General features: G+C 63.2%; 50 protein-coding genes and 1 riboswitch (2 of these 51 cut by a window edge). Of the genes, 30 read left to right on the forward strand and 20 right to left on the reverse strand.

Annotation, left to right across the window (positions count from 1 at the left end; genetic code table 11):
• The 3 genes in view from kdpB to KP001_RS00265 are tightly spaced (at most 1 nt apart) and all read right to left on the reverse strand, a layout consistent with a single transcriptional unit that may run on beyond the window.
• A protein-coding gene (gene kdpB / locus KP001_RS00255; protein WP_217287609.1) for a potassium-transporting ATPase subunit KdpB crosses the window boundary here: on the reverse strand, positions 1-857 show its start. The gene continues 1,213 nt to the left of window position 1, outside the view; the window shows 857 of its 2,070 coding nt (coding positions 1-857); the start codon lies at positions 855-857; the stop codon falls past the left edge of the window.
• A gap of 1 nt (position 858) precedes the next feature.
• A complete protein-coding gene (gene kdpA / locus KP001_RS00260) occupies positions 859-2,643 on the reverse strand; it encodes a potassium-transporting ATPase subunit KdpA (protein ID WP_217287610.1) in 1,785 nt (594 codons plus the stop codon).
• Positions 2,640-2,915, reverse strand: a complete 276-nt coding sequence (locus KP001_RS00265; protein ID WP_217287611.1) for a hypothetical protein — start codon at positions 2,913-2,915, stop codon at positions 2,640-2,642. Before KP001_RS00265 ends, kdpA begins: the two co-directional genes overlap by 4 nt.
• 150 nt (positions 2,916-3,065) lie before the next feature.
• On the opposite strand from KP001_RS00265, the gene KP001_RS00270 reads away from it, so the two are divergent.
• Positions 3,066-3,341 carry a hybrid sensor histidine kinase/response regulator gene (locus KP001_RS00270; RefSeq protein ID WP_217287612.1) on the forward strand — a complete coding sequence of 92 codons (276 nt, stop codon included), beginning with the start codon at positions 3,066-3,068 and terminating at the stop codon, positions 3,339-3,341.
• A gap of 119 nt (positions 3,342-3,460) precedes the next feature.
• Here KP001_RS00270 and KP001_RS00275 read toward each other — a convergent pair whose 3' ends face one another.
• The 4 genes from KP001_RS00275 to KP001_RS00290 form a co-directional block, all read right to left on the reverse strand.
• The gene (locus KP001_RS00275; protein WP_217287613.1) at positions 3,461-3,856 is read right to left on the reverse strand and encodes a HepT-like ribonuclease domain-containing protein; all 396 of its coding nucleotides are present in this window, start codon (positions 3,854-3,856) and stop codon (positions 3,461-3,463) included.
• On the reverse strand, positions 3,853-4,365 hold the full coding sequence (locus tag KP001_RS00280) for a nucleotidyltransferase domain-containing protein (protein WP_217287614.1): 513 nt from the start codon (positions 4,363-4,365) through the stop codon (positions 3,853-3,855). The genes KP001_RS00275 and KP001_RS00280 overlap by 4 nt, the downstream gene beginning before the upstream one ends.
• 69 nt (positions 4,366-4,434) lie before the next feature.
• The gene (locus KP001_RS00285) at positions 4,435-4,623 is read right to left on the reverse strand and encodes a hypothetical protein (RefSeq protein ID WP_217287615.1); all 189 of its coding nucleotides are present in this window, start codon (positions 4,621-4,623) and stop codon (positions 4,435-4,437) included.
• On the reverse strand, positions 4,623-5,012 hold the full coding sequence (locus tag KP001_RS00290; protein WP_217287616.1) for a TraK family protein: 390 nt from the start codon (positions 5,010-5,012) through the stop codon (positions 4,623-4,625). The genes KP001_RS00285 and KP001_RS00290 overlap by 1 nt, the downstream gene beginning before the upstream one ends.
• A 315-nt stretch (positions 5,013-5,327) precedes the next feature.
• Between KP001_RS00290 and traJ the strand changes: the two genes are divergently transcribed.
• The 3 genes from traJ to KP001_RS00305 all read left to right on the forward strand — a co-directional run bounded on the left by traJ (position 5,328) and on the right by KP001_RS00305 (position 8,846).
• On the forward strand, positions 5,328-5,693 hold the full coding sequence (gene traJ, locus KP001_RS00295; protein ID WP_217289517.1) for a conjugal transfer transcriptional regulator TraJ: 366 nt from the start codon (positions 5,328-5,330) through the stop codon (positions 5,691-5,693).
• Positions 5,694-5,721: 28 nt separating this feature from the next.
• Positions 5,722-7,941 carry a TraI/MobA(P) family conjugative relaxase gene (gene traI, locus KP001_RS00300; protein ID WP_217287617.1) on the forward strand — a complete coding sequence of 740 codons (2,220 nt, stop codon included), beginning with the start codon at positions 5,722-5,724 and terminating at the stop codon, positions 7,939-7,941.
• Between the two features lie 620 nt (positions 7,942-8,561).
• Entirely contained in the window at positions 8,562-8,846 is a 285-nt protein-coding gene (locus KP001_RS00305) for a helix-turn-helix transcriptional regulator (protein ID WP_217287618.1), read from the forward strand.
• Here the strand turns inward: KP001_RS00305 and KP001_RS00310 are convergent, their stop codons facing one another.
• The 4 genes from KP001_RS00310 to KP001_RS00325 form a co-directional block, all read right to left on the reverse strand.
• Positions 8,847-10,016, reverse strand: coding sequence for a tyrosine-type recombinase/integrase (locus KP001_RS00310; protein ID WP_217287619.1), 1,170 nt, complete (start codon positions 10,014-10,016; stop codon positions 8,847-8,849).
• Positions 10,017-10,541: 525 nt separating this feature from the next.
• Complete coding sequence (locus tag KP001_RS00315; RefSeq protein WP_217287620.1) at positions 10,542-10,919, reverse strand: response regulator; 378 nt, start codon at positions 10,917-10,919, stop codon at positions 10,542-10,544.
• Positions 10,920-11,350: 431 nt separating this feature from the next.
• Positions 11,351-12,220, reverse strand: coding sequence for a response regulator (locus tag KP001_RS00320; protein WP_217287621.1), 870 nt, complete (start codon positions 12,218-12,220; stop codon positions 11,351-11,353).
• 70 nt (positions 12,221-12,290) lie between these two features.
• A riboswitch (cyclic di-GMP riboswitch) is annotated at positions 12,291-12,367 on the reverse strand.
• Positions 12,368-12,489: 122 nt separating this feature from the next.
• Positions 12,490-15,111: a PAS domain S-box protein gene (locus KP001_RS00325; protein ID WP_217287622.1), complete on the reverse strand. Its 2,622-nt coding sequence runs from the start codon at positions 15,109-15,111 to the stop codon at positions 12,490-12,492.
• Between the two features lie 150 nt (positions 15,112-15,261).
• Here KP001_RS00325 and KP001_RS00330 point away from each other — a divergent pair, with 150 nt between their 5' ends.
• The 14 genes from KP001_RS00330 (at position 15,262) to KP001_RS00390 (ending at position 34,214) form a co-directional block, all read left to right on the forward strand.
• Complete coding sequence (locus KP001_RS00330) at positions 15,262-16,671, forward strand: sigma-54-dependent transcriptional regulator (RefSeq protein WP_217287623.1); 1,410 nt, start codon at positions 15,262-15,264, stop codon at positions 16,669-16,671.
• A gap of 376 nt (positions 16,672-17,047) precedes the next feature.
• On the forward strand, positions 17,048-17,467 hold the full coding sequence (locus KP001_RS00335; RefSeq protein ID WP_217287624.1) for a response regulator: 420 nt from the start codon (positions 17,048-17,050) through the stop codon (positions 17,465-17,467).
• Between the two features lie 64 nt (positions 17,468-17,531).
• Positions 17,532-17,951 (forward strand): response regulator, encoded by a 420-nt coding sequence (locus KP001_RS00340; RefSeq protein ID WP_224963093.1) that lies wholly within the window; start codon positions 17,532-17,534, stop codon positions 17,949-17,951.
• A complete protein-coding gene (locus KP001_RS00345) occupies positions 17,941-19,653 on the forward strand; it encodes a chemotaxis protein CheA (protein WP_217287625.1) in 1,713 nt (570 codons plus the stop codon). The genes KP001_RS00340 and KP001_RS00345 overlap by 11 nt, the downstream gene beginning before the upstream one ends.
• Positions 19,654-19,691: 38 nt before the next feature.
• Complete coding sequence (locus KP001_RS00350; protein ID WP_224963089.1) at positions 19,692-20,234, forward strand: chemotaxis protein CheW; 543 nt, start codon at positions 19,692-19,694, stop codon at positions 20,232-20,234.
• Positions 20,235-20,262: 28 nt separating this feature from the next.
• Positions 20,263-22,569, forward strand: a complete 2,307-nt coding sequence (locus KP001_RS00355; protein WP_217287626.1) for a methyl-accepting chemotaxis protein — start codon at positions 20,263-20,265, stop codon at positions 22,567-22,569.
• A 1-nt stretch (position 22,570) separates the two neighbouring features.
• A complete protein-coding gene (locus tag KP001_RS00360; protein WP_275423338.1) occupies positions 22,571-23,320 on the forward strand; it encodes a CheR family methyltransferase in 750 nt (249 codons plus the stop codon).
• Positions 23,299-23,493: a CheR family methyltransferase gene (locus tag KP001_RS22150; RefSeq protein WP_275423339.1), complete on the forward strand. Its 195-nt coding sequence runs from the start codon at positions 23,299-23,301 to the stop codon at positions 23,491-23,493. Before KP001_RS00360 ends, KP001_RS22150 begins: the two co-directional genes overlap by 22 nt.
• 1 nt (position 23,494) lies before the next feature.
• Positions 23,495-25,855, forward strand: a complete 2,361-nt coding sequence (locus KP001_RS00365) for a HEAT repeat domain-containing protein (RefSeq protein WP_217287627.1) — start codon at positions 23,495-23,497, stop codon at positions 25,853-25,855.
• Positions 25,855-26,700, forward strand: a complete 846-nt coding sequence (locus KP001_RS00370; RefSeq protein WP_217287628.1) for a CheR family methyltransferase — start codon at positions 25,855-25,857, stop codon at positions 26,698-26,700. The genes KP001_RS00365 and KP001_RS00370 overlap by 1 nt, the downstream gene beginning before the upstream one ends.
• Before the next feature lie 4 nt (positions 26,701-26,704).
• Complete coding sequence (locus KP001_RS00375) at positions 26,705-27,754, forward strand: protein-glutamate methylesterase/protein-glutamine glutaminase (protein WP_217287629.1); 1,050 nt, start codon at positions 26,705-26,707, stop codon at positions 27,752-27,754.
• Positions 27,755-27,970: 216 nt separating this feature from the next.
• Positions 27,971-29,338, forward strand: a complete 1,368-nt coding sequence (locus KP001_RS00380) for a sigma-54-dependent transcriptional regulator (protein WP_217287630.1) — start codon at positions 27,971-27,973, stop codon at positions 29,336-29,338.
• A 460-nt stretch (positions 29,339-29,798) separates the two neighbouring features.
• Positions 29,799-31,430, forward strand: a complete 1,632-nt coding sequence (locus tag KP001_RS00385) for a methyl-accepting chemotaxis protein (RefSeq protein ID WP_217287631.1) — start codon at positions 29,799-29,801, stop codon at positions 31,428-31,430.
• 141 nt (positions 31,431-31,571) lie between these two features.
• A complete protein-coding gene (locus KP001_RS00390; RefSeq protein WP_217287632.1) occupies positions 31,572-34,214 on the forward strand; it encodes a PAS domain-containing hybrid sensor histidine kinase/response regulator in 2,643 nt (880 codons plus the stop codon).
• A gap of 156 nt (positions 34,215-34,370) precedes the next feature.
• Here the strand turns inward: KP001_RS00390 and KP001_RS00395 are convergent, their stop codons facing one another.
• Both KP001_RS00395 and KP001_RS00400 read right to left on the reverse strand, forming a co-directional pair.
• Positions 34,371-34,964: a YceI family protein gene (locus KP001_RS00395; protein ID WP_217287633.1), complete on the reverse strand. Its 594-nt coding sequence runs from the start codon at positions 34,962-34,964 to the stop codon at positions 34,371-34,373.
• Positions 34,965-35,068: 104 nt separating this feature from the next.
• Complete coding sequence (locus KP001_RS00400; protein WP_217287634.1) at positions 35,069-35,506, reverse strand: MarR family winged helix-turn-helix transcriptional regulator; 438 nt, start codon at positions 35,504-35,506, stop codon at positions 35,069-35,071.
• 378 nt (positions 35,507-35,884) lie between these two features.
• Here KP001_RS00400 and KP001_RS00405 point away from each other — a divergent pair, with 378 nt between their 5' ends.
• The gene (locus tag KP001_RS00405; protein ID WP_217287635.1) at positions 35,885-37,183 is read left to right on the forward strand and encodes an NfeD family protein; all 1,299 of its coding nucleotides are present in this window, start codon (positions 35,885-35,887) and stop codon (positions 37,181-37,183) included.
• Positions 37,180-37,482 carry a hypothetical protein gene (locus KP001_RS00410; RefSeq protein ID WP_217287636.1) on the forward strand — a complete coding sequence of 101 codons (303 nt, stop codon included), beginning with the start codon at positions 37,180-37,182 and terminating at the stop codon, positions 37,480-37,482. Before KP001_RS00405 ends, KP001_RS00410 begins: the two co-directional genes overlap by 4 nt.
• Position 37,483: 1 nt before the next feature.
• On the opposite strand, the gene KP001_RS00415 is transcribed toward KP001_RS00410, so the two are convergent.
• Positions 37,484-37,978 (reverse strand): hypothetical protein, encoded by a 495-nt coding sequence (locus KP001_RS00415; RefSeq protein WP_217287637.1) that lies wholly within the window; start codon positions 37,976-37,978, stop codon positions 37,484-37,486.
• 230 nt (positions 37,979-38,208) lie between these two features.
• On the opposite strand from KP001_RS00415, the gene KP001_RS00420 reads away from it, so the two are divergent.
• From KP001_RS00420 to KP001_RS00455, 8 genes are all read left to right on the forward strand, one after another.
• Entirely contained in the window at positions 38,209-40,017 is a 1,809-nt protein-coding gene (locus KP001_RS00420) for a transporter substrate-binding domain-containing protein (protein ID WP_224963074.1), read from the forward strand.
• Positions 40,018-40,306: 289 nt separating this feature from the next.
• Positions 40,307-41,731: a sigma-54-dependent transcriptional regulator gene (locus tag KP001_RS00425; RefSeq protein ID WP_217287638.1), complete on the forward strand. Its 1,425-nt coding sequence runs from the start codon at positions 40,307-40,309 to the stop codon at positions 41,729-41,731.
• Between the two features lie 639 nt (positions 41,732-42,370).
• Complete coding sequence (locus KP001_RS00430) at positions 42,371-43,105, forward strand: amino acid ABC transporter ATP-binding protein (RefSeq protein WP_217287639.1); 735 nt, start codon at positions 42,371-42,373, stop codon at positions 43,103-43,105.
• A gap of 91 nt (positions 43,106-43,196) precedes the next feature.
• Positions 43,197-44,018, forward strand: coding sequence for an ABC transporter substrate-binding protein (locus tag KP001_RS00435; protein ID WP_217287640.1), 822 nt, complete (start codon positions 43,197-43,199; stop codon positions 44,016-44,018).
• Between the two features lie 181 nt (positions 44,019-44,199).
• A complete protein-coding gene (locus tag KP001_RS00440) occupies positions 44,200-44,904 on the forward strand; it encodes an amino acid ABC transporter permease (protein ID WP_217287641.1) in 705 nt (234 codons plus the stop codon).
• Between the two features lie 59 nt (positions 44,905-44,963).
• Positions 44,964-45,665, forward strand: a complete 702-nt coding sequence (locus KP001_RS00445; protein WP_217287642.1) for an amino acid ABC transporter permease — start codon at positions 44,964-44,966, stop codon at positions 45,663-45,665.
• A 422-nt stretch (positions 45,666-46,087) separates the two neighbouring features.
• A complete protein-coding gene (locus KP001_RS00450; protein ID WP_217287643.1) occupies positions 46,088-46,363 on the forward strand; it encodes a hypothetical protein in 276 nt (91 codons plus the stop codon).
• Positions 46,363-46,974 (forward strand): CAP domain-containing protein, encoded by a 612-nt coding sequence (locus KP001_RS00455; RefSeq protein WP_217287644.1) that lies wholly within the window; start codon positions 46,363-46,365, stop codon positions 46,972-46,974. The genes KP001_RS00450 and KP001_RS00455 overlap by 1 nt, the downstream gene beginning before the upstream one ends.
• On the opposite strand, the gene KP001_RS00460 is transcribed toward KP001_RS00455, so the two are convergent.
• The 3 genes from KP001_RS00460 to KP001_RS00470 are packed head-to-tail and all read right to left on the reverse strand — an operon-like array spanning position 46,971 to position 51,196.
• Positions 46,971-47,642: a helix-turn-helix transcriptional regulator gene (locus tag KP001_RS00460; RefSeq protein ID WP_217287645.1), complete on the reverse strand. Its 672-nt coding sequence runs from the start codon at positions 47,640-47,642 to the stop codon at positions 46,971-46,973. The two genes, KP001_RS00455 and KP001_RS00460, sit on opposite strands and share 4 nt — an antisense overlap.
• 4 nt (positions 47,643-47,646) lie before the next feature.
• On the reverse strand, positions 47,647-48,999 hold the full coding sequence (locus KP001_RS00465) for an HlyD family type I secretion periplasmic adaptor subunit (protein ID WP_239027997.1): 1,353 nt from the start codon (positions 48,997-48,999) through the stop codon (positions 47,647-47,649).
• 19 nt (positions 49,000-49,018) lie between these two features.
• On the reverse strand, positions 49,019-51,196 hold the full coding sequence (locus tag KP001_RS00470; protein WP_217287647.1) for a type I secretion system permease/ATPase: 2,178 nt from the start codon (positions 51,194-51,196) through the stop codon (positions 49,019-49,021).
• A 154-nt stretch (positions 51,197-51,350) separates the two neighbouring features.
• On the opposite strand from KP001_RS00470, the gene KP001_RS00475 reads away from it, so the two are divergent.
• Positions 51,351-51,671 (forward strand): hypothetical protein, encoded by a 321-nt coding sequence (locus KP001_RS00475; protein WP_217287648.1) that lies wholly within the window; start codon positions 51,351-51,353, stop codon positions 51,669-51,671.
• Here the strand turns inward: KP001_RS00475 and KP001_RS00480 are convergent.
• The 3 genes from KP001_RS00480 to KP001_RS00490 form a co-directional block, all read right to left on the reverse strand.
• Positions 51,664-53,637 (reverse strand): bifunctional diguanylate cyclase/phosphodiesterase, encoded by a 1,974-nt coding sequence (locus KP001_RS00480; RefSeq protein WP_217287649.1) that lies wholly within the window; start codon positions 53,635-53,637, stop codon positions 51,664-51,666. The two genes, KP001_RS00475 and KP001_RS00480, sit on opposite strands and share 8 nt — an antisense overlap.
• Positions 53,638-53,655: 18 nt before the next feature.
• Positions 53,656-54,336 carry a transglutaminase-like cysteine peptidase gene (locus KP001_RS00485; protein ID WP_239027858.1) on the reverse strand — a complete coding sequence of 227 codons (681 nt, stop codon included), beginning with the start codon at positions 54,334-54,336 and terminating at the stop codon, positions 53,656-53,658.
• Between the two features lie 97 nt (positions 54,337-54,433).
• Positions 54,434-55,735 carry a TolC family outer membrane protein gene (locus KP001_RS00490; protein WP_217287650.1) on the reverse strand — a complete coding sequence of 434 codons (1,302 nt, stop codon included), beginning with the start codon at positions 55,733-55,735 and terminating at the stop codon, positions 54,434-54,436.
• Positions 55,736-56,059: 324 nt separating this feature from the next.
• On the opposite strand from KP001_RS00490, the gene KP001_RS00495 reads away from it, so the two are divergent.
• Positions 56,060-57,671, forward strand: partial view of an OmpA family protein gene (locus tag KP001_RS00495; RefSeq protein ID WP_217287651.1) — the 5' portion only. 746 nt of this gene lie beyond the right edge of the window; only the first 1,612 of its 2,358 coding nucleotides appear in the window; the start codon lies at positions 56,060-56,062; its stop codon lies off the right edge, out of view.

A 57,671-nucleotide genomic window follows, 5' to 3' on the forward strand; every position in this document is an offset into this window, starting at 1 on the left:
GCGATGCCGATGGCCGGCAGCAGCGCGGCAATGGTGGTCGGCGCCAGGCAGACGAAGAGGGCAACCAGCACGGTGAGCGATACCGGCGTTCCCTGTCCCGCCGCCCGCACCGAGTAGAGCGAAAGGGGGCTTATGTTGGCGCAGACCAGCAGGAACACCAGGGTAAGCGCGATGAGCAGCACCTCTAGGGCGATCTCGTTGGGCGTTTTCCTCCGCTTGGCACCCTCGATGAGGGAGATCATGCGGTCCAGAAAGGTTTCGCCGGGGTTGGCCGTGATCCTGACGATGATCGAGTTGGCGATCACCTCGGTGCCGCCGGTGACTGCGCTCCGGTCGCCGCCCGACTCCCTCACCACCGGGGCGGACTCGCCGGTGACCGCAGCCTCGTTGACCAGCGCCGCACCGGCCACGACGTCGCCGTCCCCGGCGATCATCTCGTGGGCCTCGACCAAGATGTAATCGTCCTTTCTGAGCGATTGCGCCGGGACCGTCTCGAAGGGGGCGCCGAATTCAGGCTTTTTCAGTCGCTTCGCCGTTACATCGGTGCGGCTTTTCCTCAGGGAAGCAGCGCGCGCCTTGCCGCGTCCCTCCGCCAGCGCCTCGGCGAAGGTGGCGAAGATCACGGTAAGCCAGAGCCAGATGGAAACGAGCCCGGTGAACCACGCCGGCTCCTTGTTAGCGCCGGTGAGCGACATGACGAAGGTGACCAGGGTGATGACGCTGGCGATCTCGACGCAGAACATCACCGGGTTGCGCCAAAGCCCCCTAGGGTCCAGTTTCTTGATCGATTCCAGCAGGGCGGGCTTCAGTATGCGAAGGTCGAACATGGATATCGGTTCGGGTGCGTGTTTGGACATGTTACTTACCTCCCAGCATGATCAGGTGTTCGACGATCGGTCCCAGCGACAGCGCTGGGAAGAAGGTGAGCGCACCGACGATGAGTATCACCAGCGTGAGCCAGAGGGCGAAGGGGACCTTGTCCGTAGGGAGGGTGCCCAGGCTCGGCGGGACGTATTTCTTACCCGCCAGAGAGCCGGCCATGGCCAGCGACGCCACGATGGGGGCGAAGCGCCCGAGGAACATGGCAACCGCTCCGGAGAGGTTGTAGAAGGCGGTGTTGCCGTTTAGGCCTGCGAAGGCGCTGCCATTGTTGTTGGACATGGAGGCGAAGGCGTACAGCACCTCGGAGAGCCCGTGCGCCCCCGGGTTGGCCATCGAGGAGACCGCCGACGGCAGCAGCAGGGCAAGGCCCGAGAAGATAAGCACCAGCATGCCGGAGGTGAGCACGGTGATGATGGACATCCACATCTCGCGCACCTCGATCTTTTTCCCCAGCAGTTCCGGCGTTCGCCCGATCATCAGCCCCGCGATGAAGACCGCGATCACCACGAAGGCTATCATGGTGTAGAGTCCGGTCCCGACGCCACCGAAGACCACCTCCGAAAGGAGGATCAAGGACAGCGGAACCATCCCGCCCAGGGGCGTCATGGAATCGTGCATGGCGTTGACCGCACCGCAGGAGGTGCCGGTGGTCGCCGTTGCGAACAGTGAGGTGCCAGCGAGACCAAAGCGTGTCTCTTTCCCCTCCATGTTGACGCCGTGCACGCCGAGCTTTGCTACCAAGGGGTTGCCGCTCGTTTCCGCACAGTAGAGGACGGCGGTCGCGGTAACCAGGATTGCAAGCATCACCGCCAGCAGCGCCCATCCCTGGCGGGTGTTCCCCGCCATCACCCCGAAGGTGTAGGTGAGGCTGCCGCCGATGAGAAGGATCAGGAAGACCTCCGCGATGTTGGAGAGCGGGGTTGGATTCTCGTAAGGGTGCGCCGAGTTCGCGTTGAAGAAACCGCCGCCGTTGGTGCCCAGCTCCTTGATCGCCTCCTGGGAAGCGACCGGCCCCATGGGAAGGGTCACCTCTTTCACCGTGACCGTTTCGGTCACCGCGTTCCCCTTGGCATCCTTCAGGGCGTTCCCTTGCGCATCCAGCTTCGGCTTTTCATAGCTGGTCGCCTGGACCAGCGGCACCGTCTTATAGCCGCTGAAGTTCTGGATCACCCCTTGGGACACCAGGAATACCGCGAAGGCCAGCGAGATAGGCAGCAGGACGTAGAGGGTGCACCTGGCGAGGTCGACGTAGAAGTTGCCGATCTCCGAGACCCTGCGCCGGACGAATCCGCGAATGGTGGCGATGGCGACCACGATGCCGGTAGCGGCGGAGAGGAAGTTGTGCACCGCGAAGCCGGCCATCTGGGTGAAGTAGCTCGCGGTAGACTCGCCGCCGTAGTTCTGCCAGTTGGTGTTGGTCATGAAGCTGACCGCCGTGTTGAGCGCGAGGTGCCATGAAAAAGCCGGGAACTTCTGCGGGTTCAGAGGAAGGATCCCCTGGAGCAGCAGGATCGCGAGCAGGGAGACCCCGCAGATGAAGTTGAAAAGGATCAGCGCCCACGCGTAGCGCTGCCACTGCATTTCCTCATCCTTGTCCACGCTGCAGATGCGGTAGAGGAAGCTCTCGCAGGGGACTAGGACCGGCGAGAGGAACGTTCGCTGTCCCTGGAAGACCTTGGCCAGATAGCTCCCCAGCGGCTTTATCGCCAGCAGCAGGAGTACGAAAAAGAGGATGGTCTGAAGCCATTCGTACATGTTCATGGTGTTCTCCGTGTGGTTATCTCCACTGCTGTTTTAGTCGGTGGCAATGATACAGGCTGTTGTGCCTTCCAAAACAAAGCTCCCTGGCTGCTCAACACCCACCGTTCTTCGGCCGCGAGGAAGACTGGCACTTCTCCAGTGCCGTAACTTGGGGGAGCAATGGTTGTGGCCCCTGTTGGAAAATCGGGGGAAGACCCGAAAACCAGAGCGGCATCGGCAAAATCCTCTCCTTGGTAAACACCTGTTTTGGGGCAGTAAAGATAGATCTTCATGGGATTCTCCAGGTGGTTTCGTTCTACACCTCGAGTATCAGCATATCGATGAAGATCTAAAGACGGCGTTAAAATGCCCCCTAAAGGCATTAAAAAGTCGTGAAAGCAACAGCCTCACTCCTGATGCGGCAGGAGAGACCGGCACCATTCATGTCACCGAAGCCGCTGCCACCCATTATCCTGCGGGTCCCCACATGGGGAGCCCCCTGTTCGTATTCTAGCAAAGGTTCGGAGGCTTCACCTGTTGGTCAGACGATCTCCAACGAGATCAGAAAGCTCAGAGGCGACGTCAAGGCCCTCTTTGTGAGCGGCTATACCAACGATATTATCAATAAGGCCGGGCTGGAAAACCAGGGGCTGCACCTGATGCCTAAGCCGATTCAGCCGGCCGCACTTCTGCGCAGGATTCGGGAGTTGTTAGACTGAGAGGCACGGCTGCTTGGGATGGAGATTCTGACGCTCAAGTAACATTGGTGAAATGTACCGTGATGGCATTGGAGTTTAACCAGACACCAGCTGAGGAGGGGGCGACGGTTGGAGGGGGGCTAGATTTTAACTCCCCTTCCTTTCTGGATTGAATTCTTGCTGGTCACAATGAGACTGCCAAGTTCGACATTGAGGGATGGAATATCCGTTTCCAGGACCTTCCATACGGCATCTAGACTCACCCCGAAGTAATGATGAATCAGCCTATTCCTCATGTCGCTGATCTGCCTGAACGGTATGCTTTTGTTTTCAGCTACAAACGCCGGGTAATGTTTCAACAGCTTGCCGGAAACTTCACCCAGTATCTGAATATGCCTGATGGCGGCATCCTGCTTGTCCTCGTTGGCCATAAACGCAGCCTCGCCTGCACCTGAAATCTCGATCAGACGATTGACCGACCTTTGCATGTCGTCCAGGTATTCGCTGAGCGTCCTCGGTTTTCGGTCATCGGTCATAAGGCCACTGCCTCCTTGTTGATCCTGTCTCTGTGCTCCGCCGGTATTTCCGTGTCCAGGACAACATCGACCGGGACTTTGATCAATTTCTTGACCTTCGCTGCGATTTCCACCAGCTCCATCAACCCAGTTTTCCCCTTGATCGGTGACACCAGCAGATCGAGGTCACTTCTGTTGGTATCTTCACCGCGTGCGGTCGAGCCGAAGACCCTGACGTTGGTGACATGATGCGCCAGGGCGATGGCCTTGATTTGCTCCCGGTAAATGGCTACCTGCTCACTCGGCCGGGGGCGGGGGGGGCGCTTGGGCCTAGTGGGGCGGAGCGGCGTCCCGTGCTGTTTCAATCCGCCTCCATCGTTTGCATCAACTGCGGCTTGCCTGATCAGGTGTCGGACAAAAGAAGACAGCGTTGTTTCCACCCCGGTCCGGCGGCTGTATTCGGCAGCAAGCTGCTCGGCCAGTTCCTTTTCTTCGGGGTCTATGACGATGTTCAGACGTGCGGTTTTCACCTTGCTCCACCTCCTTATTTTATGTACATAATATACACATAATGCGAGAGGAAGGCAAGGATGTTGGCCCTATGCCGGGGCCGGATCATCGGGTGTTTCCTGATTTTGTTTTTCGAAACGACAGCTGAGGCAGCAACATGCGGCGCCGCCAGGCTTCTCCTGCATTTTCCCGTTCTTCCCTACATCTTTGACGTTCAGCCTACCTCGGCCTTTGCCGTCGCCCCCCTTCCCCTGCAGGGCGATGTGGAGTTTGGCCATTAGTATAGGTCCTCCTTGTTTGCTGAAGGATTAAAGGTGAAGCCCTTTATCTCAGGTGTCTCCTTCTCCGGAGCGGCCGTCGCGGGCTTCGCGGTTTTGCTTGCGTCGCCTGTGCTGCCGCGTTCATTAGCAGGTTGTTCCATGGGGCGGCCAGGCGGAGTCTGGATCAGGCTCTTCGTGTAGTTCCAGAAAGCAGCATAGCCGAAGGCCACTTTCCCCTCTTCGTACAGGATTCCCCAGATACTCTTGATAGACCAACCATCGCCGAGTGCCTGTATGATTTCCTGGCGCAGGGCCAGGAAGATGGCCCGGTTTTGATTTCTATTGGAGGCGAGGGGCTTTTTGCCGACAGCCTTGGCCGCTAATCGATCGGAGATGGTTTTGTTCATGGTGTCGGACCGAGATTTTCCGCGATTGGAAGGTTACTTATTCCATATTCTGTGTATTGAGCGATATTTTTCGAAATCTTACCATATTGTTGGAAGATTTTTATTGATCAGCTCAAATTCTTGGAAAATCAGGGTAAAATTGCGACGTGGTCGAAAGTCGTATTGAGGAAATCGTTGCTCGGAGCAGGGCAGGATAGGTGAAGGTGGCCACCCGGCAAGCCGGTCGCCCCCCTTCACCACCCCTTATTCGCGCTGTGCGCTCAACGGGTATCCTGCTCTGCGAGGCGGACGGCTACCGCCATCCAAGAGGTCAAAATTACGAAAGAAAAGAGACCAACACGTAGAAAGCGGCTGCGCGTTCCTGTGCTGCCGGACGAAGAGGCTGCCATCAAGAAGATGGCGGCTTCCACCGGCCTTCCCGTCGCCGTGTTCCTGCGGAACGTGGGTTTGGGCTACCAGGTCCGCAGCATTCTGGACCACAAGGCGGTTGAAGAACTGGTACGCATCAACGGTGATCTAGGCCGTTTAGGGGGGCTTCTGAAACTTTGGCTTGCCGATGACCCGCGTGCTGCGCAATACGGGGAGAGGCTTGTCCGAGCCCTCCTCACAAAGATAGAAGACACCCGCGATCAGATGCACAGGATCATGCAGACTGTGGTCATGCAAAGGCCCGGTCGGTGAATTTTAGCGGCTGAAATACGAGACCGTCGTGATAGCCAAAAAAGTACCCATGAGGTCCATCCGCAAGAGCGATTTTGGTGCCTTGGTGGAGTATCTCACCGACGGCCAGGGCAAACATGAACGTATTGGAAATGTGTGGGCCACCAATTGCCAGTCGGAAGGCTGGCAAGTCGCGATCACAGAAGTTCTAAACACACAGGCGCAAAACACCCGAGCGAAAGCGGACAAAACCTATCACGTCATCGTCAGCTTCCGGGCCGATGAACAGCCGGATGGGGCAACCCTCAAGGCCATTGAGACTCGTATCTGCGAGGGTTTGGGCTACGACAACCATCAGCGTATCTGTGTCGTGCACCCCGACACGGACAACCTGCATTTTCACATCGCCATCAACAAGATTCACCCGACCCTCTACACGATTCGTGATCCCTATAACGACCACTGGACGTTGGGAATCCTCTGCAAGAGATTGGAACAGGAGTACCACCTCCAAGCCGACAATCATCAGGTCGGAAAAACGGGGAGTCAAGACCGGGCTGCCGACATGGAGCGGCAGGCCGGGGTGCAAAGCCTGTTGGGCTGGATCCAGCGCGAATGTGCCGACCAACTGAAGAATGCACGAAGCTGGGGGGAACTGCATACGATACTGGGCCGCAACGGCCTCGAACTTCGGGAAAAGGGTAACGGACTCGTCATCACTAACGGCTCAGGTATCGGCGTTAAAGCCAGTTCTGTGGCGATGGAACTATCGAAAATGAGGCTCGTACGTCGCTTGGGGGATTTCCAGCCGGCAGACGTCACGAAAAGACAGCACGGTCGGCAGTATGAGGCACGGCCGGTGCGCTTTTGGGGCGACACAACAAAGTTATTCCGCAGATACACTTCCGATATGGAAGCAGCAGCTACGGCCTGTAAAACCGAAGGGGCCGCCGCAACGGAGCGCAAAAATCGGCACATCGAATCGGTCAGGAAAATAGCGCAGTACAAACGGGACGCAGTAAAAGTCATCAACTGTTCCAAGATAAGCAAGAAAGTGCTGTACGGCGTAATCAACAGAACGCTTAAGGTCGAGATCCTGAAGATCAAAAGGCGATGCCTCGCAGAACGGGTGGCCATCAAGGGCAAATATAAACAGCTCACATGGGCCGACTGGCTAAGAGCGAAGGCCGTCAAAGGAGACCTAGAGGCGCTGGCCGCTTTGCGCGCTTGCGAGGCGGCAACCGGCCTGAAGGGGGACACCATAACCGGCAAGGGCGGCAGTAAGCATGCGCCGCTAACGGCAGAGCTGGACTGCATCACCAAGAAGGGGACGATCATCTATCACGTCGGCTCAACTGCGGTGCGCGACGACGGGGAAAGGCTCCAGGTTTCACGGGGGGCAAACATGGAGGGGCTGCAAGGCGCTCTACTCTTGGCGTCAGAACACTATGGCAGTTGCATCGCCGTCAACGGTACCGAGGCCTTCAAGGAACAGGTGGTCCGGGCGGCCGCAGTCGGCAAGCTGTCCGTTACCTTTAACGATGCCGCATTGGAGCGCCGCCGCCAGGAACTGCTGGGATCGGGGGGCCTCAGGGAGGAAGCCAGTGGACACGACAAACAACCGGGCGCTCGAGCCGCCGGCGAAAGATCAGGAGTCGACGGAGGATATGATAGCCGCGGCAGTGGCGGCCATGGATGCACCGCTGCAGCAATCCATCCAAGGGGAACCATCCGAGGAACAACAGCCGAGGGAGGCGTTGCCCGTTACGATAAGCCCTATGTTGGAGGCGTTGGACGAAAGCCACCGCCCCAAAGCCAGAACCGTCTGCGAGAGCTGTCCGAACTTGGTGTGGTTCAACTCGCCAGCGGAGATCAAATGCTACTGCCGCGCGATGTTGCTAATCGTTTAGGGCGAGAAGGAACCAAACCAGATCACGGCGTGCGACGGGATATTCCTCGGCCAGGAGAGATGACGGTAGGCCAAGCCGCCGCGGAGAAGTATGTCGCCGAACGTGAGGCCATGCGACTGAAAGCCTCAGGTGTGCCTAAACACCGGCTTTACGACCAAGAGGGGCGAACCACCGCCGCCTACGCGGGAATCCGCCAGGTGGAAGGGGAAACCCTGATTCTTCTGAAACGAGACGAGGAGATCCTGGTTCTGCGAGTCGCCGCCAGCGCCGCCGAGCGGCTCAAGCGTGTGGCGATCGGCGAAACCGTCACCGTTACGGCCAAAGGGCGCGTCGCTAGAACCAAAGCGCGGAAGATATAAAAGACAGGTTCAACAACCCGCGGGACCGCAGTTGCAGGGAAGGGCCAAAAGGCCCAAGACCCGCAGGATAATCACGGTGCCGCGGTCTTCTCGTCGCGGGCCTGCAGACTGCCAGCAGGTTCTCCGCACAGCATTCCGATGCCAGCCCGCGCTGCGCGGGAGCATCCGCGAGGCTCCGTGACGGTTGGCCTCGGGCTGCTCGTCGTGGTCTATCCGCCGGCGCTGCTCATCCGGCCCGAATAGCGGATGCCGCCCCCTCGCTACAACCGTCAGGGCTTAAAGCCCCGCCGTATTCCGCTTCCCCTTCTGCGGGAGAACGCCTCCGCAACCGCTCATCATCAAGCCATGCACCCTTCAATAGGACCGGAAACCAGAGCAGCCCAACAAAGGGGGGCGAGCCGTTGGAGCGGAGCCCTTCGCGGCAAACAGTGGTCATACTGAGAGGGGTCGAACGTCCGATCTTCTGCCAAAGCAGATGTATTACTTAATGGGTGGTGTTAATTATTTCTAAAGTTTGATGCAGCCGTGTCCGATATCAAATATATTGCCTATCAACGCCACCAGCCGCCCGATGAAGCCGGCCTCACGTTAGGGGTTGATTCCAGCATTAGGAGGCTTCTATGGACATGGATAAAGTGATCCGGCGCAAGCAACTCCTTGAGATGATAGGGGTAAGCGCCGCAACCCAATATCGTATGGAAAGGGCAGGGCTGTTCCCCCGGAGGTTTAGGCTCGGCAAGGGCTTGGTAGGGTGGCACCTGACCGAAATCGAGGAGTGGCTAAGGAGTCGCGAGCCGGTGTCGATTCACTGTCCGGATGCCACGAATAAAGGCAGCATTGTGGGAGTGGTGCCGCAGGTTGAAGTGCTGGGGCACCGCCCGGGGAGAGGGCGGAAGGACCCTTGATTAGTCTGCTAAGATACGTTTTAGTTCCTCTTCCCACAGCAGCATCGCCGCCTTCTTCTCCTTGGCGTACTGATGCAGGTTGTAAACCTTCACCACTCCCTGCTTCTTGTGGTTGAGAATCGCCTCTGCGTGCTCCTCCGGGATTCCTATCCGGGCCATTACGGTACGGGCGGTGCGCCTCAGGTCATGAGGGGTCCATTGTGGGAGGTTGAAGTACTTCCTACTCGCCACGTGCTGGGACAGGGTTTGCCTCACAATCGGGCACGGTTCCCCGGCATCTCCGGTTCTGTACGAGGGGAAGATGTACCCCTCGCTGTCCCCGATCAACTCCAATGCCAGGGGAGCAAGATAGACCCGGTGTGCTTCCTCGTTCTTGGTGTCCGCGCTCCCCAGCGTCCACCAATTCCCCTCGATCTGGCTGCGGTGCAGGCTGGCCACCTCCCCAGGACGCTGAGCGGTCACCAGCACCAGCTTGATCGCAGCCTTGGTCCTCTCGTCCCCTGTGCCTTCGTCTAATGACTTCCACAACTGCTTTAGTTCACTGTCGGACAGGATGCGTTTCTTGACGACGGGCTTCAGGGACGGAATCACCTTGCTGAGTTTCAGCATCGGGTTCGCCTCCAGATGCTCTCGGTGGATGGCGTACTCGAAAACTCCTCTGGCCACCTTATGTACGTTTTTGGCCTGCCCCGGTGCACGTGTCGCTACGTGCTCCAGGAGGGCAATGGCATCGCGTCTTCTTATTTCGGTTATGGGGCGGTCCTTCCAGGTGGGGAGGACATCGTTCTCCAGCGACATCTTGACCGTCTTAAACCAGGCCTTGGCATGGTTTGCCTCAGACCACTTGATGTACTGTTCGGCGAAATCTCCGAAAGTGGCGATGACAGGCTCTTCTGCCTCTTGGGGGAGAGGGACGTAGGCGGGGTCTTCACCAATCTGCACCTTATTGTAGGCCTCGTTGTACTTGACCCTCGCCTCCGCCAGGGACACGTACGGGTATTGGCCCAGGTAGAGGTTCTTCTTCTTCCCCTGGAAAAGGTATATGTACAGGAAGCTCTTGGTTCCCGACGGCAGCACCTGCAGGCAGAAGCCCCTTTTTTCACGAATGATCTGTTTCTTCTCCCCCGGCTTGATGCTTTGGAGATACTTGTCAGTAAATTGTTTCTTCATCATAACTCTCCGGGGAGGTGCAGCTCCCTGTTTCATGCCTGCATCCTTTGCATCCTTTTTGCATCCTTTTTGGGGCTGGCAAGGGGTGATGTGGGATGAAGCGTGTTGATGAATTTTTAACAGTAAAACTGCGCAATGTCAACCGCTTACATTACGGTAATGAAGCGGGGTGAGCCGCGTTGATGCAGCGTGAAATGGTGAAAAACCAGACTTAGGATCTGGCACCGCAAGGTATAGGGGTTCAAGTCCCCTCTCTCGCACCAGCTATTGTAATGAGGCTGCTATCTAATCAAGATCGCAGCCTTTTTTACGTTCACGCCTATGCCAATCCCTATATACTCCCAAAACTTTGCCACACTGGGGACACTATGGCGGTAGCATCGAAGAAATAGTGAGTAGATGTGCGGCAGATTTTCCCCAGAAAAACAGCGCTGCGGTTTTTGGTGAGCGGGAGCCCTTCGAGCGGATCAAGCAGGCTCCATAGACGTGTAGAAGACTAGGAAGGGGAGGGCGGGAGACCTGAAATTATTGATCCACAGGCTCGTTGCCCAAAACCGATCTGACCAGTTGGACCAGTTGTGATGGATGGAAAGGCTTCCGGAGTGCGTCAACAGACGGTGGGATTCTTTCATGGAACCCCGTCATGTAAATGACCTTGATGCCGGGGTTGATCTTCTTCATTTCGTTGTAACTTGATATGCCGTCCCTTCCGGGCATTACGATGTCTGTCACCAGCAACTCTATCGCATCGGTATTTTCGATGAACTTTTCCAGCGCATCCTGTCCATTGCTTGCCGTAATCACTGTGTAGCCGTTGCAGATAAGGAGGTCCCGAAGCACCTCCCTTATTTCCGGTTCATCATCCGCAAGCAAAATCGTCTCACGCTTTTCATTACACCTCATGCTGGCCTCATGGTTCGTTAAAAAATAATCACTACAACGGCCTTTATACTAGCTGATCGCCAGAGAGTCTATGGACGATTGACCTCCATCTTCGAAAAAGCTCAATTGAGGTCAGTGTCTCAGCGCTTAAGTGATCTCCTAAACTCCCAAGGCGGATTTCCCATCCGCCAAAGTCCCCTCTTTGAGAAAAGCCTATGCACCTGGTGACATTAGTAGGCTGGCAGAAGTATGTCAAGCAATGAAAGATGAGGAAAAGAGGAGGTTGAAGAACAGGCGCCACAAGCTCGCTCAGGTTGATGTCGTTAAGCGTCAGATCCGCTCTATTCACTCGTGACATTTCCAGGAGGGAATCGACCATCGACCCTATTGGGGACGCTCCGGACGGTATTCTCCGTTGCACCTTTTCAGTGCTGCCTGCCGGTTCGGCACCGTCAATACTCTTCCGCCATGGTCAGGGCGCGCTCGACTTTGACGGAGAGGGTGGCCTCGCGCAGGGGCTTGGGGATGAAGTCGAAAAAACCGCGCCGCAGCGCGGTGGCTTCTTCGTCCACGGTGGCCGTGGAGGTGATCAGGATCACCGGTACGTTGGCCGTTTCCGGAAAGCTCCGCAGGCTCTCCAGCACGGCATAACCGTTCAGCTTGGGCATCTCCTTGTCGGTGATCACCAGGTTGAAACGGTTCGACATGATCTCCTTGAAGGCTTCCATGCCGTCGTCGGCACAGACCACGTGGTATCCCTTGCGCTTCAGGGAAGTGCTGATGAACTGACTGACCGCCTTGTCATCATCGACGATGAGGATGCTTTTCTTGTCGGTCGCCGCAGCCGGAACCGATTTCAGGTAGTGCACCTTGATGGCCAGCATTATTTCACGCCCCGTGGCCACGTAGGGCACTACGGACACTCCATGCTCTTCCTCCATGGCGCGCAGAACCCCGGCAAGGGTCGGGTCGCTGATGGCGACGGCGAACTTGCCCTCTTTCAGCTTCAACGGGAAGATCATGTTCGCCATGGCCTTCTTGGCCGGGATCATCCTGAGGAGTTCGTCGGGATACTTGTAGCGGTGGAAGTCCCCGAGAAATTTCATGTTGTGCTGTTGCGCCAGGGCCTGGGCCAACTCGTCAGGCGTGACAAGCTCCAGATCTTCCAGCACGGTGCCGAACCGCTTTCCCTTCTTGCGTGCATAGACTACGAGCCTCTCCACGGTCAAGGCGGAGAGGATCCCCCTCTCCACGAAAATCTCCCCAAGTTTCTTCCTGGTGCAGGGCTCGCCTGATCGCGCCGCCCGCTGTGAAAGCTCCATGCCCCCCCCTTGGCCCCCTTGGCTCCGTCGTCAGGACGTAAAAAAAGCCGGGACCGATATCATGTGATATTTCGGCATCCCGGCTGTCTCGTGGAGACCCTTTAGGCTTTCCGCCCCATTCTCGCGAATGGTTTAGTATTGTCGGCTATCATTATTTTTTCCCAACTGCTTACTCTCATAGGCCGCCCCTTGTCAAGGCAATTGATCGTTGACAGTTGACAACTACCACCACCGGCTGATTTTTACCCAAAAAAGGGGGACGCGGGTGTTCACCCCTGCCGCGCGGGGAGACGGACCGTGGCCTTGGTGCCGCGACCGGGCTCCGATTCGAATTCCAGGGTGCCGCCATGCTCCTTGACGATGGACGAGGAGATGTACAGTCCCAGCCCGGTCCCCCCCTTGTCGATCCTCATGGTGAAAAACGGCTCGGTAAGGCGCGAAAGCACCTCCCCGGACATCCCGTCCCCCTGGTCCTCGACGCTCAGGTTCACCGTCTCCGCTCCGGCATCGTACCAGGTCGCCACCACGACGCCGCTGTTCTTGTCGGGCAGCGACTGCAGCGCGTTCATCACCAGGTTGACCACCACCTGGTCGATCTGCTGCTGGCTCCCCTGGACCTCGGGGAGGTCCTGCGCCAGTTCCATCCGGTAGCTGTCGGTGTGACGCTGGATGTGATGCCACAGGATGGTCGCAGCGCTTTCCACCGACCGGTTCACGTTGATGCTCCCCTGCATGTCCAACGCGGCGGGCTTGGTGAAGTTCTTCATGTCCCGCACGATCTTGTCGATCTGCAGCGCGCCTTCCCTGATCCCGTCGTGCAGTTGCGGAACCATCTCCAGGACTTCCTCGTAGGAGAATCCGCCCAGGTTGAAGCTCCCGTACTCCTCCCTGAGCACCCGCAGCCGGGAGAGCGAGTCCCTGGTGATCTGCGACAGCACGGTGTTGTTTATGGAGATGCAGTGGTTGGGGTTGTTGATCTCGTGGGCGACGCTGGAGACCAGCATCCCCAGGGAGGTCATCTTGTTGGTCTGGATCAGCTTCGCCTGGGTGGCCCGGATCTCCTGCTCCAGGCGCAGCTTTTCGGAGATGTCGCGGATGGAGCAGAGGAGGATCTCCTCGTCCTTGAGACGGATCCTCGTGCCGCGGAAGGAGATCATGATCTTCTCCCCCCCGGACTTGTAGCTTGCCGCCCGCTTCAGGAACCCCTGCGAGGTGTGGTGGTGGGCGAACTCCTCCCTGATCTTTTCCAGGTCGTCCGCGTCGATCAGGGCGTCGAACCTCAGACCGGGGAGGTCCTCATGACGCAGCCCATAGAGCGAAAGCGCCGCGGGGTTGGCGTCGAGCACCTGCAGGGTCTCCAGCTTCATGAGGATGACCGGGTCGTCGTTTTGCACGAAGACCTGGTAGAAGCGCTCCTCGCTCTCCTTGAGCTCGCTCTTGGCCCGGGCGAAATCGGTTATGTCCCGCCCCTCGGTAACCAGGTAGGCGACCGCCCCCGCCTCGTCCCTAACCGGCGAGATGGAGAAGTCGACGTGGCGCACCTCCCCGTCCTGGTCCAGGTGGGTGGTTTCGAACCGGTCGGGAGTCCCCCGGCTGGCGGTGGCTACCGAGGCCCGCACCCGCTCGCGCAGCTCCGCGTCGTGGCGCCACCAGGGGGTGTCCCAGTAGGGAAGGCCAAGGACCTCCTCCTTGCGGGCTCCGACCAGGGCGAGGGCCGTGCGGTTGGCGTCGACCACGGTTCCGTCGCAGGTGAGAAGCCCCTGGTAGTGCAAGGCGTGGTCAGTGACCGAGCGCAGCAGCCGCTCCCCCTCCACGAGCTGCTGCTCCCGGTAGCGGATCTCGTCCGCCATGCTCTGCAGGTCACCCGCCAGCTGCTCCACCTCGGCGATCTCCCCCTTGGGCCAGGGAGGGGATTTCTGTCCGCCGGCCACCCGACGGGCGAAGGTTGCCAGCTCTTCCAGGCGGCCCGACAGGCGGCGGGCCAAAAAGAGCGAGGCGGGGAGGGCCAGCAGCAGGGCGGCAAGCGCTCCGGCTCCCACGTTGTGGGTGGTTATGACCACCGAGCGGTAGGCGCTGCGCACCGGCTGGGCGACCAGGACGTACCAGCCGATATGGGTGGATTTCATCATGGTGCCGACCAGCGCGCGCCCCTCGAGGTTGAACTCGCCGCTCACGGGCTGCCCCGAGCGGAGCCCCTTGCGCACCAGGGGGATGTCACCGATGAAAGGGGGAGGTGTGGTGGAGGCGCTACCCTGGCCTGCTATCACCTGCCCGGTGTGGTCGATCAGCATGATCGAATGGCCGGTGCTCCCGACGATGTCGTGCATGGAGCCGACCAGCTTGGCCAGGTCCACCTCGCCTATGACGACGAGGTCGCCGCTTGGGACCGCCACCGCCACGGAGGTTCCCTTGCCGAAGGCGGAAACGAAGGTGTTGGACCACAGAGCGCTCCCGAAGCGGCGGGTGTCACGGAAGAGCTCCTCCTGGGCGAGGCTGGTCCGTTCCATGGTGCGGTGGTCCCGATCGGTGTGGCGGTGGTCCTTGCGGATACCGGCTGACTTGATCTGGCCGTCGGGGAGCACGACGTAGAGCAGGTTGAGCGACGAGGAGGATTCCACCTCGGCGTCGAGGATCTCCTGGAGGTCCCCGAGGTAGACGGGCTTGTGCAGGGGGAGGGCGGCTACCGCCTTCACGTCGGTGAGTGCGGCGGAAAGGTAGTTGTCCAGTGCGACGCCAAAGGCGCGCGCCACTTCGCGCTGCCCCGACTCCACGTCCCTCTTTATGTGCGGCAGCAGCAGAAAGAGGTTCAAAAAGACGACCAGCAGGAAGGGGATGACGGCCAGAAAGGTCGACTGCAGCGACAGTATCCTGCGAAACCGGTGCGTGGCCACGGGGATCCTCACGAACGGGGCCGGTCCGCTGTGGAGCGGCCATGGAAATTGGACTAAAAAAACTCTTTTGCTTTTAACATTTTGACGATAAGGTGGCAAACACTGATTTGACTATAAGCATTACTGGATAACGAACGCGGTGGAGCGCACATGTCAGCTCTGGGAAGCAAGAAGGGCGCGGCGGACCTGATCCTGTTAGTGGACGACGAGCCCCAGATACTGTTTGGATCATCGGTCATGCTGCGGCAGGCGGGGCTTGGGCGGGTGAGGACGCTGGATGACATCCGCCAGCTATTGCCGCTTTTGGCGGAGGAGGAGCCGGGGGTGATCGTCCTCGACCTGCAGATGCCGCACATCTCAGGCAAGGAGATGCTCGGAGAGCTGAGCTGCGGCTATCCGGGGATCCCGGTGATCATCGTCACCGCGGCCAACGAGCTCGACACGGCGATCGACTGCATGAAGCTTGGGGCCTTCGATTACATCGTGAAGCCGGTCGACCCGACCCGTTTCGTGACCAGCGTCAGGAAGGCGCTGGACCGCAACACCATGCAGCGCGAGATCGAGTCGCTGCGCGAGTCGCTTCTCACCGGCAGGCCCGCCAACGAGGAGGCCTTCTCGTCCATCAAGACCAGAAGCCCGCGCATGAAGGCGATCTTCAGCTACCTGGAGGCGGTCGCCCCCACCGAGCAGCCGGTCCTCGTCACCGGGGAGACCGGGGTGGGGAAGGAGCTCATCGCCCGCGCCGTGCACGAGTTGAGCGGGCGCCGGGGGCCGTTCGTCCCCGTGAACAGCGCCGGGGTCGATGACCACGTCTTCTCGGACACCCTCTTCGGACACAAAAAGGGCGCCTTCACCGGCGCCGACCACGCGCGCGACGGGATGATCGCCCGCGCCGCCGGGGGGACCCTGTTCCTCGACGAGATCGGCGAGATGTCCCCGGCCACCCAGGTGAAGCTTTTGCGCCTTCTGCAGGAGGGGGAGTATTACCCGCTGGGGTCGGACCTCCCTGCCGCGAACCAGGCCCGGGTGGTGGTGGCGACCAACCGCGACCTTTCCGCCGCCATCGCCGGGGGGAGCTTTCGCCGCGACCTTTACTACCGGCTCTGCGCGCACCAGGTGCACATCCCCCCGCTGCGCGAGCGCACCGAGGACATCCCGATCCTCCTGGAGACCTTCGTCGAGGAGGCGGCGCGCACGCTGCACAAGGAGGTCCCGGAGTATCCCTACGAGCTCCCGAGCCTCCTCGCGGGGTACGCCTTCCCCGGTAACATCAGGGAGCTGCGCGCCCTGGTCTTCGACGTGGTGACCCGGCACCAGAGGGGGAAGCTATCCCTTATTCCCTTCCGCGACGCCACCGGAGTGGGACTTCCGACAGCGGCCCCGGATCCCGACGAGGGGGGGGAGTGGCTGAACCTCTCCGCGGGATTCCCCACCCTGTCGCAGCTTACCCAGAGTCTCATAGAGGCCGCCCTCAAGCGCTCGGGCGGCAACCAGAGGGCCGCCGCGGAACTCCTGGGTATCAGCCGCCAGGCCCTCAATCAGCGCATAAGTAAAAAATAATGTAGCGGTTTCTCCCGTTTCCTCTCAAAACAACGCCCTCCGCGTTCCTACGCCACCTCCGGCGGGCAAGAAATCTTGTCCTGTCAAGTTTTCTTGCTCGCGTCTGTAACTCCATGCGCCATCGCGGGAAATCCGCATCCTTCCGCAGTTTTGTCAAGAAATCTTGCTGCACCGAAAAGCCCCCCCCGCACCCTGACGGTAATGCAAGCCCCGTGTACAGGGCGTTTGGCCTTTTTCTTACGCTGGCACGCCGCTTGCCTTGCCTGAGCAGCCCGGGGTGCGCTCATTAAAAGAGGCGCCGCTTACGTCGCGCCCTTCGGCGCGACCGGTACGGCCCGGCAAGGTCATGGAGAAAGGACGGAAAACGAGGTGCGTGATGCTTAAGAAAGTGCTGGTGGTCGATGATTCGGAAATGATCCACAAGATGTACCGCCTGGTTCTGAACCGTTACGGATGCGAGATTATCGACGCCATGGACGGCCAGCAGGCGCTCGACCTGCTGGAGAGGCACCAGGGGATACAGCTCATCCTGCTCGACATCAACATGCCGGTGATGAACGGGGTGCAGTTCCTGGAGAAGGCGGGCGCGCTGGGGATCACCAAGAGGATCCCCGTCGTCATCATCAGCACGGAAGGGAAGGAGGGGGACACGATCCGCGGGCTGCAGCTGGGGGCCAAGGGGTATGTGAAGAAACCCTTCAACCCCACCCTGCTGCACGAAATGATCGACAAGCTCGAGCTCCCCCCGGCGGAGGTTTCCACGTTCGTGGAATGCCGCGCAGCCAACACCCTGTAACCAGCGGCCGCGGCCGCCGGCCCGGGCCGGCGCGTGATGCGGCCCGAGCATGGAAGGGAATGAGATGATCCTCAACAAAGTCCTGGTGGTGGACGATTCGGCGCTGATTCACCAGATGTACCGCCTGGTCCTGGCGCGCTACCGCTGCGAGGTCGTGGGCGCCAACAACGGCCAGGAGGCGCTCGACATCCTGGCGCGCTTCGACGACGTGCAGCTCGTGCTTTTGGATATCAACATGCCGGTGATGAACGGGGTGCAGTTCCTGGAGAAGGCGTCCCAGCTCGGCTTCACCCCGCGGGTGCCGGTGGTGATCGTCAGCACGGAAGGGAAGGAGGAGGACACCATTCAGGGGCTCAAGCTGGGCGCCTGCGGCTATCTCACCAAGCCCTTCACTCCGAGCCAGCTGCACGAGGTGATCGTGAAGGTGCTGCAGCAAAGCGCGACCGGCATGGAGCCGGAGGGGGAGATGGCCCTTGAGCGGTGAGTGCGATTTCTCAGCCCTGATCGGGGAGTTCGTCGAGGACGCGGGGGGGCACCTGGACGCGGTGGAGGGGTTCCTCCTCGAGCTGGAGCGGCGCGCCCCGGCCGGTTGCGACGGCGAGCTGGTCACCCTGATCCAGGGGCACCTGCACACCCTCAAGGGGAACTCCGGGATGATGGGGCTCACCGCGCTGCAGCAGTACGTGCACCGGCTGGAAGAGGTGATGAAGCAGACCGGTGCGGGCGCGCTCCCGCTGGGGGCGGCGCTCTTTGGCGCCCTCTACGGCGGGATCAACGCGCTCCGCGGCGCGCTGATGAGTTTCGCCCGCACCCCGGACGCCCCCCTGGATTTCACCCATGAAGAGTCCCTGCTCGAGGCGCTGGGCTCCGCCCCGCAGACTCCCGCCGGAGGCGGAGATGAGCATGGGCACGAACATGAGCAAGGCCATGGGCACGAACACGGGCACGAGCCTGTCGCCGCGGCCGCGCCTTCCCGCCCCGCCTCCCCGTCTGAATTCGGATACATCACCCAGAAAAGCAGCACCCTCAAGGTGAACTTCGAGAAGCTCGACGAGCTGTTAAACCTCATGGGCGAGCTCGTCATCCAGCGCACCGCCCTCACCACCCTGGAAAAGCGCCTGCGTGAGACGGTGTCCGACCGGGAGCTCCTGAACGCATTCAACGAAACGAGCCAGCTGATCGGCAAGAGCACCGACGACCTGCGCCAGTCCATCATGAAGGTGCGCATGCTCCCGGTGAAGACCGTGTTCCAGCGCTTCCAGCGCCTGGTGCGCGACCTCTCCCTCACCCACGGCAAGGAGGTGCGCCTTCTGCTCGAGGGGGAGGATACCGAGCTCGACAAGACGGTCCTCGACGAGATCGGCGAGCCCCTTTTGCACCTGATCAGAAACGCCGTGGATCACGGCCTGGAGACCCCGGGCGAGCGGCGCTCCCGCGGCAAGGAGCCGCGCGGCACCCTGACCCTCAGGGCGCGCCACGAGAGTAACCACATCGTCATCTCCGTCTCCGACGACGGGGGGGGGATGGACCCTGAGGAGATCCGCAGCAAGGCGGTGCAGCGCGGCGTGCTCGAGCCGGAAGCGGCCCGCGGCATGACCTCCGCGGAACTGCTGCAGCTGGTCTTCGTCCCGGGATTTTCGACCAGGAGCGAGGTGACCGAGACCTCGGGGCGGGGGATCGGGCTCGACGTGGTCAAGAAGATCGTCTCTTCCCTAAACGGCATCATCGAGATCGAATCGAAGCTCGGGCGCGGCACCACCTTCACCATCATGCTCCCGCTGACGCTCGCCATCATCACCGCCCTCATGGTGGAGGTGGCGGGCGAGACCTACGCGGTGCCGCTCTCCGGCGTCCTGGAGAGCGTCCAGGTGCGGGGTGAGGAGTGCCACGACACGGGGAGCGGCGAGGTGATCATGCTGCGCGACCGGGTGCTTCCTCTGTACCGGCTGGACCGCTTCTTCGGGCGGGCAAGCGCGGAGCAAAGGGAACAGGAATACGTCGTGGTGGTGGCCAGCGGCGACAAGAAGGGCGGACTCGTGGTGGACCGCCTGATCGGCCAGCAGGAGATCGTCATCAAGGGACTGGACGACTACTTAGGGGAGCTCCCCGGGATCTCCGGCGGCACCGTGCTCGGCGACGGCAGGGTCTCGCTCATCGTCGACATCCCCTCGATACTGGGGCGCTGACCCCGCAGGGCACAAGAGTTATCGCAAAGGAGACAGGCATGGCAGAGCAATTCAACCTCCCAAGCTCAGGGCTGGCGGAGGACGTGCTGGCCCGGTTCATCGAACAGGCCCAGCAGGAGGTGGACCGGGACGTTTCGGTCTCTTCCGGCACGGAAGGGGGGGGGAAGCTGCAACTGGTCACCTTCCGCCTGGGCAGGGAGGAGTACGGCGTCGACATCAACAGCGTCCAGGAGATCATCCGGGGGGGGGGCATCACGGAGGTCCCCGGTGCACCCCCCCACGTGAGCGGGGTGATCAACCTGCGCGGGAAGATCATACCGGTCGTCAACCTGCGCCGGCGCTTTGGCCGTCCCGACGTCGAGGAGAACGAGGAGCAGCGGATCGTGGTGGTGGAACTGGGGGAGAAGCGCCTGGGGATGCTGGTCGACTCGGTGCGCCAGGTGATCCAGTTCTCGGCCTCCCTCGTCGAGGAGATGCCCGAGGACGCCACCACCCCCGAGGCCAGCTACATCGGCGGCATGGGGAAACTCGACGGCCGCCTGATCATCATTTTGAATCTCAACCGCGCGCTCTTGCTGTAGCACGGGGCACCAGTAAAGGAGAAAGTAGATGTTAAAGAACGTTCGCATAGGGGGCCGGCTCGGCCTTGGTTTCGGCATCATGCTGCTCATCGTGGTCGCGGTTGGCGGCACCGGTTACTGGGGGGTGAGAGAGAGCACCCAGACCACCATCGCCATGCTGCAGGGGGACGCCACCATCTCGGAACATGCCTCCCGGGCGCGGGCCAACGTGGTCGGGCTTCGGCGCTACGAGAAGGACCTTTTCCTCAACATCGGTGACCGCGAGAAAGAGAAGGAATACCTCGGGAAGTGGGGCGAGCAGCGCGAGCACCTGGAGAACCGCCTGAAGGACCTGGAGAAGCTCGTGGTCCTGCAGAAGGAGAAGGACGGGATCAAGGCGATGAAGGAGGAACTCTCCGCCTACGAGGCCGGCTTCAAGAAGATCTACAAGGAGATCGAGGCCGGGCGCATCAAGAGCCCGGCTGCGGCCAACGTCGCCGTGGAGCCGTACAAGGCGGGGATCCACAAATTCGAAGAGGTTTCCAAGGAGCTCGCCGAACAGAGCAACGAGCGGATGGACAGTAAGGAAAAGGTCATGCTTGCCCTCTCCCGGCACGTGACGCTTCTGGTCCTTTCGAGCATCCTGGTGAGCCTCGTCGTCGGCATCCTGGTGAGCTTTTTGATCACGCGCAGCATCACGGTTCCCATCAACGCGGCGGTCGAGGTGGCGAAGACCGTGGCCCAGGGGGATCTCACCGTGGCGGTCGTGGTGAACTCGAAGGACGAGGTGGGTGAACTCCTTTCAGCCATGCAAACCATGGTGCAAAACCTCATGGCCATGATCGGCAAGATCCGGGGCACCTCCGGGGAGGTGGCCTCCGCCGCCGGGCAGATTTCGGCCAACACGCAGCAGCTCACCAAGTCCGCCCACGGTCAGGCCTCGGCCACCGAGGAGACCTCGGCCACCATGGTGCAGATGGCGGCCTCGATCCAGACCGTCGCCGGCAACGCCGATGCGCTGGCGGCCAACGCGGACGAGGTTTCCTCCTCCATCGAGGAACTTGGGGCCTCCAGCGAACAGGTGGCGAAGAGCGCCGACGTGATGGCGAGCGCGGTCGCCGAGACCTCGGCCACCATCGAGCAGATGACCGTCTCCATCGAGAACGTGGCCCAAAACGCGGAGGAGCTGATGTCGTCGGTCGCGGAGACCTCGGCGACCATCGAGCAGATCACCGTCTCCATCGACCAGGTGGCGGCGAACTCCCAGGACCTGCAGAAGGTGGTGGGGGATTCCTCCTCGACCATCGAGGAGATGGCGGCCTCGATCCGTCAGGTGGCGAAAAACGTCGAGGAGGCCGACCAGGTGGCGAAGGGGGCGGCCAAGGAGGGGAACGCCGGGCTCGAGGCGGGGCAGCAGGCCGTCACCGCCATGGGGCGCGTGGCTGAGGTCATCGAGAAAACCTCCGAATCGATCCTGAACCTCGGGCGGCGTTCCGAGGAGATCGGCAACATCGTCAAGGTGATCGGCGAGATCGCCGACCAGACCAACCTGCTCGCCTTGAACGCCGCCATCGAGGCGGCGCGCGCCGGCGACGCCGGCCGCGGCTTCGCCGTGGTGGCCGACGAGGTGAGGAAGCTGGCCGAGCGGAGCATGGGGGCCACCAAGGAAATCGCCCTCGTCATCCGCCAGGTGCAGGCCGACACGGGCGAGTCGGTGAAGTACGGCGAGATCGCCTCGCAGGAGGCGAAGAACTCCATGGAACTCATCACGCTGGCCGGCAATTCGCTGGAGAACATCGTCTCCAGCATCGAGCGCACCAGCACCCTCATGTCCGACATCGCCCGCATGACCGCCGAGCAGTCCAACGCCTCCAGCCAGGTGATCCGCGCGGTGGAGCAGATGAGCGGTGCTTCCGACGTGGTTGCCAACGCAGCCCGCGAGCAGGCGGCCGGCGGGAGGCAGATCAGGATCGCCGTGGAGCGGATGAACCAGCTCACCCAGGAGGTGACCGGTTCCGCCAAGGAGCAGGCCCTTGGGAGCCGCCAGATCCGCATCGCGGTGGACAACATGAACCAGGTGACCAGCCAGGTGACCATCGCCACCCGCGAGCAGTCCCTCTCCGCGCGCCAGATCGTCTCCGCGGTGAACTCCATGACCTCCATGACCCAGTCGGTGGCCAACGCCACCGCCGAACAGAAGAAGGGGGGCGATATGGTGGTGACCGCCATGGACAACATAAGCGACATCACCCGGGAAAACCTCTCCGCCGTCGAGCAGCTCTCGCGCGCGGCCCAGAACCTCACCCTGCAGGCCGAGGAGATGACGGCGCTGGTAGGGACCTTCAAGGTGAACTGAAATGGAACCCGGGGGCAACCTGGCATACCGGGACGTGGCGCCGGACCCCTACCTGGACAGGATACGGGAGCGGGTTTTCGAGAGGAGCAGGCTCTACTTCGCGCCGCGCAAGCTCTCCCTTTTCAGGCAGCGGCTGGAAACCCGGCTGGCGCAACTGGGGCTGGCCGACTACCGCTCCTACCTGAGCCACCTGGAGGAGACCCCGGCGGAGTACGCCTCCCTGCTCGACTTGATGACCATCAACGAGACCTTCTTCTTCCGTAACCCCGACCAGTTCCGGCACCTGCGGCAGGTCGTGCTGCCGGAGCTGGAAATGGCGCGGGGGCGGGAGATGATGCGCTCGTGGGGGAAAAGAGACAGCGGCGCCGGCGCGGGCACCATGAAGCTGCGCATCCTCTGCGCCGGCTGCTCGACCGGCGAGGAGCCCTACACCGTCGCCATGACCCTCCTCGAGACGCTGCGCTACCCCAAGGCATGGGATATCGAGATCGTGGCCGGGGACATCAGCAAGAGCTGCCTCAAGGTGGCCCGGGAGGGATTTTACGAAACCGAGCGGCTGCAGAACATCCCCCCCCACCTGATCGGAAAATACTTCACGGCGACGGCCGGCGGCGCGGTGGCGGGGGAGGAGCTGAGGGGACTGGTGCGGTTCATTCCCCTCAACCTGAACCAGGTCATGGGGGGGGAGCTCCCCCGGAGCTGGAAACGGGCTGGGGCGGGTTCGACGTCGTGTTTTGCCGCAACGTCATGATCTACTTCTCCCCCAGCTGCCAGCAGCTCCTCGTGGAGACCCTCTCGCGGCTCCTGGCGCCGGGGGGGCACCTTTTCACCGGCGACGCCGAACCGCTGCACCTTTTCAGTCACGACCTCGCGGCGGTCCCCGATGCCAGCTGTCTCGTCTACAGGAAATTGGAGAACCTATAAAATGCTTCTGCCCAACGATGCCCCTGGCGCCCAATCCCTTCCCTTGCAGGATTGTTCACTACCGGAGCTCCTCCTCCTGGTCGGCGACGCCGAACGCGGACGCAAGAGCGAGGCGCTGGACACCATCATCGGCCGCGGGGTGCAGCAGATCTACCCGTCCCTGGAGGCCGCCGTCCGGGACAACGACAACGCCGACCTGAGAAACGGCGCCATGGAGGTGCTGGTGAAGCTTGGGGGGGAGGCGGTCCCCCGTCTGAACGGGCTCCTCTTCGACGGCGACGAGGAGATCCGCAACTTCAGCGCGGTGATGCTCGGGGACATCGGCAGCCGCGAGGCGGTGGAGCCCCTGATACGGGCGCTGGCCGACCCGGACAGCAACGTGAGCCATTCCGCGGCCGAGGCGCTCGGCAAGATCGGCGACCGCAGCGCGCTGGTGCCGCTTTTGGAGCTTCTGAAGGGGGATTTCTGGCTGCAGTACCCCGCCATCTGCGCCATAGGCGAACTCAGGGATTACCGCGCCGTCCCCCACCTGCTGCCGCTTCTGGACAACGAGCTTTTGCGGGGCGCGGTGGTGGAGGCGCTGGGGAAGGCCGGTGACCATCGCGCCCTCTACGCGCTGGCCGGCATCCTCCCCTTCGTGGAGCAGGATCTGGCGCGCAGCGTCGCGGTCTCGATGGCGGCCATCAGCCAAAGCCTCAACGACGAGATGAGCTACAAGAACCGGATCGAGGCGGTGGGGCAGCAGGAACGGCTGCGCCAGCTGATCTCGGGGCGTGGCGTGGAGCGGCTCAAATCGATGCTGCAGGAGCCGGGTGAACCGGAGTCGTCGCAGGCGGCGGCGATGCTCCTTGGGTGGATGGGGGAGCTTTCCGCCATGGACGGGTTTTTTCAGCTCCTGGGGGACGAGCGCAACTACCAGGTGGTGGAGAGCGCCGTACTCGCCCTCGGGATATGCGCGGAAGGGAAGCTTCTGGGCGCGCTCGATCATGACAGTGCGGCCGTCCGCCTGGTGGCGCTGCGCGCGCTGCGCTGGCTCGGCGTTCCCTGCCAGGCCGCGGAACTGGCGCGCCTGCTCGCGCAGGACGACGAGGCGGTGCAGCTCGAGGTGCTGGAGACCCTGCAATCCTTTCCCGACGAGTCGCTCCTGCCGCAAATGAAGGCGATGCTCGTCAGGGGGAGCGACGCGCTGGCGCAGCAGGCGGCCCAGGCCCTGGGACGGCACCGCCTGGGGCCGGTGCTGGAGCTTTTCGGCGAGCTCGCGCAAGCCCCCGACGCCGGCGCGCGCCGCCGCGCCGCGATGCTCCTTGGCTGCCTGAAGCATGGAGGGGGGATCGAGAACCTCCGCCTGCTCTGCATGGACGACGATCCGGAGGTGCGGGCCGAGCTGGTCCGGTCCATCGGGAAGCAGCAGGTCTCCCAGGCCGTGCCGCTTTTGTGCCGCGCGCTGTGCGACACGGAGGAGCCGGTGCGCGAGGCGGCGGTCATCGCCGCCGCGGAACTGGGAGAGCCGATGCTCCTGGACGAGCTCCTGGCACTTCTGGGGAGCGGCCGCGAGGATCTCGATTACTGCGTGATCCGGGCGGTTGGCGACATGGGGGCGCGTGACGCGGGAAGTTTCCTGGTCAACTACCTCTCCCAGGGCGTTTCGCGTCAGCTGGAGTACGCCATCGTGGAAACCCTGGGGAAACTCGCTTACAAGGAGGCCTCGGAGCTGATCCGCAGGCGCTACCTGCAGCACGGCGATCCCGACTTCAGGAGACTGGCGGTCTACACCCTGGGTGAGCTGGCCGACCAGGAGTCGCTCAAGGGGGTCGAGGAAGCGGTGGCGGACGCGCACTGGAGCGTGCGCATCGCGGCCCTGCGCGTTTTGGGGAAAATCGGCGGAGGGCGCGAGCTCCCGTTGCTGCTCAAGGGGATAAACGATGCCGACGCCATGGTGCGCAAGCACGCCATCACCGTCCTCGGGGAGCTGCGCAATCCGGTCACGGTGCCGGAACTGGTGGCGCTGCTCGACGACCCGGAGGTAGGGAGGCAGGCGTTCGAGGCGCTGGTGGCGTTCGGGCGCGCCGGGCTCCCCTGGCTGCACCGCATCATGAAGAAGAACTACAAGGCGGATTTGCGCGAGCGGGTGATCGACGTCATAGGGAAGATCGCCGACCACAAGAGCGTGGAACCCCTTTCGGAGCTCCTCGACGACGAGAGCGAGATAGTCCGGCTCGCCTGCATCGACGCGCTGTGCCACTGCTACGACGCCTCCCCCTTGAAAAGGCTGATCCAGGTCAGAAAAAACGATGCGAGCGCCGAGGTAAGGACGAGGGCGGAGCTCGCCCTGAAGAGTTTCGCGCAGCAGGAATACCTCTGATGCCTCTGGAGAAGGTCGTCATGCAGGCCGAGGAGTTCAGGCTCATCAAGGAACACGTGGCCGCCTTCGCCGGGCTGGTGCTTGAGGAAGGGACGCAGAGGGGGCTGGCAACGAAGCTCTTGCCCCGGCTGGAGGAGTTGCGGCTGCGCAACTTCACCGACTATTACTGCTACCTCAAGTTCTCCCCCGGCAGGGACGCGGAATGGCGGCGCCTCGTTCCCCTTCTCACCAACAACGAGACCTATTTCTTCAGGGAATCGTCCCAGCTCTCCGTCCTCGCGCAGGAGGTGCTGCCGGCGCTCAAGGAGGCGAAACTGGCCGCCGGCGAGCGCTCCATCCGCATCCTCTCCGCCGGCTGCTCGAGCGGCGAGGAGGTCTACACCCTGGCCATGCTCCTTCTGGAGTCGGGGTGCTTCTCCTGGGACTGGGACGTGCGCATCACCGGTCTCGACATCGACGAGCGGGTACTGGACGCGGCCCGGCAGGGGGTCTACACTGAGCGCTCGTTCTGGGCCACGGAGCCGCACCTGGTGCAGAGGTACCTGAAGCGCCACGGCGACAAGTTCGTGGTCAGGCCGATGCTTAGGAAATGGACCGGCTTCACGCAGGGGAACCTCCTCGACCTGGCGAGCGTGGCGGGGGAGCGTTTCGACATCATCATTTGCCGCAACGTCCTCATCTACTTCGGGGACGACAACGTGAAGCGGGTGCTGGACAACTTCGGCGCCCTCCAGCCGCCGGGGGGGTACCTCTTCCTCGGGCATTCGGAATCCCTTGCCAGGACGCAGGCGTCTTACCTGCCGCTTCGTTTTCCGGGCGCCATCATCTATCGGAAGAGGGGGTGACGTGATGGGTGACGTGAAGAAAAAGATCCGGGTCCTGGTCGTGGACGACTCGGCCTTCGTGCGCCGGGCCATCATACGGATGTTCGAGGAGAGCCCCGACATCGAGGTGGTCGACGTCGCCGGCAACGGCAAAAGCGCCGTCGAACTCGCCAGGAGCCTGCGGCCGGACGTGATCACCCTCGACGTGCAGATGCCGGTCCTGGACGGTATCTCGGCGCTGGAGATGATCATGGAGCAGTGCCCCGCCCCCGTGATCATGTTCAGTTGCCTCACCGGCAAGGGGGGGGAGAAGACGCTGAAGGCCCTCGACATCGGGGCGGTCGACTTCATAGACAAGAGCTCCGCGGGAGGGGCGATGGACATCGGCGCCCTCGCCAAGGAGCTGACCGCGAAGATCAAGGTGGCGGCCGGCGTGGACCTGGAAAAGCTGCGCGGCGCGGCACGAAAGCCGGAGCCGGGCCCCGCCGCCCGGGGGGGCGGGAAGAGCCGCGGCACCGAGGTCGTGGTCATGGGGACGTCGACCGGCGGCCCCCCGGCGCTGCAGCAGGTGCTAAGCGCGCTCCAGCCTCCTCCCTGCCCGATCCTCATCGTGCAGCACATGCCGGCGGGATTCATCACTTCGCTGGCCGCGCGTCTGGACCGCAACAGCTCATTGACGGTGAGGGAGGCCAGCGACGGCGAGGCGGTCGTGGCGGGGAACGTCTACCTGGCCCCCGCCGGGTGGCACATGCGGCTGCGGCGCAAGGACGGGGGGCTCCAGGTATGGCTCGACCCGGAGCCCGCCGGGCACCTGCATTGCCCGTCGGTCGACGCGCTCTTCGAATCCGCCGCCGAGGTCTGCGGCAGCCGCTCCCTGGGGGTCGTCCTGACCGGGATGGGTAAGGACGGCGCGGCCGGCGCACGGGCCATCAAGATGGCCGGGGGACGGGTCGTCGTCGAGACGGAGGAGACGGCCATCGTCTACGGCATGCCCAAGGCGGTCGCGGAAACCGTCAGCGTGGACGCCGCGGTCCCCCTGTACCGGGTCTCGGACACCATAACCGGCATGGTCTAGCGGCCACGCCGTCACCGCACGCGGAACCGGGCAGCCCCTTCCGCGCCAACCTTTCCTCCCAACTGTTCCTCCCCCCACACCATCCACGGACGTCCCCTCTTCAGCTTCCTGACAGATATCCCTTCGCGCCGGCGCGCAGCCTCAGCGGGTCCGGCTCAAGCTCCCGGGTGAACTGCCGATAAGACAGGAAACCTTCAGCCCGCGGAGCCCGATTACATGCCTCACACCACCAAGATCCTTGCCGTCGACGACGAACCCGTGTTCCGTTTCCTGCTGGAACGTCAACTGTGCGAGATCGGCTACGAGGTCGTCAGCGCCGTCGACGGGATGCAGGCGCTGGAGATCCTCGAACGGCAGCCGGTCGACCTGGTGCTCTCCGACCTGGTCATGCCGAGGATGGACGGCCTGCAACTCATCGGGGAGGCGCAGAAACGGCACCCGGAAACGCCCATCATCGTCGTCACGGCGCACGGCAGCGTTGAGAGCGCGGTGGAGGCGATGCGGCGCGGCGCCTACGATTACCTGGAGAAGCCCTACGACCCCGAGGACCTGCGCATCACCATCCAGCGCGCCCTCGACTACCACCGCGTCGTGCGGGAAAACGAGCAGATCAAGGGGCTTTTAACCGAGCGCTACACCTTCCAGAGCATCGTGACGGTGAACCCCGCCATGAAGCAGGTGCTGGAGCTCGCCTCGCGGGTGGCAGCCGCGCGGCAGACCACGGTGGCGATCTACGGGGAGAGCGGTTCCGGCAAGGAGGTGCTGGCGCGCGCCATCCATTTCGCCGGCAAGGGACTTCCCGCCGAATTCGTGGCGGTGAACTGCGCCGCCATCCCCGAGCACCTGATGGAGAGCGAGCTCTTCGGGCACGTGCGCGGCGCCTTCACCGGCGCCGACCGCGACCGGGAGGGGAAGTTCAGCCTGGCCCGGAAGGGGACCATCCTCCTGGACGAGATCGGTGACATGCCTCTTTCACTGCAGGCGAAGCTTTTGCGCGTGCTCCAGGAGCGGGCCTTCGAGAAGATCGGCAGCAACACCCCCATTCCCGTTGACTGCCGCGTGATCGTCGCCACCAACCGCAGCCTCGCCGGGCTGGTCGCGGCGGGACGCTTCCGCGAGGACCTCTACCACCGCGTCAACGTCTTCCCCCTGACCATCCCGCCGCTTTGCCAGAGAAAGGACGACATACCGATCCTGTGCGGCCACATCCTGGAGCAGCTGCGCCAGCACCTGGGGAAACCGCTGCCGGGGATCTCGCAGCAGGCCATGGACCTGATGCTCGACTACCGCTGGCCGGGCAACGTGCGCGAGCTGCGCAACTGCCTCGAGCGGGCGGCCATTCTCACCGACAACGAGATGATCCGTCCCGTGCACCTGGGGCTGGCGGGGACGGAGCCGGAGCCGGTGCGAAGCGCGAGTGACGGGACCAGGGTGAGTTACCATCTCTCCCTCCCGGAAGGGGAGTTGTCGTTGGAAGCCCTCACCGGGCAGATCCTGAACCTGACCCTCGAGCGTTGCGGCGGCAACAAGTCGAAGGCGGCGCAGCTTCTCAAGGTGAACCGGAAAGCCTTCTACCGTTCGTGATGCACCATCCTGTGATGGAACCCCCTCACAGGCCCTGCCGACAGCACCGTAAGTCTCCCCCGTGGATTTTTGGCGTTGCCAGACAGCGCCCGCGACGCGCCTGACCCCCTTTCCGGTGTCCCCCCCGGGTACCGGCCCCATCGAAACTTTCGGGCAACGGCGGTGAGCCGCCGCCCGCGGTGAACGGACGGCGCGCGTCCCCGGTCACGGGACAGCTCCCGAGTTATCCTCTGCAGCGGCACTGTCCCTTTGCCGCCCACACTGTCCCGGTCGGGGACAACCGGACCTCGCCGGTCCGGTACAAGTAGCTGAAACCGCGTAAGTGGGCGGGTTGGCACCACTCCTGCTCTTACCTGTAGCAAACGACTCGACCTGTCCCGTACGGGACAGGCATTGATGCAACGGCCACCACAGCTTCCTTCGGGACCTGCCGGCACAACGAACGCACGGGAGACATGTCATGAGAGCGATCAGAGATCTTAAAGTAGGCATAAAGCTGGCGGCGGGGTTCGCCTGCGTGGCCATCATAGCGGTGGTCATCGGCTTCATCGGCATAAGAGTCACCAACAACCTCAACGCGGAAGGGAAAAGGACCTACGAGACGGTGACCGTTCCCCTGGGGGATCTGGCGGGGATGTCGGTCTCGTTCCAGCGGGTCCGGATCAACGTGCGCGACGCGGTGGAGGCGACCGATCCGGCGCTGCGCCAGCGTTACGTGGATACCACGGCGGCGCTGCGCCAGAACATCTCCGAGCGCGCCGCACGCTACGAGAAAACGATCACCACCAACGAGGAGCGGGGGCTGTTCCGAGACTTCGTCCAGGCGAGATCGGTGTACCTTGGGTACGTGGAAAAGATACTCACGCTCGATGGCGCCGGGCGCGACGCCGAGGCCAGGGAACTCCTGCACGGCGCCGGCAAGGAGGCCGCACTGAAGCAGCAGGAGCTGCTGGACAAGCTGATGGTGGCCAAGGAACTGCAGGGTAAGACCACCGCGCGCAACAACGAGCTGGCAGCCGCCTCGGCCGCGCGCTCCATCGCCGTGCTCCTGGCGCTGGGGCTCGTACTCGCCCTGGTGCTCGGCGTGGTGATAACGAGGATGATCACCCGGCCGCTGGACAAGGCGGTGCAGGTGGCGAACCGGCTGGCAGAGGGGGACCTGACCGTCGAGGTGGTGGTCGATTCCAGGGATGAAACCGGACAGCTGCAGCAGGCCATGGGGCACATGGTGCAGAGCCTCAAGGCGCTCGTCTCACAGACCGTCCAGATCTCCAGCAGCATCGCTTCGGCTTCCACCCAGCTGCAGGGGACCTCGGCTCAGATCGCCACCGGCGCGGAGGAAGTCGCCTCCCAGACCGGGACCGTGGCCACCGGCAGCGAGGAGATGGCCGCCACCAGCGCGGACATCGCCCGCAATTGCGTCCTGGCCGCCGAGGCGTCCCGCCAGTCCAGCGACTCCGCGAACCAGGGGGCCAGGGTGGTGCAGGAAACCATCGCCGGCATGGAGGAGATCGCCGGCCGGGTGCGCCGGACATCGAAGACGGTCGAGGCGCTGGGGCACCGGTCAGAGGAGATCGGCGACATCGTCGGGACCATCGAGGACATCGCGGACCAGACCAACCTCCTCGCGTTGAACGCGGCCATCGAGGCGGCGCGGGCCGGAGAGCAGGGGCGCGGCTTCGCCGTGGTGGCCGACGAGGTCCGGGCCCTGGCCGAGAGGACCAGCAAGGCGACCAAGGAGATCGGCACCATGATCAAGGCGATCCAGGGGGAGACCCGCGACGCGGTGCGCGCCATGGACGAAGGGGTGCAGGAGGCCGAGAAGGGGGCCGCCTCGTCCCAGCGCTCCGGGCAGGCACTGGAAGACATCCTCAGGTGCATCAGCGAGGTGTCCCTGCAGGTGAGCCAGATAGCGACCGCCGCCGAGGAACAGACGGCCACCACGACCGAGGTCACCTCCAACATCCAGCAGATCACCGACGTGGTGCAGCACACCGCGCGCGGCGCCGAGGAAACCGCCATGGCCGCGGCGCAGCTGGCCCAGCAGGCGGACGAGCTGCAGACGCTGGTGGCCCGGTTCAGGATCGCCTAGCCCGCGCGCCCCGGTAAAAGCAAAAACGGGGGGCGACATTCCGCTCAAGGCGTGCGCCTTACCCCCCGAAGAAAGGAGCAAGCGGCTTGGAATCATAGCGCCCTGATCGGGGCCCGGCGACGAAGCGATAGAGGTGGCGTCATGCACGCGGAGCGCAGCCTGAAAATAACCATAGTAAGCACGCTGGCACTGGTGATCCTGCAGGGGGGATTCACCTGCCTCATACTGGAAAACCTGCAGGGGGGGAGAGGGGACGGCCCCGGCCTGCGACAGATGGCCCTGCTTCTCATCGCGGCCGCCTGCACCGTCTCCGGGTGGTTCCTGGCCTGGCACCACATGGCCCGGCGCGGCGACCCGGCCGCAGAGGCGGAGCCGCACGCCGCCCTGCTGCTGCAGTCGGTCGAGGAGGGGGTGGTCTCCGTGGACGGCGCGGGATATGTCACCTACGCCAACCAGGCGGCGCATGAACTGCTGGGGTACCAGGAGGGGGAACTGGCGGGGCGGGACCTGCGCGAGGTGATGCACCACGGCAAGGATCCCGACTGCACCCGCTGCGGCAAGGAGAGTTGCCTGCTGCACCCGGCCTTCACCGCAGGCAGGCGGCAGCGTGCCAGGAACGAGGTGCTCTGGCGCCGAAACGGCAGCTCCTTCAGCGCCGACTTCAGCTGCAGCGCGCTGGCCGGCGGCAGCCGCCCCGGCGCCGTGCTCACCTTCAGGGACGTCAGCGCCCGGCGGGAGGTGGAGGAGCGGCTGCGCCTGCAGGGGGCGGCCCTCGATGCGGCGGTGAACGGCATCATCATCGCCAACAGGCAGGAGAAGGTGATCTGGGTGAACCAGGCGCTTCGCCGGATCCTCGGATGCAGCCCCGGGGAGCTGCTCGGGAAGGACCCGAAACAGCTGTTCACGGCGGGGACGGAGCCCGAGCTTTTGGCGAGCCTCACGGAGAGCCTGGAGGCGGGGCGCCCCTGGCAGGGAGAAGTGGTGGGGCGCCGCGGCGACGGGACCGTGCTGGAGCAGGAGGTGACGGTCACCCCGGTCCTGGACGATACGGGCGAGCTCTCCGACTTCATCTGGATCATGCTCGACATCTCGCAACGCAAACGGGGGGAGGCGGCCCTCCTCGAGAGCACCCGGCTGCAGGAGGAGGCCAACCGGCAGCTGGTCAGGACGGTGCAGCGCGCCAACGAACTGGCGGTGAAATCGGCCCGCGCCTCGGCCGCGAAGAGCGAGTTCCTGGCCAACATGAGCCACGAGATCCGCACCCCCATGAACGCCATCGTCGGGGCGGGGCACCTGCTGCGGGACACCGAACTCTCCCCCAGTCAAAGCGAGTACCTGCAGACGCTGATGGTTTCCGCGGATCTCCTCCTGGGGGTCATCAACGACGTGCTGGATTTCTCCAAGATAGAGGCGGGCAAGCTCACGATCGAGCGGGTCACCTTCTCGCTGCAGGACGTGGTGCGCGAACTGCTGGCGGTTTATTCGCCCAGGGCGCGCCAGCAGGGGGTGGAGCTGCGCGTCGAGCTGGACCCGCAGATACCGGAACTGCTCGCCGGGGACCCGATGCGCCTGGCCCAGGTGCTCAACAACCTCCTGAGCAACGCCCTCAAGTTCACCCGCCATGGCGGCATCCACCTCGCGGTGAAACTCGCGCGCCAGGAGCCCGGGACCGCGGAGCTGATCTTCGCGGTGCGCGACTCCGGCATCGGCATCCTCGCCGAGGACCAGGCCCGGCTCTTTCAGGCCTTCACCCAACTGGACGGCTCGATCACCCGCAGCCACGGGGGGACCGGCCTGGGGCTCGCGATCTGCAAGCGTCTCACCTCCATGATGAAAGGGGAGATCTGGTGCGAGAGCATCCCCGGGGTGGGGAGCACCTTCTCGTTCTGGCTTCCCTTCGGCATCGCCGGCGCCGGCAGCGGGGGGGAGCGGAAGAAGGAGACGGGCTTCACCCCGTTCCGGCAGCAGCGGGTCCTGCTGGTAGAGGACAACCCCTTCAACCAGAAGATCGCCCTCGCGCTGCTGGAGCGGGGGGGGCTGCAGGTGACCGTAGCCTCCAACGGCGAGGAAGCGGTGGACCTGGTACGCCGCCGGGACTTCGACCTGGTGCTCATGGACATCCGGATGCCGGGCAAGGACGGGCTCACGGCGGCGCGGGAGATCCGGGCGCTGGGCAAGCCCGGGATGGAGACGCTCCCGATCCTCGCGTTATCGGCCAACGCCATGGAGCAGGACGTGGCCGCGAGCCTCGCGGCCGGCATGGACGGGCACATCGCGAAGCCCTTCACGCCGGAGTCGATGTACCGCGCCATCGCGGTCCACCTCAAAGACCCGGGTGCCGGTCCGGCGGGTGGCCAGGAGCAGGGGGGGCAGCGGCAACAGACGGTGAAGATCGACTTCGAGACCGGCGTGCGGCAGACCGGCGGCGACCGCAGGCTCTATCGCGACCTCTTGAAGCAGTTCGAGCGCGAGTACCAGGGGCAGGCGGCGGAGATCGAGCGCGAGATAAAGGCCGGCCACAAGGAGGAGGCGTCGCGGCTTGCCCATTCGGTCAAGGGGATCGCCGGGGTGCTGGCCGCGCAGCCGCTGCACGGGGCCGCCCAGCGGCTGGAGACGGCTTTGAAGGGGGACGGGAGCGCGGCCGGGGAGCTGCGCGATTTCGAGGAGGAATTGAAAGCGACCATGGCATGCCTGCAGGCCGACGGGTGGCAGAGCCTGAGTACCAGCGTGCCGCGCCGTGCCGGGGAGGCACGCGCGGACTCTCTCACGCGGTCCAAAGGGTAAAGGGGCGCCGGTGAGGAAGCACAAGAGCACTAGCCTCTTGATCCCCCACCCCTTCTGCTACCACCTCTCTCCTCCCCGGTGTTCTCAGAAGAACGAAAAGCGCCTGTTCCAACCGGGGAACAGGCGCTTTCTTTGCTTGGTGACTGGAGGTGCCGGTTACTTGGCCTTGATCATCTCGATCTCCAGGTTGATGTCGACGTCCTCGCCCACCGCGACGCCCCCGGTTTCCAGGGCGGCGTTATAGACCAGGCCGAAGTCCTTGCGGTTGATCTTGGTGCTGGCCACCACGCCGCTTCTCAGGTTGCCCCACGGGTCCTTGCTTTCCTTGGCGGGGCCTTCCACGCTCAGCACGACTTCCTTGGTCACGCCGTGCAGGGTCAGGTCGCCCGTGACCTTCAGTTTGCCCTTGCCCGCCTTGGCGACCTTCTTCGAGGTGAAGGTCATGGTCGGGTACTTGGCGGCGTCGAAGAAGTCGGCGCTTCTCAGGTGCTCGTCACGCTTGGCGACGTTGGTGTTGACCGAAGCGGTGTCGATGGTGACGCTGACCTTGGACTTGGTGATGTCCTTGTCGTTGATCTCAACGGTCCCCTTGTGCTTCTCGAAGCTCCCTTTGACGTTGGAGACCATCAGGTGACGTACCTTGAAGCCGACGTTGGAATGGTCGGGGTCGATGTTCCAGGTGGTGGCGGAGGCGAGGGCGGGAAGTGCCAGTGCCGCTACTGCTGCTATGGTTGCGATGATTCTTTTCATGGTGTTTCTCCTTTTCCGATCCGTGTGACGGATTTGTTTTAGTTGATGTCTTTTGATGTTAAACTATTGTGCCAAAAAAAAGGTGCCGATGGTTTCTCTCGCCGTTATCCCTCCCGTAAACCGAGTTTCTTGCAAAGTCTGCCCAGTGTTTCCTGTTCTTCATCGGTCAGCACCCCCATCTCCGCGATGATGGCCGCTTCGACTTCGGCGAAGGTCGTTTCGATCAAGCCGCGCCCCTTCTCCGTGAGGAGGACGGTGCAGAAGCGGCGGTCCTCCAGGGAGCGCTCGCGCTGGACCAGCCCCTGCTTCTCCAGGTTGTCGATGACCAGGGTGATGTTGCCGGTACTTTTCAGTATCTTGGAAGCCACGTCGCGCTGGCACATGGGCCCTTTGTGCAGCAGGGCCTCCAGCACTCCGAACTGGCTGATGGTGAGCCCCGCGTCCGACATCGTGCGCCCCACCCGGACGGTCACCGATTCGGAACCGCGCATGAGCTTCGTGTAGGTGTTGAGCGCGCGTTTTGATTTGGCATCCTGCTTCATGATCTGCCTCTTTGTTGAGGTGCAACATCGTTTCGAATGATTTAAAGCTACAACTGAAGTAATTAAATGTCAAACTATTTTTTCGGGACGTGTAGTAAAAAATGTAACTCCCCGGAAGGAAAGGTAAAAAACAAACGGTCCACGCAAAGACGCGGAGCCGTTAAGGCGCAAAGGAAAACCAGGAGGGGGACCGGAACGCCTGCTGGTGGCCGCACCTTTTTGGTGAGACTTGCCAAGGTCTCCTTTTAATGGAAGAATACGCGGGTGACGCTTGCGCCGGAGGTTGGAAAATCAGGGCGTTACGCGGACGCCAGGGCGCAGGGAGAAACAACCGGGAAGGAAAAAAATGAGGTCTCAGCCTTTGCGGGAGGTGCGGAAATGAAACGGCTGTTCCTGGTACTGCTGGTAATGGTGTTGCCGCTGTGCCTGAGGGCGCAGGAGCCGCAGGTGGGGGTCATCTCCCTTCGCGGCCCGATCAACCCCGTGAGCGCCGCCTTCCTGAGGGAGAATCTGGAGGCGGCCGGGAAGCGGGGCGACCGGCTCCTGCTGGTGGAGTTGGACACCCCGGGTGGACTCGACACGGCCATGCGCGAGGCGGTGCAGGCGATCCTCAGCGCGCGGGTTCCGGTGGCGGTGTACGTCGCCCCTTCCGGGGCACGCGCCGCCTCGGCCGGGGCGGTCATCGGCCTCAGCGCGGATATCCTCGCCATGGCCCCCGGCACCAACATCGGTGCTGCCCACCCGGTGGGGCTGGGGGAAAAGCCGGACCCGGTCATGGAGGCGAAGCTCGTGAACGACGCCGAGGCCTACGTCGAGGGGATCGCGGTCAAGCGGGGACGCAACGCAGACGTGGCCCGCAGGATGGTGCGTCAGAGCATCTCCCTTTCCGCCGAGGCGGCGCTCGCGCAGCGGGTGGTCGACCTGGTGGCGCAGAGCCGGCAGGATCTCCTGTCGAAGCTCGAAGGGCGCAAGGTGCAACGGGAGGGAAAAGAGGTCGTGCTGCACCTTGCCGGGGCGCGGGTGGTGAGCCACGAGATGGGGACCCGCGACCGGATCCTCGACGCCGTCAGCAACCCCGACGTCGCCTACATGCTGATGCTCCTGGGGATAGCGGGGCTCTTCTTCGAGCTTTCCAACCCCGGCGTGATCCTGCCGGGGGTGATCGGGGGCATCTCGCTGCTCCTCTCCTTTTTCGCCCTGCAGACCCTGCCGGTGAACTACGCGGGGATCGCGCTCATCCTGCTGGGGATCGTCCTGTTCATCGCGGAAATCAAGGTGGTTTCCTACGGGATGCTCGCGGTCGGGGGCGTCGTGGCCATGGTGTTTGGGTCGCTGATCCTCTTCCCGTCGCCCGAACCGTACCTGCGCCTCTCCTGGGAGGTGCTGGCGGCAACGGTCGGGGTGACGGCGCTCTTCTTCACGGTGGTGGTCGTCAAGGTGGTCCAGGCGCACCGGGAGAGACCGATCACCGGGGTGGAGGGGATGATCGACGCAATAGGGGTGGCCGAGACGGACCTCGCGCCCGAGGGTAAGGTGCTGCTGCGCGGCGAGTACTGGAACGCCGACAGCGAGGAGCCGGTGCTGAAAGGTGAGAAGGTGCGGGTGGTAGCGGTGACCGGGCTGCGGCTTACGGTGCAAAAGGCGGGAGAACGGCAGGAGGGGCGGGGCGGATCATGACCGGGTCGGGCAAAAAAAGGAAGGAGTCCGGGGACCTGCGGCTGGGGGATGCCCTTTTGGGACTTCCGTGTCTGCAGCGCCAGCGTGCCAACCTGACGGCGGGTGTGCGGCGGGAAACGGGAAGCCACGACGTGGTGGAGTGCCCGGTCTGCGGCATGGAGGTCCCCGGGTTGTCGTACCGCCGGCAGGGTGCGGACGATCCGGCGCTGATGGAGCGGGTGCGGGAGAGGTTCCCCGGGTGGCAGCCCGAGGACGGCCTGTGCCGGCCGTGCCTCGAGCGTTTCGGAGCGCTTGGGTAAGCTAGTAGTGTTTCGGGATCGGGAGGCACCCTTCATCGTTGAGCGCGTTCAGGTAGGCGCTACGCAAGCCGACGAAGGCCTGGGTGAGCCGGTCGATGAGGGTGGTGTGGTTGCACCCGATCAGTTCCAGGAGCCCGTTCTGCTTGTTGGCGATGAGCCTCTCGATGTGCGCCGCCCTGCGGTTGATGTCCACGTGGGTGTGCCCCTGGGCGTGGCTTATCAGGCTCAGCATGGCGTCGGTCACGAAGACGTCGATGGAGTAGACCGCCGCCACCTGCGGGTGCTCCTTCAACTGGAACACCACGCGGATCTCCGGGTGCGGGAATTCGATCCCGGGAAGGTGCTCCGGTCCCATGTAGTAGGACGCCGCCACGGGCAGCACTTCTATGAAGCAGTTGAGCAGGGTGGACTCGATATCGATAGGGGTCTGCACCGGAAGTTTCAGCGCGGCCCGGGAGAACTGTTCGCCATGTTCGAGATAGAGAGAAAGCCGCATATGGTCACCTTTAGTACGAGCTGTGGTAGAGGAAAAACTTCCTTGTCACGCATAAAAATAATACCGGGCCCCGTCAAAAAGCAAGTGGGGGACAACCAAATATCTTCGCTGGAGTTCACACCCGGTCCGTCCATGGCGGCGGGCGATCGCGGTTGACATAGCGCGCCGGTCTATGCCATTAATTCCCCATCGTCCTTTCTCCCGCCATCCCCTGCTAAGGTGTCTTGCCCTTGCACGTATTCCGTAAAGTTGAACACATCCAGAAATCCCGCACCGGCGGTGCCGGCCGTGAGCTGTCGCGCCTGCCGCTGGTCGCCGCGCTCCTTTTCCTGTGCCTGACGCTGTTCGCTGCCGCGGCCGGAGCCGACACCCTGGGGCGGGGCGGTGCCGGCAAAGGGGTGGTCGTGGTGGGGGGCGATTTCAACTACCCCCCCTACGAGTTCGTCGACCACGACGGCAAACCCGCCGGCTTCAACGTCGAACTGACCCGCGCCATAGCGGAAGTGATGGGCTTCAAGGTGGAGATTACCCTGGGGCCCTGGGACGGGATGCGCCGGGCGCTGGAGCAGGGGGACGTGGACATCCTGCAGGGGATGGCCTTCTCCCAGGAGCGCACCAGCGAGGTCGACTTCTCCACGCCGCACGCGCTGTTGTTCCAGTCCATCTGGATCCGCCGGGACGACCGGCGCATCAGGTCCATCGACGACGTGCGCGGAAAAGAGGTCATCGTGATGAAGAACAGCATCATGCATGACTTCATGAAGGGGTTCGACCCCAAGGCGAGGCTCATCCTCACCGACACCCTGGCCGAGGCGCTGAGGCTCTTGAACCAGGGGAGGGGGGACTGCGCCCTCGTTTCCCGGCTGACCGGAATGTACCTGGAAAAGGAGATGGGGCTCAAGCGGATCGTCCCGGTGGCCGAACCGATCATGACCCAGGCCTACGGTTACGCCGTAAAGAGGGGGAATGCGGAGGTGCTGGCGCGCTTCAACGAGGGGCTCGCCATCCTGAAGCGCTCCGGGCAGTTCCAGGAGATCCACAACAAGTGGCTGGGGGTGATGGAGTCCCAGCCGGTGTCCTGGGCGCGGGTGGTGCGGTACGTGACCCTGGTCTCCCTGCCGCTTCTGCTGATCCTCGGGGGGACCGTGGTCTGGTCCCGGACCCTGCAGAAGCGGGTGGCGCAGCGGACCGAGGAGCTGGCCCGCGAGGTGGCGGAAAAGCAGCAGGCGCTGGAGAAGCTCAGGATGCACCAGGACCAGCTGGTGCAGGCGGACAAGCTGGCTTCGCTGGGTACCCTGGTGGCAGGCGTCGCCCACGAGATCAACAACCCCAACGGGCTGATCCTTTTGAACCTTCCCCGGTTCGAGGAGGTCTTGCGCGGCTCCCAGCCGATTCTGGACGAGTACCGCGAGCAGCACGGCGACTTCAAGCTGGGACGGCACAGCTACGACCGCCTGCGGGAGGAGCTGCCGCACATGCTCTCCGAGACCCAGGACGCGGCGAAGAGGATCAAGCGCATCGTCTCCGAACTGAAGGACTTCGCCCGCCGCGACAGCGCCGACCTGACCGAGCTTTTGGACCTGAACCTCTGCGCCCAGGCCGCGCTGCGACTGGTCGAGAACACCGTGGTGAAGAATTCGCACCAGGTTGTCGCCAATTTCGCCGACACCCTCCCCCGCGTCAAGGGGAACAGCCAGCGCATCGAGCAGGTTATCGTGAACCTCCTTTTGAACGCGGCCCAGTCGCTGGAGGGGAGCGGCAAGAGCATCCAGATCTCGACCCGGCACGACCGCTTCCGGGACCTGGTGCTCCTCACCGTGCGCGACGAGGGGAGGGGGGTGGAGCCCGAGCACCTGGCGCGGCTCACCGATCCCTTCTTCACCACCAAGCGCGAAGAGGGTGGGTGCGGTCTCGGGCTTTCCATCTCGGCGGGGATCGTGAAGCAGCACGGCGGCACGCTGAACTTCGATTCGCACCCCGGCTTTGGCACCACGGTCACCATGGAGCTGCCGGCGCTGCGGGAAAACGCGTCCGTGTAGGGGCGAATGATCATTCGCCCGCCTTTGATTAAGAGGGGACAGGCACCTGCGGAGCCAGCCCCAGAGGTCCACGGTTGCACCCCGAAGCGCTGCCGGTAGAGCGTCCCCGCCCCCGGAGGGGGAGGGACAGGGAAGGGGGATTTTCTTCCTGCCAGCTCCCCCCCTCCCAGCCTCCCCCTCCGGGGGGAGGAGCATGGACTGTAGGGGCGAATAAACATTCGCCCGCTTTTGACTAAGGGGACTGGCACCTGCGGAGCCAGTCCCCAAAGACGATGAAGAGGAGTTGCAGATGAGCGAAGCATTGTATCCCGCCTTCGGTGTGCTGCTGGTGGACGACGAGGCGCCCTGGCTGCGCAGCCTGCGCATGACGCTGGAGGGACCGGGCGCCATCAGCAACATCACCGCGCTCACCGACAGCCGCCAGGTGATGGGGGTGCTGGACCAGGGGAACATCGGCCTGGTGCTGCTCGACCTGACCATGCCCTACCTCTCGGGGCAGGAGCTTCTGGCGCGCATCGCCGAGGAGCACCCCGAGGTGACCGTGCTGATCCTCTCCGGCCTGAACCAGATCGAGACGGCGGTCTCCTGCATGCGCCTGGGCGCCTTCGATTATCTCGTGAAGACCGACGAGGAGGACCGCATCCTCGATTCGGTGCGGCGCGCCATCCGGATGCAGGAACTGCAGCTGGAAAACAAGGAGATGCGGCGCCGCTTCCTGAACGACCGCCTGGAGTGCCCCGAGGCCTTCGCACCCCTGGTCACCAACAACAAGGCGATGCGCTCCATCTTCCAGTACATCGAGGCGGTCGCGAAGAGCACCCAGCCGATCCTGGTCACCGGGGAGAGCGGGGTGGGCAAGGAACTGATCGCCCGTGCCATCCACACCCTGAGCCGCGGCGACGGTCCGCTGGTCCCGGTGAACGTGGCGGGGCTGGAGGACAACGTCTTCACCGACACCCTCTTCGGACACAAAAAGGGTGCCTTCACCGGCGCCGACGAGAGCCGCAGCGGCATGGTGGAGCAGGCCGCCGAGGGGACGCTCTTTCTGGACGAGATCGGGGACCTCTCGCTTCCCTGCCAGGTGAAGCTGTTGCGCCTGTTGCAGGAGGGGGAGTATTACCCCCTGGGGAGCGACCAGCCCAAGCAGCTCAGGGCGCGCATCGTGGTGGCGACGCACCACGACCTCTCCAGGAAAAAGGACGCCGGCGGCTTCAGGAAGGACCTCTACTTCCGCCTGCGCGCCCACCACGTCCACATCCCCCCCTTGCGCGAGAGAAAGGATGACATCCCGCTGCTTTTGGACCACTTCCTCAGGGAGAGCGCGGAGGTCTTCGGCAAGAAGGTGCCCAGCTACCCCAAGGAACTCCTCACGCTTCTGGCCAACTACAGCTTTCCCGGCAACCTGCGTGAACTAAGGTCCATGGTCTACGACGCCATGAGCGTGCACTCCTCGCGGATGCTTTCCATGAACAGCTTCAGGCAGGCGATGGAGGTGCAGGGCGAGGTGCCCGCGGAACAGGCCTCCGCGGGAGAGCAGAACGTGTTTTACTCCTGTCCGGATATCCCGACGTTGAGCGCCGCGGTGGAGCAGTTGGTGGCCGAGGCGATGCGGCGCTCCGACAACAACCAGAGCATGGCGTCACGGATGCTCGGGATCTCGCAGCCCGCCCTCAGCAAAAGGCTCAAGCTGCAGAGGGACGGCAAGGGGGAATAGCGGGAGCAGGCGGGGCGGGTGGACGGACGGGTGGACGGGCGAATGATTATTCGCCCCTACAGGTATTCGTGTCACCATGAGCGCCCGAACGGCGTATTCCCCCACCCCTACCCCCTCCGCAAGAGGAAGGAACCTGTCAGCGTTTAGCTTCCATCTGCTCAGTTTCGAGGCAGCGCGCTCACTCCCGACGCCCTTTCCAGCTAGACCCGATCCGCTGTTTTTGACGCTTTTTTGAACAGAATCCGCGTCGGCGCACGCCGGCCTTTCCCGTCACGCGCTGGGCCCCTCGCACGATGGGGTATAACTTTCGTTAAGCCTATAATGAATGTTATACCCGCCCTAAAATCCCCTTTCTCCGTCACTTCCTTCTCCGTCTCAAACAGCTTTCCATTTGTGGTTATACCCCTTTGTTTCTAATCATGTCCTCCCGAACGGCGTATTCGGAAAACAATCCGAGTTGTTAGCTGTTTACGCCTTCTTTGGCACCAGCTTTGCTGTATAGAAAGCCAAACTCCGCCCTCACTCCCCCTGCCGGGCAGCAACCGGCGGTTGGCGAGAAGGGGGGGCGGGGAACCTGCCCATATCCTGTGCAGCAGCTTCGAGTGACTCGATTGGCAACAAATAGAAAAGGAGCAGCAGATGATCAAGTTTGAAGGGGTCCACAAGTGGTTCAAAAAGCTTCACGTGCTTAACGGGATCGATCTCCACGTCAAACAGGGGGAAGTGGTCGTGGTCTGCGGTCCGTCCGGGTCGGGCAAGTCCACCCTGATCCGCACCATCAACCAGTTGGAGCCGATCGAGGAGGGGACCCTGACCGTCGACGGCATGGACCTCAGGAGCAAGAAGACCGACCTCAACAAGCTGCGCGCCGAGGTGGGGTTCGTGTTCCAGCAGTTCAACCTGTACCCGCACCTCTCGGTGATCGACAACATCACCCTGGCCCCGATCAAGATCCGCAAGACTCCGAAGAAGGAAGCGCAGGAGCAGGCCATGGAGCTGTTGGAGCGCGTAGGGCTCGCGGTGAAGCGCGACGCCTACCCGACCCAGCTCTCCGGCGGGCAGCAGCAGCGCGTCGCCATCGCACGTGCCCTGGCCATGAAGCCGCGCATCATGCTCTTCGACGAGCCGACCTCGGCGCTCGACCCCGAGATGATCGGCGAGGTGCTCGCGGTCATGCAGGACCTGGCCAGCACCGGTATGACCATGGTCTGCGTCACCCACGAGATGGGTTTCGCGCGCGAGGTCTCCGACCGCGTGGTGTTCATGGATCACGGCGTGATCCTCGAGGAGGCCCAGCCGGAAGAGTTCTTCCGCAACCCGCAGCACGACCGGGCCAAGCAGTTCCTGAAGCAGCTTTTGTCGCCGATGCACTAGAGAACTTGTCCACCCTGGCCGCACCGCGGGACGCGTTCCTGCCGTCGTGGCGCGGGTGCCTGGTAATACCGAACATCAAAAGGAGAATACTGTGAAAAGATTGGCTGCTGTTGTTATGGGGTTGGCCCTGTTTGGTTCTTTCGGTAAGGCGATGGCCGCGGCTCCCGCCGACACCCTTGCCGAAGTTAAGAAAAAAGGCGTCCTGGTTGCCGGTGTGAAGGATTCCCTCCCTCCTTTTGGTTACGTGGATGAGAAGAGCCGCGAGATCGTGGGCTACGACGTCGACTTCGTGAAGGCGATCGCCAAGAAGCTGGGCGTGAAGGTCGAGCTGAAGCCGGTCACCTCCGCTTCCCGCATGCCGCAGCTCACCGAGGGTAACATCGACATCATCGCCGCGACCATGACCAAGAACCCGGAGCGCGCCAAGCAGATCGGCTTCAGCCACACCTACTTCGCCACCGGCCAGAAGTTCATCACCGTGAAGGGTAAGGTGAAGAGCCTGAAGGACCTGGCAGGGAAGAAGATCGGCACCGCCAAGGGCTCCACTTCCGAGCAGAACGTGAAGGCAGCCCTCCCGACCGCCACCGTGCTCTCCTTCGATGACTACCCGCAGGCGTTCCTGGCCCTGCAGCAGGGCAAGGTGCAGGCGGTGACCACCGACGAGGCGATCCTGGCCGGCATCCTGGCCAAGGCCCCCAACAAGGCCAAGTTCGAGATCCCGAACGTCCAGATCTCCAACGAGCCGTACGGCCTCGGGATGAGGAAGGACGACGCCAAGTTCATCGCCTTCGTGAACAAGACCATCCTCGAGATGGAGAAGAGCGGCGAAGCCAAGAAGATCTTCGAGAAGTGGTTCGGCAAAGGCACCGACTTCGCGCTGAAGCGCACCTTCAAGATCGTAGCTGACAAGTAAGAAATCAGGCAGGTCGAGGTCGGGGTTGAAAGATCATGGTCTCTCTCCCTGACCTTCGCCTCGCCTGTCGTTTAACAGTAAACCAGGTTGTTGCTGAGCTTTAGTAGAGAAAAGGGGCGTTAGCTGGTAGCCTTGGTCTCGATCTTCACCTCGGTCTCAATCTGCCTCTAAGGGGTTTCACGTGCTAAAGTACACATTTGACTGGTCCATCGTCACCTCCGGCAAGTATTTCGAGTGGCTGGTATCAGGGCTCAAGGTCACCCTGGAGCTCTCCGCCGTCGGTATCGTCTGCGCCTTCATCCTGGGGCTTGTGATCGCCGTCCTGAAGATGAGCCACTACCGTCCCGTGCGCTGGATCGCCACCGCCTACCTGGAGTTTTTCCGGAACACCCCGCTGTTGGTCCAGATCTTCTTCTGGTACTTCGGCTCCTACAAGGTGCTCCCGGCGGCGGTGAACGAATGGCTTAACAGCACGAACTTCGAGTTCGCCGCGGCCGCCATCGCCCTCACCATCTACACCTCGGCCTTCATCGCCGAGGACATCAGGTCGGGCATCCTCTCCATCCCGAAGGAGCAGATGGAGGCGGCCAGGAGCGCAGGCTTCTCCTATCTCCGTTCCATGCAGTACATCATCCTGCCGCAGGCGGTACGGATCACGATCCCGCCGCTGGTGAACCAGTTCCTGAACCTGGCCAAGAACTCCTCGCTCGCGATGAGCATCGGGGTCATGGAGCTCACCTACCAGGCGCGCCAGGTCGAGAGCTACACCTTCAAGGGGTTCGAGGCGTTCACCGCCGCCACCGTGGTCTACCTCGGGCTTTCCGTGGTCATCACGGCGCTCATGGACCTGTACAACAAGAAGGTGCTCAACCCGCAGCGCGCCTAGCGAGGCGCGCGGGTTCAGTAACGAGAACGGCGGATCTTACGCGGTAAACGGAGAGGAAAATGGAAGAAGCACTCAACTTTCAGGTAATCATAGACAACTTCACCTACTTCATGATCGGGCGCTACCCCAACGGGCCGCTGGGGGGGCTCGGGCTCACCATGTACCTCGCGGTGGTTTCCTGCGTCCTCTCCTTCTTCGGGGGGCTGATCCTGGGGCTTTTGAGCCTGTCGCGCTACGCGGTGATCCGGCACCCGGTGAACCTGTTCATCAACGCGGTGCGAGGCATTCCGCTGCTCATGGTGATCTTCTGGATGTACTTCCTGCTCCCGGCCCTGATGGGGAAGACGGTCCCCGAAGCCACCACGGTCATCATGGGTCTCACCATCTTCACCTCGGCCTACATGTCGCAGATCGTTCGCGCCGGCATCCAGGGGATCCCCAAAGGGCAGACCGAGGCGGCCATCTCGACCGGCCTGAAGCCGTGGCAGGCGATGCTTTACATCGTGCTCCCGCAGGGGCTCAGAAACATGATCCCGTCGTTTGTGAACCAGTTCGTGTCGCTCATCAAGGACACCTCGCTCGCCTTCATCGTCGGGGTTTCGGAGCTGACCCACGTCGGCACCCAGATCAACAACCGGACCATGGCCTTCCCGACCGAGATCTTCATCTTCATCGCGGCGGTCTACTTCGTTCTTTGCTTCGCCTTCACCAGTTTCTCGCGCTGGCTGGAGGGGAGGCTCGCCTGGAGAAAGTCCATGTAGGCTTTCGGGACGGGCAACAGCTTTCAAACGCCTTCCTCGGTGCTCCGAGGGGGGCGTTTTTTTTGTTCGGGGGCAGGGGATTAAAGAGGGGGATGGCAATGTGAAGGTTGTGGACGTTGCAGTTCCCCCCTCGCCCTCCGGGAGAGGGGCGGGGGTGAGGGCTCCGCGGGAAAGCGGCATCGTGCCATGTGCAACACCCCTCACCCGGCCTCCGGCCACCCTCTCCCAGAAGGAGAGGGGTTGAAAGGACAGGGGGAGAGGGGATGAAAGGCAGAGGGAGAGGGGATGGACGGGGCTTGTAATCAGCGGGTGGCTCGCTTATCCTAGTGGTCTGTCGTGGGGGGCGAATGATTATTCGCCCCTACAGGTTTGAGGGCTGGCGTGACACGCCAGCTGAAATTGACTCGGGGGGAGGGACATTCATGCAGGCTCAGGTCGTTTCGGTCCGGTACCGCATCCCGCTCACGGAAAAACAGGCGCAGAAACTGCGGCGCACCTGGCCCAACGGCGATCCGTTTTATCCCTACGAGAAGATGGAGCGCTACCTCGAACCGCTCCTGGTCGAGGACCTCAACTGGCACCACTACTCGGGAAACTACCTCTACTTCACGGTGTACGGCGACGAGATCGAGGCGACGCTCGCGGACGCTCTCAAGGTGTTCGAGACCAGGCTGGCGCTTTTGGAGGGTAAAAAGTAATGAAAAATGCCGTCTGCTGTTTCCTGCTCTTCTTCTGCTGCGGCGTGGCCCACGCGGACTCCGGCACCCTCGCGCAGCAGGTTCTCGCCGAGACCAACGTGGCGCGGCAGAACCCGCAGCGCTACGCGCAATACATCCGGGAGTTCAAACGGAGCTTCATCGGCAAGGGGTACCGGCTGCCGGGATCGCTGGACGTGGTGATGACTTCGGAAGGGAAGGGGGCGCTGGACGAGGCGGTGCGGTTCCTGGCGCGACAGCGCCCGCTGCCGGCGCTGTCGTGGTCGCCGGAACTGGCGAAAGCCGCCGACGAGCTGGTGCGGGAACAGACCGCTTCCGGGGAGACCGGTCACGGCGAGCGCGGGGACATGAAGAAGAGGATCGAGAAGTACGGCTCCTGGCGCTCGAGCATCGGTGAGAACATAAGCTACGGACCGGACACCGCGAGGCAGGTGGTGATGGGGCTCATCATCGACGACGGGGTGCCGGACCGGGGACACAGAAAGAACGTCTTCGACCGCTCCTTCACCACGGCGGGGATCGCCTGCGGCCCGCATCCGCTCTACCGCACCATCTGCGTCACGGACTTCGCCGGCGGTTTCAAGGGGCGCTAAGCCGGCACCAGTTCTGCCCCGGCCGCCGGCGACCCGGCCGGGGGATCACCCCGGTTGACCAAAAGCGCGAGGCTCAGCCGGTTACCCGCGGGGAGCTTGCCGTAGATGGAGGTGAGGTGGGCCTTCACGGTGCGCTCCACGATCCCCATGTCCGCGGCGATCTCGAGGTTGGTCCGCCCCGCCGCCACAAGCTCGGCGACCCTGCGCTCGGTCGGGGTCAGGGGCCCCATGAGCCCGACGGTCTGCCGCTCCCCTCCCGCCGCCGTGCCTTTTTGCGCGGCTTCCATGATCAGCTGCTGGATCACCTGCTGTCCCAGCCACACCCCGCCGCCCGCTATGGCGCGCAGCGCCTCCAGAAGGTTGTCCCGGGCGATGTAGCTGTTGGCGTACCCCACGATCCCCACCTTGAGGAAGGCGAGCCCCTCCTCGGGTGCGGGGCGGTCCGAGAGGAGGAAGAGCCGGATCCCGGGGGCCGCGGCGCGCAGCTCGGCGCAGGCGGCCACGTCCACGAGATCGCGATGCAAAAGCACCAGATCGAACTCCCCGGAGGAGACCAGCCGCTTCAGTTCGCTCAGGGTGCGGGTCTCCTGGACCTGGTTCCCTTCCGCCACCAGGCCCTTCCACCGGCCCAACAATGCTACGTTTGCGCTTCCCAGCAGGATCAGCATGTAATCACCTTTCGCGCAACGCCGAGTACTTCGCCTTGAGGATGGGTTTCAAGAGATAGGAAAGGATGGTGCGCTTGCCGGCCAGGATGTCCACCGTGGCGACCATGCCGGGGATGATGGGGAGCGGCTTGTCCTTGGTCCCCAGGTAGTTGCGGTCGGTCCTCAGCGTGACGAGATAGTAGCTGTCCTTGGTCTTCTCGTCGGTCAGGCTGTCGGCGCCGATCTGCTCCAGCCGCGCCTCGAGCCCCCCGTAGATGGTGTAGTCGTAGGCGGTGAACTTGACCGTGGCCTTCTGGTTCGGCTTCAAAAACGCGATGTCGGCGGGCTTGATCTTCGCCTCGATGAGCAGGGTCCCCTCGGTCGGGACGATCTCGACGATGTTCATGCCGGGCTGGATGACCCCGCCGATGGTGTTGACCAGGATCCGGTTCACGGTGCCGTTCACCGGTGAGCGCACCAGGGTGCGGTCCAGCCGGTCCTTGAGCGCGAGCGACGAGGCCGTTTCCTCGCCGACCTGGGCCGCGACGTCGTTGTACTCCACCTTGGCCTTGTTGGCGAAGTTAAGCCTCAACTCCTTCATGGCGGAGTAGCTCTCGTCGATCTTCGACTGGATGCGCGGGATGGACTGCTTGATGGTCTCGATCTCCCCCTTCATCTCGCTCGCCTTGCGCTCCAGCTGCAAAAGTTCCATGTCCGACACGGCCCCCTTGGCGACCAGCGGCCGGGTGATGCTGATCTCCTTCTGGTACAGGGTGTAGGTCTGGTTCAGCTCGCGCAGCCGCGTGTTCAGCTCTCTCAGCTCCCCCTGGCGCTGGTCGATCTGGGACTGCTTCACCTCGAGGGAGTGCTTGAGTTCCGCCCGGCGCGACTCGAACAGGGCCCGTTCACTGGAGGCGATGGAGGCCGGCACGTCGCTTGGGAGGGACAGGGTGCCGCTGCCGGCGGCCTCGGCGCGCAGACGGGCCGCCTTGGCCTTGTTGGCGCCGGATTTCGCCTGGCTCTGCTCCAGCGAGGAGACGAAGCGGGTCTCGTCGATCTTCAAAAGGAGCTGCCCCTTCTTGACGGTGTCCCCCACCTTCACGTGCAGCTCGGAGAGTATCCCCCCCTCGAGGTTCTGGATCACCTGGACCTGGCTCGCCGGGATCACCTTCCCCTCGCCCCTCGTGGTCTGCTCCACCTCGGACACCGCGGCCCAGCCGATGAAGATGACAAAGAGCGCCAGCGTGGCCCAGAGTATGGCCCGCCCGCCGCGCGGGGACTGTACCAGTATCGAGGTCCTGATGTCGGTGACGTAGTCGACGTCGTCTTCGGGCATCCTGCGGAACACCCCGTTTCCCTTGTTCTTGACTGCTTTCATCTCCACGTCGTGTTCTCCGCTAGATGTTCAGGTGCCCGCGCTGCAGCGCTTCCAGGACCGTCGCCTTGGGCCCGTCTGCGATGACGGTGCCGTTGTCGATTACGATGATGCGGTCCACAAGTTCCAAAAGCGAGGCGCGGTGCGTGATGAGGACCACGGTTTTTTCCTTCGCGTCCGCCGCGAGGTTGTTCTTGAGCCTCAGTTCCGCGCGGCTGTCCATGTTGCTGGTCGGCTCGTCCAGAACCAGGACTGGCGGGTCCAGGAGGAGCGCCCGCGCGATGGCCACGCACTGGCGCTGCCCGCCGGAGAGACCGCGGCCGAATTCCCCCACTTCCATGTCGAACCCCATGGGGTGCTTCCTGACGAAATCGCCGACGCCGGCGGCTTCAGCCGCCCGCATGATGGCGTGGTCGTCGATGTCGGCGGCCCCCAGGGTGAGGTTCTCGCGCACGGTCCCCTTGAAGAGCGAGATGTCCTGCGGGACGTACCCCACGTAGTGCCTGAGCTCCGCCGGGTCGATCTGCCTCAGGTCGGTGTCGTCCATGGTGACCATGCCGCTGGCCGGCTCGAAGAGCCCCAGAAGGAGTTTCCCAAACGTGGTCTTGCCGGAGCCGATGGGGCCGATGACCCCCACCTTCTCGCCCGGGGCGATCAGCAGGGTGATGTTGTTGAGCGCGTTCACCGTCTGGCCGGGATAGGCGAAGGAGAGGGCCTTCACCCCGATCCCCCCCTTGAAGCGGGGGCGGTGCAGGAAGGTCTTGCCGGCCGGGCGCTCCACCGGGAGCTTCATGATGTCGTCCAGGGCGCGGTAGGCCTCCTTGGCGCGGTGGTAGCGGGTGGCGAGGTTGGCCACCTGGGCCACCGGCGCCACCACCTGCCGCGACAGGATCACCAGCGCCACCAGCCCCCCCTGGGTCAGCTCGCGCATGGCGATGGCGTAGACCCCGGCGACGACCAGGGCCACCACGGCAAGGTTCTGCACCAGGTACGAGACGTGGTTCACCGAGGAGGAAAGAAAGCGCGAGCGCGCGCTCCAGGTGGAGATGTAGCTGACCGCGTCCTCCCAGCTCCTCTGCACGTGGGACTCGGCCCCCAGCATCTTCACCGTCTCCAGCCCGGCAAGCCCCTCGACCAGGATGGCGTTCTTCTGGCTCGAGGCGGCGAAGGTCTTCTCGACGGCCCGGCGCAGCGGCCCCTGGATGCAGGCCGAGTAGACGAGCATGAGCGCGATGCTCACGAGGAAGATGGTGAGGATGGCGCCTCCGCCTATGTACCAGATCACCGCCAGCCCCAGGATCACGAAGGGGAGGTCGATGACGGCGGTGATGGAGAAGGAGGTGATGAAATCGAGGATGGTCTCGAATTCCCTCAGGTTGTTGGAGAAGGAGCCGATGGACTGCGGGCGCGCCTCCAGGCGCAGGTTCAGCACCCGCTGCAACAGCATCGACGAGATATGCAGGTTGGCCTTCTTGCCGGCCTCGTCCACGAAGTAGCCGCGCAGCCCCTGCATCAGCACCGAGAAGACGTAGACCACCGTGACGCCGATGGAGAGGACCCAGAGGGTCTCGTAGGCGCTGTTGGGGATGACGCGGTCGTAGACGTTCAGGATATAGAAGGTGCTGACCAGGGCGAAGACGTTGATCAGGAAGGAGGCGATGAGGACGTCGCGGTAGATGCGCCAGGAGGATGTGATGGCGCTCCAGAACCAGTTCCCTTTGCCGTCGTCCTCGCGGGCCACGCTGGTCGACTTGCCGATGCGGTACCTGGGGCGGACGAAGATCGTGAATCCGGTGTAGAGCTTTTCCAGCTCGGCGCGGCTCACCGTCTTCTCGCCGGTCCCCGCCTCGGGAAGCAGGATCTTGAAACTGTCCGATTCCGGGAGCCGCTGCACCACCGCGCACGCCTGCCGGTTGTGCAACAGCAGGATGGCGGGGAGCTGCATCTGCCCGATCCGCTCCAGGGGGCGCTTCACCAGCCGGCAGGAGAGCCCGGCGCGCTCGGCGCAGCGGGGGAAAAGCTCCACCGTGACGCGGTTTTGCACCAGGGGGAGACCCGCGGTCACCCCCGTGCGCGAGGCCGGCAGCCCGTGCAGCTTGGCCACCAAAAGCAGCGAGTCGAGAAGGGGGTCGTCGTGACGGTCACTGTCCTCGCCAAGATTCCACTGTGTTTCAGGCTTACTGTTTTGAGTCTCTGGCACGTCCAATCCTCTTAAATTCGGGGCAAGCGGTCAAAGAATGGGAAAGAGTCTAGCATAATACTTTTCACATTGGTGAATGTTTTGCGTTATACTTGCGCCTGTCGCGCTGTGTCAATGCTTTTATAAAGCCGGTTAATGCTTGGAGAGGACACTCATGTTTTACGTTGAAAGAGATGGCGAGGGCAAGATCGTCGCCCTGCACAAAAACCCCGACGCGTCGGCCACCGAACAAAAGTCCCCGATGGACAAGGAGGTGCTCGCCTTCCTGAACGAGTCCGGGGCCTGGGGCGAGGCGCTGGCCTTTTCCGACGCCGCCACCGTGCGCGTCATCGAGGACCTCGTCGACCTCCTGGTCAGAAAGAACGTGATCAACTTCACCGAACTTCCCGAGCAGGCGCAGCAAAGGATCAAGGCGCGCCAGAGCCTGCGCGAGAAGATCTCCTCAAACGACCTCCTGGTGCACGACATCATCTGACGGGGTAGGACGAGATGGGGCGGGGCCTGCCGAAGAAGTACCCCTGCATGGCGTCGAGGTTGAGCTCCTTTAGCATCGCCGCCTGCTCTTCGCTTTCCACCCCCTCGGCCACCACCTTGATGTCGATGCTGTGCGCCACGCTGCAAAGCGAGGCGACGTAGAACCCGCTGTCCTTCTCCCCGCCAGAAAGCTCCCCGGTGTAGGCCCGGTCGATCTTGACGTACTCCGGGTGCAGCGACTGCAGGTAACCGAGCTTCGAGAAGCTGCGGCCGTAATGGTCGAGACCGATGCCGTGGCCGCATTCCCGTACCGCGGCGCCGAACTCCCTGATGCGCTGCAGGTGCTGCACCGCGGCGAACTCGGAGAACTCGAAGTTCACGTGGGGCGCGCCGCCGGGAAGCGCCTTTAGGAAGGCGTAGAGCCAGCCGCGGAAGGCGTCGTCCTCCAGCGAGGTGGGGGAGAGGTTGATGGCGATCCGGTCCACCCCCAGGCGGCGGTAGTCGACCTTCAGTGCCTCCTCGATCACCATCCGGTCGATGGAGGAGACCAGCTTCAGCCGCTCGGCCACCGGCATGAACAGGGCGGCGTCCAGCGCCTCGCCGTTCTCCTGCATGATGCGCGCGAAGAGCTCGAGCTGGAGCACCCTGCGTCCCGCCGCATTCTCGACCACCCCCTGCGCGTCCAGCGTGATGCGCCGCTCGTCCAGCGCCCGCACCAGGGCGTCCTTCCAGTGCTGCTGCCCCTGCGGCAGCGTATCCGTTTCCCCGGTCACCGCCCGCAGCTCCCAGCCGTTGGCCCCTTTTTGCAGCGCCGCGGAGAGCGCGAGGTCCGCCTCGGCCAGAAGCCTCGGCAGCGTGGTGTTCCCCTGGTAGGTGGCGATCCCCACGTGCCCGATGTTGTCGGTGAGCGCGATCTTCTCCATGGCCACCCGCCCGAGCTGGGCGGCGATCTCGGCGGCGATGATCCCCCCTTCGGAAGGGGAGGCGTTGGGGAGGAAGATGCCGAAGTCGCCGCCGGTGAGGCGGGAAAGCGCCGTGTCGGCGTAGGCGGCAAGGGAGCTCGTCAAGAGCGCCGCCACCCGTTTCAGGAGCTCGTCCCCCGCCTGCAGCCCCTTTTTCTGGTTCAGCGCCTCGAGCCCCTGGATCCTCAACAGGAGCAGCAGCCCGCAGGCGTTCTGGTCCTGCCTCCCCAGGTCCGCGTTCACCTGGCTCTCGAAGAAGCGCCGGTTCCCAAGGAGGGTGACCGGGTCCTGGTAGGCCCGCTCCTGCAGCCCCTCCGCCCGCGCCGCCTGCTCCTCGAACATCTCCTTCACCTTCACCGTCATCCGGTTCATCGCCTCGACCACACTCTTGAACTCGCGGGTGCGCGGCAAGGACTCCTGCAGCTGGTACTCCTTGCGGCATAAGGCGTCCGCCTGGCGCTCCACGGCGGCCAGCGGCTTCAAAAGGATCCTGAGCCCTATCCCCGCCGCGAGGAGCAGGAAGATGGCGCAGGCGGCGAACCAGGCGGTCATGCTGATCACCTCGCTCCAGAGCGTCGCGTAGGCGTAGCCGGGATGGCTCTTCACCAGGATGGTCCCCCCCTGGTTCCATCCCGCCATGACGTCCGAGGCCGCCTCCGGGGTCTTCACCGGCACCAGCGCCACGAACCACTGCGGCACGTCCTCGACCCGGACCGGGAGGGTGCGCTCGATGAGCACCTTGCCGCGCGGGTCGGAGAAGGTGATCCGCTGGTAGTAGCCGCGGTCGAACAGGGCGCTGATCATCCCCTCCACCACGGTGAGGTCCTTCTGGGCCACGTGGGGCGAGATGGAGAGCGCCAGCGACGTGGCGGTGTCCTGCACGTGGGACTCCAGCTGGTTGGTCAGGAAGGTCCGGGTGTTGGCGAGCTTCGCGTACCAGGTGCCGGTGAACAGGAGCAAAAAGAGCACGACGGTGAAGATGATGAGCTGCCGGTACAGTGTCATAGGGTTACCCTTTGTCCGTCACAGTCTGTTCTCGGACATCTTTTGGAGAAGATCCTGCCAGAGCCGGAGCCGGCTGGACTTGCCGGCGGCCTTGCCCGCGCCCCTTTGCTTGGCGAGCCACAGCCCGGAACCGTTGAAGCTCAGGATGGGCATCAGGTCGTTGCGCCTGGAGGCGTGATCTATGGAGTCGACCAGGTTGTCGAGCACGAGCGGCTCGGCCTCGGGGGTGCCGTAGTAGGTGAGCACCATGTGGTGGATGTTGTAGCGCAGCGCCTTGACGTAGGTGATGCGGAGCTTCTCGTCCTCCACCCCCATCGCCTTCAGGGTGAAGTACTTGGCGATGGCGAAGTCCTCGCAGTCCCCCGGCCCCTTGGCCAGGAACTCTATGGGGGTGGCCCAGTAGTCCTCGACCCCCCAGACGTCCCAGTCGTTGTCGAAGCGGAGCCTCTCGTTGAAGAAACGGTTCACCTTCTCGAGCTTGTCGCGGTCGCCGCGGCTCTTGTCCCGGGCGATGAGCTCCTCCCAGGCGGTCAGGCGGCGCAGGGCCTCCCTGCCGTACTTCCTCTCGGCCGTCTGCAGCACCGAGCGGTCGACGCTGAAGTTGCCGGCGGGAAGCACGGTGCCGGCGAGGAGAAGCGCCGCGAGGAAGGCGGTCAGTGACAGCGATGTCAGTCGTTTCAGGTAGATACCCACGTTCATCCCGGCGAAGGTGCCCTTTTTCTAAAAAAAAGCCCGGACCGTCCTCAAGGCTGGCGGCGATCCGGGGCTCTATCATACAGCGCGCTCTCGGGATAGTCTACGGTGTTCCGGAGGCCGTGGTCACCCTGCCGTTCTGGTCGGGAGCCTGCAGGCCGAGGGTCGGCAGGAGGCGCGACATCCCGTTCATGATCCGGTACTCGGCGTACTTCTGGTCGTACTGCGCGTTCACGAGGCTCGCCTTGGCGTTGATGAGTTCGGCCTGGGTGTCGAGGAGGTCGAACATGGTCCTTCTCCCGATGGACCACTGGGCGGCGAAGGCGTCGGCGGTCTGCCCGGCGGCCTTCACGTAATCGTCGAGGTACTTGACCCGCTCCTGCGCCGAGCGGTTGGCCTCCCAGGAGAGCCGGATCGACTGCACCGTCTGGCGCTTGGTGTTCTCGAGGATCTCCTGCGCCTCGTACACCTCGCTCTGGGTCTGCCCGATGCGCGCCTTGTTCCAGCCGCCGTTCAGGATGTTGAAGGTGAGGGTGGCGGTGCCCAGGAACTCCTCGCGGTTGCCGGGGAGGTCGTTGTAATCCTTGAGCCAGCGGTAGTCGAGGGCCACGTCGAGGCTCGGGTAGAGGAGGCTCTTGGCCGCCTCGTGCTGCGCCGTTCTCTCCTGCACACCCTCGCGGGCGGACTTGAGCGCCTTGTTGCCCGAAACGGCCAGCTCCTCGGCCTCGTCCTTGGTCCTGGGGAGAAGGGGGGCGACCGACTGGGGCTCGGCGAGCTCGCCGGGGAGGTAGCCGATGACCGCCTGGTAGTCGGCGAGGCTGTCGGAGAGGTTGGCCTGGGCCGCGGCGAGGTTGCTTTCCGCCAGCGCCACGCGCCCCTTGACCTGCTCGAAGTCCGCCCGGCGGTCGACGCCCGACTCGCTTCTGAGCTTCACCTGGTCGTGGATGCGCAGGTGGTTGGTGAGGTTCTCCTGGGCCAGCGCCAGGAGCTTCTCGCTTTTGAGCACGTTCAGGTACACCTTGGAGGCGACCAGCGCGTTGTTCTCGGCGGAGCTTCCGAGCTGGTACTCCTGGGCCCGGGCCCGGGCCTCCTGGCGCTCAACCTCGCTTTGGGTGCCGAAGAAGCGGAACACGTTCTGGCGCACGCTCACCATCGCCGTGTTGGGGTAGACGGTGCCGAAGGTCGGTTCGTGCTGGCGCGTCACCCCGGCCGCCAGCGTGAGGTCCATGGTGGGGAGGTAGCCGGCCTTGGCCTGGCGCACTTCCTTCTCCCGCGCAACCTTGTTGTAGTACTGCGCCCGCACCTCGGGGTTGGACCGAAGCATGTACTGCACCGCGTCCTGGAGCGTCTCCGCCTGGGCGGCGCCGCTCCCCGAGGCTAACAACCCCAATGCCAATACTGTCACTAATTTCCTGGTTCGTGGCATAGCATACCTTCCTGTGGTTTCGTATTAGTAATAACAGATTAAAAACTGCCAATATTTACGGGCTTGATACATTATATACCGGATAGTTGCTAATGTCGACACACATATTATTCGGTCATAATAAATTTGCAAATATTATTTTTTGTGATTAATATATGCGCGGCCCCGAGTCAAGCATAAAGAATCATATGCCATTTGACACGGCGGGATTTAATAGTAGCTTAATAGTACCGTTTGGCAAGCCTCAGAGAGTAACGCAGTTCTTTAATGCAATCTAATACAACTGAAACAGGAGAGGATGACTTGAAACGACATGCATTGATGATGATGGCAATGGCGTTGCTCCTTGCCTCCCGCCCGGGACCGTCGGCCGCAGCCGACGCGCCGCAAGGGGGGAGTCCGGCGGGCAGCAGGGTGGGGACCTTCTCGATGTCCCCGATCGTGGGCGGGGTTTCCTTTGACGGGGAGCAGCACCTGGAGACCGCGCCGCTGTTCGGTGTGCGCGCCGGGTACAACTTCACGAAAAACCTCGAGGCCGAGGCGCTCTTCGACTACGCAAAGACCCGCTCGACCCTGACCGAAAAGAACACGGACTTCATGCGCTACGGGGCCGACCTCTTGTGGAACTTCAGGCCCGACGAGAAGTTCGTACCCAACCTGGCCGCAGGCTACGCCGGGACCCAGGTGAAATCGCAGACCAAGGGCGCCTTCGGCCTCGGTGGCGGTTTCAAGTACTTCGTGACCGAGGACATGGCCTGGCGCGGCGACGTGAGAGGGGTCTTCATCGACAACAAGTTCGACCGCTACGCCATCGAGTACACCACCGGGATCTACATCCCCTTCGGCGTCACCCCGCCGGTCGCGAAACTCCCGGCCCCACCGCCGCCACCCGAGCCGGTGGCCCGGCCGCTCCCCGCGGTGCAGCCGACCCTGAACCTGACCGTCCCCCCGCCGGCGCCGGCCCCGGTACCTGTGGCCGCTCCCGAGGTCTCCCTGGCGGCGGCGCCCGCCGCCATCAAGAAGGGGGAGAAATCGGTCCTCACCTGGCAGAGCAAGCGCGCCGACAACTGCGACATGCGCCCCGATGTCGGCGAGGTGGCCCCGAGCGGTTCGGTGGTCGTGAGCCCGGCGGCCGACACCATCTACGCCCTGACCTGCAGGGGTAAGGGGGGGACCGCTTCGGCCAACGCGGCGGTCATGGTGGCCCAGCCGGTGACCCAGGCGGAGAAGCGCTTCTGCAACCAGCCCGCGGTGCTGATGATCAACTTCGACACCGACAAGTGGAACGTGAAGCCGCAGTACCATGCCGAGCTGAAGACGGTGGGGGACTTCCTGAACGAGTTCCCCGAGGCCTACGGCGAGATCTCCGGGCACACCGACGGCACCGCCAGCGCCCCGTACAACCAGAGGCTCTCCGAGCGGCGCGCCCAGTCGGTTCGCGACTACATCGTGAAGAACTTCAACATCGATCCCAAGCGGCTGACCGCCAAGGGGTACGGCAAGACGAAGCCGGTGGCGACCAACAAGACCGCCGTGGGACGCGCGAAGAACCGGCGCATCGAGGCGAACCTCGTCTGCCAGAAAAACGGTGCCGCCACGGCGCCGGCAGCCCAGACGGTCGCACCCGCAAAGGGCTCGACCAAGGGCGCTGCAGCGAAAAAAGGTGTTCCTGGAAAAAAGCCGGTAGCCCTGGTGCCAGCGCAAGGTAGCGTCGCCGTTCAAGGTGACGTTCCTCCGGCGCAGCGCCAGGGCGAACCCGAAGCACGTATTTTCCCGCAGGGAGCCGGTCCGGGTGCGAGCGCATCCGGGTCGGCCCTCCTGCCCGCGGCACAAAGAAAGGGGGAGGAGGTTTCCCGCTACTTCCCCGCCGCCGCAGCACCCGAACTGAAGGAGGGGGCCGTGCCCCCTCCGCTTC

Origin of the sequence: Geomonas subterranea (genome assembly GCF_019063845.1) — a bacterium.
In the GTDB taxonomy this organism is placed as follows: Bacteria; Desulfobacterota; Desulfuromonadia; order Geobacterales; family Geobacteraceae; genus Geomonas; species Geomonas subterranea.

Excerpts from the sequence above, each read along its gene's own strand:
- kdpA (WP_217287610.1), bottom strand. The coding sequence starts at position 2,643 with ATGAACATGTACGAATGGCTTCAGACCATCCTCTTTTTCGTACTCCTG.
- KP001_RS00265 (WP_217287611.1), bottom strand. The coding sequence starts at position 2,915 with ATGAAGATCTATCTTTACTGCCCCAAAACAGGTGTTTACCAAGGAGAG.
- KP001_RS00270 (WP_217287612.1), top strand. The coding sequence starts at position 3,066 with ATGTCACCGAAGCCGCTGCCACCCATTATCCTGCGGGTCCCCACATGG.
- KP001_RS00275 (WP_217287613.1), bottom strand. The coding sequence starts at position 3,856 with ATGACCGATGACCGAAAACCGAGGACGCTCAGCGAATACCTGGACGAC.
- KP001_RS00285 (WP_217287615.1), bottom strand. The coding sequence starts at position 4,623 with ATGGCCAAACTCCACATCGCCCTGCAGGGGAAGGGGGGCGACGGCAAA.
- KP001_RS00290 (WP_217287616.1), bottom strand. The coding sequence starts at position 5,012 with ATGAACAAAACCATCTCCGATCGATTAGCGGCCAAGGCTGTCGGCAAA.
- KP001_RS00305 (WP_217287618.1), top strand. The coding sequence starts at position 8,562 with ATGGACATGGATAAAGTGATCCGGCGCAAGCAACTCCTTGAGATGATA.
- KP001_RS00310 (WP_217287619.1), bottom strand. The coding sequence starts at position 10,016 with ATGAAGAAACAATTTACTGACAAGTATCTCCAAAGCATCAAGCCGGGG.
- KP001_RS00315 (WP_217287620.1), bottom strand. The coding sequence starts at position 10,919 with ATGAGGTGTAATGAAAAGCGTGAGACGATTTTGCTTGCGGATGATGAA.
- KP001_RS00320 (WP_217287621.1), bottom strand. The coding sequence starts at position 12,220 with ATGGAGCTTTCACAGCGGGCGGCGCGATCAGGCGAGCCCTGCACCAGG.
- KP001_RS00330 (WP_217287623.1), top strand. The coding sequence starts at position 15,262 with ATGTCAGCTCTGGGAAGCAAGAAGGGCGCGGCGGACCTGATCCTGTTA.
- KP001_RS00335 (WP_217287624.1), top strand. The coding sequence starts at position 17,048 with ATGCTTAAGAAAGTGCTGGTGGTCGATGATTCGGAAATGATCCACAAG.
- KP001_RS00340 (WP_224963093.1), top strand. The coding sequence starts at position 17,532 with ATGATCCTCAACAAAGTCCTGGTGGTGGACGATTCGGCGCTGATTCAC.
- KP001_RS00350 (WP_224963089.1), top strand. The coding sequence starts at position 19,692 with ATGGCAGAGCAATTCAACCTCCCAAGCTCAGGGCTGGCGGAGGACGTG.
- KP001_RS00355 (WP_217287626.1), top strand. The coding sequence starts at position 20,263 with ATGTTAAAGAACGTTCGCATAGGGGGCCGGCTCGGCCTTGGTTTCGGC.
- KP001_RS00360 (WP_275423338.1), top strand. The coding sequence starts at position 22,571 with ATGGAACCCGGGGGCAACCTGGCATACCGGGACGTGGCGCCGGACCCC.
- KP001_RS00365 (WP_217287627.1), top strand. The coding sequence starts at position 23,495 with ATGCTTCTGCCCAACGATGCCCCTGGCGCCCAATCCCTTCCCTTGCAG.
- KP001_RS00370 (WP_217287628.1), top strand. The coding sequence starts at position 25,855 with ATGCCTCTGGAGAAGGTCGTCATGCAGGCCGAGGAGTTCAGGCTCATC.
- KP001_RS00375 (WP_217287629.1), top strand. The coding sequence starts at position 26,705 with ATGGGTGACGTGAAGAAAAAGATCCGGGTCCTGGTCGTGGACGACTCG.
- KP001_RS00380 (WP_217287630.1), top strand. The coding sequence starts at position 27,971 with ATGCCTCACACCACCAAGATCCTTGCCGTCGACGACGAACCCGTGTTC.
- KP001_RS00385 (WP_217287631.1), top strand. The coding sequence starts at position 29,799 with ATGAGAGCGATCAGAGATCTTAAAGTAGGCATAAAGCTGGCGGCGGGG.
- KP001_RS00390 (WP_217287632.1), top strand. The coding sequence starts at position 31,572 with ATGCACGCGGAGCGCAGCCTGAAAATAACCATAGTAAGCACGCTGGCA.
- KP001_RS00395 (WP_217287633.1), bottom strand. The coding sequence starts at position 34,964 with ATGAAAAGAATCATCGCAACCATAGCAGCAGTAGCGGCACTGGCACTT.
- KP001_RS00400 (WP_217287634.1), bottom strand. The coding sequence starts at position 35,506 with ATGAAGCAGGATGCCAAATCAAAACGCGCGCTCAACACCTACACGAAG.
- KP001_RS00405 (WP_217287635.1), top strand. The coding sequence starts at position 35,885 with ATGAAACGGCTGTTCCTGGTACTGCTGGTAATGGTGTTGCCGCTGTGC.
- KP001_RS00410 (WP_217287636.1), top strand. The coding sequence starts at position 37,180 with ATGACCGGGTCGGGCAAAAAAAGGAAGGAGTCCGGGGACCTGCGGCTG.
- KP001_RS00415 (WP_217287637.1), bottom strand. The coding sequence starts at position 37,978 with ATGCGGCTTTCTCTCTATCTCGAACATGGCGAACAGTTCTCCCGGGCC.
- KP001_RS00425 (WP_217287638.1), top strand. The coding sequence starts at position 40,307 with ATGAGCGAAGCATTGTATCCCGCCTTCGGTGTGCTGCTGGTGGACGAC.
- KP001_RS00430 (WP_217287639.1), top strand. The coding sequence starts at position 42,371 with ATGATCAAGTTTGAAGGGGTCCACAAGTGGTTCAAAAAGCTTCACGTG.
- KP001_RS00445 (WP_217287642.1), top strand. The coding sequence starts at position 44,964 with ATGGAAGAAGCACTCAACTTTCAGGTAATCATAGACAACTTCACCTAC.
- KP001_RS00450 (WP_217287643.1), top strand. The coding sequence starts at position 46,088 with ATGCAGGCTCAGGTCGTTTCGGTCCGGTACCGCATCCCGCTCACGGAA.
- KP001_RS00455 (WP_217287644.1), top strand. The coding sequence starts at position 46,363 with ATGAAAAATGCCGTCTGCTGTTTCCTGCTCTTCTTCTGCTGCGGCGTG.
- KP001_RS00460 (WP_217287645.1), bottom strand. The coding sequence starts at position 47,642 with ATGCTGATCCTGCTGGGAAGCGCAAACGTAGCATTGTTGGGCCGGTGG.
- KP001_RS00465 (WP_239027997.1), bottom strand. The coding sequence starts at position 48,999 with ATGAAAGCAGTCAAGAACAAGGGAAACGGGGTGTTCCGCAGGATGCCC.
- KP001_RS00475 (WP_217287648.1), top strand. The coding sequence starts at position 51,351 with ATGTTTTACGTTGAAAGAGATGGCGAGGGCAAGATCGTCGCCCTGCAC.
- KP001_RS00480 (WP_217287649.1), bottom strand. The coding sequence starts at position 53,637 with ATGACACTGTACCGGCAGCTCATCATCTTCACCGTCGTGCTCTTTTTG.
- KP001_RS00485 (WP_239027858.1), bottom strand. The coding sequence starts at position 54,336 with ATGAACGTGGGTATCTACCTGAAACGACTGACATCGCTGTCACTGACC.